Here is a 41,109-nt window from a genome sequence, read left to right as displayed (position 1 = left end):
CGGCCCCCGGGACCGGTGACCGGCACCCGCCCTGCCCCCGGTGGCCGGGCCCTCGGCCGGACGGCGACCGGGACCGAAGGCCGAAGGCCGGAGGCCGGTAGCCAGCCCCCAGCCCCGGGCCGACAGGCGGGCCGGCGAGACGCCGACGGACGGTGACCGGCGGCCGGGACCGGCGGCCGGCAGCGGCGGCCGGGGACGGTGGCCCAGGGGCCGGGGCGGTTGCGGTGCCGCGGGCGGCGGGGCGTGCCGGTGTTGTCGCCGAATGGACCACGCCGGATCGCGCAGCGACCGGGCGGCGGTGACGATGAACGGGATCGTTGCGGCCAGGTACGAAGGATGACAGCCATGCTGCGAGAGCAATCCGGTCGCCGTCGACGAGCCGTCGTGGCGGCACTCGGCTGTGCGCTGGCCGCTGTCGTGCTCACCGCGTGCGGCGACGACGGCACCGCCCCCTCGCCCACGCCGACGCCGACACCCACCAGCCCCGACACGGCATCCTTTTCCGGACTGCCGCCCTCGGCCCTCGCCTCACAGGCGGCCTCCGCGATCGCCTCCGCCCGGGCCTCGGCCTCGGCGGCGGCCTCCTCGGCATCCGCCCGCGCCTCCCAGTTCGAGGCGTCCGTCGAGGCCGAGGCCGCCCGCGCCAGTGCCGCCGCGGAGAAGGTGCTCAAGGACGTCAAGGGACGCGGCAACGCGGTGTCCGAGGTCGGGATGACGGGCCTGCCCAGGAACGAGACCAGCGGGCTGCTCGCCGTGCTGGTCACGATCACCAACAAGACCGACGACACGGCCTCGTACGCCGTGCAGGTCGATTTCGAGGACTCGTCCGGAAAGGTCGTCGAGACGAAATTCGTCGGCGTCGAGGACCTCGGCCCCGGCGAGAAGGAACAACCCATCGCGTTCAGCCGGCAGCCCGCGGACGCACAGCTCACGCCCCGTCTCGCCAAGGCACAGCGGTACTGACGTCACGGCCGGATTTGAGCCATGGAGGACTGATGGGCAACCTGGTGGTCGCGGGAACGGACGGCTCGTCGTCCAGTTTCGCCGCGGTCGGGACGGCCGCCCTGGAGGCCCGGCGGCGGCACGCGGACCTGCGTGTGGTGTACGCCCTCAACTGGCCCGTCCGACCCATGTACTCGCCGCTGGACACGACACCGATCAACCGCCTGGTCAGCGAGGCCGCGGAGCGTGCGCGCAGCGTGGCCCCGGGGGTGACGGTCACCGAGGCCATGGTGCCCGGCGACACGGTGTCGGTGCTGGAGGCCGAGTCGCGGGAGGCGGACCTGCTGGTCCTGGGGGCCCGCGGGGCGGGCGGGCTCCTCGGCATGCTGCTGGGATCGACGGCGGCGTCCGTGACGGCCCACAGCCGGTGCCCGGTGATGGTGGCCCGCGAGGAGTCGCCCGAAACCGGTCCGGTCGTACTGTGCGTCGACGGCTCGCCCGCGAGTGAGGCGGCGGTCGGGTTCGCCTTCGCCGAGGCGGCGCTGCGCGGAGCCGAGCTCGCCGCCGTGCACGTATGGCTGCCGGACTACGCACCGCCCGGGACCGGCGTGGAGAGCGCGGAGCGGCTGCTGGCCCAGGCGCTCGCCGGGCACGCGGAGAAGTATCCGGACGTCACGGTCAGGCGCGAGGTCGCGAGCGGCGAAGTCCGGGAGGTGCTGATCGAGCGGAGCAGGACCGCGCAGCTCGTGGTCACCGGAGCCCGGGGGCGCGGTGGGTTCACCGGCCTCCTGCTGGGATCGGTGAGCCAGGCACTGCTGCACCACGCGCACACTTCCGTCGCCGTCGTCCGCGGCCGGACGTGACGGAACGCGACCTGTGAGTCGGCCGAGACAGTCGAGGCTGTCGAGACCTTCGAGTCATAGGGGACCGTGGTCGAGTCGCGAGTCCCGTGGGGCTCTGGAACAGTGGCAGAGGTGAGTGCCCGAGGCGCCGGGTCGCGGTGGGCGGGTCCAAGCCCGCGTGTCCCAAACCCGCGTGTCCCACGCGCCGTGGCCGTACCCCCGAAGGAAGGTCAGTCAGGTGAAGGCATTCGTGATGCGGGAGATCGGCCGCGTGGGCTTCATGGAGAAGCCCGTTCCCGAGCCGGGCCCGAACGACGCTGTCATACGGACGACCAAGGCCCTGATCTGCACGTCCGACTCCCACACCGTCCAGGGCGGCATCGGACCACGGGAGAACCTGACGCTCGGTCACGAGGCGGTGGGCGTCGTGCACGCCGTCGGCAGCGAGGTGAAGGACTTCCGGCCCGGCGACCGGGTGCTGATCGGGGCCATCACGCCCGACTGGGGCGACCTCGCCTCCCAGAACGGATATCCGTCGCAGTCCGGAGGGCCCCTGGGCGGGTTCAAGTTCGCCAATTCCAAGGACGGGGTCTTCGCCGAGTACTTCCACGTGAACGACGCGGACGCCAATCTCGCCCGGATCCCGGACGGTGTCAGTGACGACGTGGCGGTCTACTGCGCCGACATGCTGTCGACCGGCTTCATGGGGGCGGAGAAGGGAAACATCCCGGTCGGCGGGACGGTGGCCGTTCTCGCGCAGGGTCCCGTGGGCCTGATGGCGACGGCGGGGGCCAGACTCCGGGGTGCAGGCCTGGTCATCGGGGTGGAGTCGGTTCCCGGCCGGCAGAAGCTGGCGCGTGCGTACGGCGCCGGGGAGATCGTCGACTTCACCAGCGAGGACGTCGTGGAGCGGGTCCTCGAACTGACCGACGGGCAGGGCGTCGACACCGCCATCGAGGCCCTGGGCGCCGATGTGACCTTCCAGACCGCGGTCAAGATCACCAAGCCCGGGGGCACGATCTCCGTCATCGGGTACTTCGGCGAGGGGGAGTTCGTCCGCATCCCCCGCGTCGAGTGGGGCGTCGGCATGGCCGACAAGACGATCGCGACGGGGCTGTGTCCCGGTGGCAGGCTCCGCATGGAGCGGCTGCTGCGGGTGCTGGAGGCCCGCATGGTCGACCCCTCCCCCATGACGACCCACGAGTTCGCCTTCGACGACATGGAACGGGCCTTCGAGGTCTCCGACAAGAAGCTCGACGACGTCGTGAAGGTGCTGATCGGCTTCTAGTCCGCTCCGCCGGTCACCAGCTGTCGGTGCTGCGGGAAGAGAGACGGCATGCACGATCCCGACCCCCCTTTCCGGCCGCTGCGCAGGCGGAACGGATACCTGCCGCTGGAGGACCTCGGCCTCGTCGGGGACGGGGCGACGACCGCGCTGGTCGGCCTGGACGGCTCCATCCCGTGGCTGTGCCTGCCCAGGTTCGACTCCGAGCCCGTGTTCTGCGGGCTGCTGGACCACGCGCGCGGCGGGCACTTCACCCTCGCGCCCGAGGACCCGGTCGAGGCCAGACAGCGGTACGAGCCCGACACGGGCGTCCTGACGACCGAGCTGCGCAGCGCCACCGGCCTGGTCCGCATCACGGACGCGCTGGTCCTGCGGTCCGGGGCGGACCTCACCGACGACGTTCCGGCCGACCGCGCCGAGCTGGTCCGCAGCGCGCAGGTCCTGCACGGGCACGTGCGGCTGCGGATGGAGCTGGAGCCGAGGGGCGGCGGGCAGACGCGGTCGCTGTTCAGCGGGTTGGAGGTACGCCCGTCCCGGCGGCCGGACCTGCGGCTGCACCTGCGGTCCAACCGTCCCCTGACGGGCCTGCGCACCACCCACGACCTCCAGCAGGGCGACCGCCTCGACCTCGTGCTGTCCTGGGGCCGCTTCCACCGGCACCACCGCCTCGACGCGGACGCCATGCTGCGGGCCACGGCCGACGCGTGGCGCCGCTGGATGCGGCACTTCCGGTACGACGGCCCCGAGGAAGCGCTGGTGCGACGGTCGGCCATCACCCTGAAGCTGTGCGACGACCTGGTCAACGGGTCGCTCGTCGCGGCACCCACGTCCTCGCTGCCCGCGCCCATCGGCGGGATCCGCAACTGGGACTACCGCTACGCCTGGATCCGGGACGCGGCGTACGCGGTGTTCGCGCTGCGCCGCATCGGCTTCGGCGGCGAGGCCGACGCCTTCCTCGGATGGGTCCTCGACGCCTTCGAGTACAGCCGGCACCCCCGGATCATGTACGCCCTCGACGGCAGCACGGTGCCGGACGAGGTGGAGGACGCCGAGCTGGAGGGCTATCAGGGGTCCGCCCCCGTGCGCTGGGGCAACGGCGCCGCCGACCAGCGCCAGCACGACGTCTACGGCGAGATCCTGGACTGCGCCGACCAGTGGCTGCTCTCGGGCGGGGACATCCAGCCGCCGCTGTGGGCCCGCCTGGCACGGCTGGCCGACACCGCCGGGCAGGCGTGGCGGCAGCCGGACCAGGGCATCTGGGAGGTGCGCAGCGAGGGCCGGGCGTTCACCTACTCGGCCGGGATGTGCCAGGTGGCGCTGGACCGGGCGGCGTCGATCGGCTCGCGGCTCGGTCTGCCGGGGGACGTCGCGGCCTGGCGGTCGTCGGCCGACGAGCTGCGCCGGCTCATCCTCGAACGGTCCTGGGACGAGGAGGCGCAGACCCTGAGCGTGCACCTCGACGGCGGCGGCGCGGTCGACGCCAGTCTGCTCGCGCTGCCGATGCGCCGGGTGATCCCGGCCGACCACCCGAGGATGGTGGCCACCGTGTCCGCCGTGTCGCAGCGCCTGTCGGCGGGTGACGGCCTGCTCTACCGCTATCTGCACAAGGAGTCACCCGACGGCCTGGCCGGCGACGAGGGCGCCTTCGTGCTGTGCAGCTTCTGGCTCGTCGACAACCTCATCGGCCAGGGCCGGACCGACGAGGCCGAGGAGCTGTACGCCTCGCTGTGCGCCCGCGCCGGCCCGCTCGGCCTGCTGTCGGAACAGATCCACCCGTCCACCGGAGAGTTCATGGGCAACTTCCCCCAGGCGTTCAGTCACATCGGGATCATTGCCAGCGGGGTGAACCTCGCCCGGGCGAGAGCAGGAGGCGGCCAGACATGATCGACCGGCTTGTCATTCTCGGCGCGACGGGCGACCTGAGCGCACGGTACCTGCTGCCCGCGCTGGCCGCGCTCAGGGCGAACGGAGACCTCGGCGACCGCTTCGAGCTGACCGGCGCGAGCAGGGAGGACTGGGACAGCGAGCGCTACCGGCAATGGGTGACCGCCCGGCTCGACCGGCACGGCGGGGACCTGCCGGCCGACGCCAGAGCGGCCGTCGCGAACGCCACCCGCTATGTCCGGGCCGATGTCACCAGCCCCGGCGACCTGGCCTCGGCCATCGCCGGCGAAGGTCCCGTGGCCCTCTACCTCGCCCTGCCCCCGGCCCTCTTCCCCGTCGTGATCACCGCCCTGCACGAGGCCGGCCTGCCGGAGGGCAGCAGGATCGTCCTGGAGAAGCCCTTCGGCGAGAACCTGGCCGACGCCCAGGGGCTGAACCGGTTGCTGGCCGAACTCGTCCCCGAGCAGGCCGTGTTCCGGGTGGACCACTTCCTCGCCATGACGACCGTCCAGAACGTGCTGGGCAGCCGGCTCGCCAACCGTGTGCTGGAGCCCATCTGGAACAGCACCCACATCGCCGAGGTGGACATCGTCTGGAACGAGACCCTGGCGCTGGAGGGCAGGGCCGGCTACTACGACACCGTCGGGGCGCTCAAGGACATGGTGCAGAACCATCTCCTCCAGCTGCTGTGCCTGGTCGCCATGGAGCCGCCCGTCACCCTCGGCGAACGCGACCTGCGCGACCGCAAGGTCGACGTGCTGCGCTCGGTGCGGCTGCTGACCGAGGACGACGTCGTACGCCGTACCCGCCGCGGCCGCTACCTGGCGGGCCGGGTCCAGGGCCGCGACATCCCCGCGTACGCCGACGAGGAGGGCGTGGACCCACGCCGCCGGATGGAGACGTACGCCGAAGTGGAACTGGAGCTGGAGAGCTGGCGCTGGTCGGGAACGACCTTCCGGCTCCGCAGCGGCAAGGCACTCGGCACGGACCGCAAGGAAGTGGCGGTGCGCTTCCGGTCCGTGCCCCACCTGCCCTTCGGGCACACCGGCGAGCCCCTGCCCAACGTGCTCCGCTTCGGGCTGGAGCCGGAGAGCCTGACCTTCGATCTGACGGGCATCGGCGCCCACCCCCACACCCTCGCTCCGCTGTCGCTGACCGCGCAGATGGCACCGCCCCACCTGCCCGCGTACGGCAGGCTGCTGCTCGACGTCCTGAACGGGGACCCCTCACTGTCCATCCGCGGTGACGAGGCCGAAGAGGCCTGGCGGGTGCTGACCCCGGTGCTGGACGCGTGGGAGCGGGACCTCGTGCCGCTGGAGGAGTATCCGGCCGGCTCCGAGGGGCTGCCTCCCCGGCCCTGCGGAGGCGGGCAGCAACGGCGCGGCGAGCTGCTGTACGCCGAGGCGGCGCCGCCGGCCGACGCCCCCTGACCGACCTCGTGAAAGGACGCCCGGATGTCCCTCGGCGCCGAGCACCGCACCCCGTGCATCGCGGTCACGGGTGTCGCCGGCAGCGGCAAGTCCACGGTGGCGCGCCTGCTCGCGAAGCGGCTCGGCGTCCCCTTCGCGGAGGGCGACGACTTCCACTCCCCCGCCAGCGTCGCCAAGATGGCGGCCGGCACTCCGCTCGACGACGCCGACCGCGACCCGTGGCTGCGCTCCATCGGCCGCTGGCTGCACGAGCACGACGTGGCGGGCACCGGCGCCGTGGTCTCCTGCTCCGCCCTGAAGCGCCGCTACCGGGACACGCTCCGAGCGGCCTGCCCGGGCGTCTTCTTCCTCCAGCTGACCGCCGGCCGCGAGGTCCTGGCCGGCCGGCTCGGCCGGCGCCGCGGCCACTTCATGCCGCACACGCTCCTCGACTCGCAGCTCGCCGCCCTCGAACCTCTCCAACCGGACGAGCACGGAGCAGAGTTGGACGCCACACCCGCACCGGACACCGTCGTCGACTCGGCCACGGCCGTGCTGCCGACCGGGTGACACACCCTGCACGGCATGTCCCGTGCACGGTGCGGACCACCCGGACGGACCGCTGCGGTGGCCGGTCGTGGACGGCGGAGTGAGTCTGGGACCGTCGATGCAACGCGGCCGCCCGGCGAGGCGGTGTCCGCGAGTCCACACCGTGCGGAAGGGCCATGACGTGGCGCAGTCACCCGGCGGAGTCCGGCAGCACCCCCACAGCAGCGCACGGCCACTGGGCGGGGGCCCTGCCCTCTTCGCCGGGTGGGCGCTGGAGCTGAGCGGGACGCTCAGCATTCTCCTGGGCGTCGTCGGTGTCACCCGCGAGACCCTTTTCGGCTCGCCCGACTACACCTACGAGTTCAGCCTGACGGCGTGGGGCTGGATCCACATCGTCATCGGCATCGGCCTCGTCGCCGCCGGCTTGGGGGTGCTGGTCGGCCGCAGCTGGGGCAGGGGCGCCGGTGTGGCACTGGGCGCGGTCAGCCTGATCACCCAGTTCATGTTCCTCCCCTACTACCCGCTGTGGTCGATCAGCGTGATGACGCTCGACCTCCTCGCGATCTGGACGCTGGCCAGGTTCCTCACGACGGAGGACTAGGGCCTGTCTGACAATTCCCGCCTGCCCCGCGACGCCATGCACGCTCCCCCAGAGGGGGTACCCCCACTCGCCCCACCGGGAGCAGACCCAAGTACGTCCAGTACGAGGGTCTGCGCCCGGCACGCCGAGAGCACGCACCTGACGCCGCGGGGCCGCCCTCCGGGCGACGACGGGAATTGTCAGACAGGCCCTAGCGCAGGCGGCCCCGCTTCGCCTCCATCGCCGCCCTGCCCTCGGCGCCCTTGCGCTTCCACTCCCGCCGGATCTCGGACCGCAGCCGTGCGTCGGTCTTGGCGACGATGCGCTGGTTCTCCCGCATCAGCTTGCGGTAGCTCTCCAGGCGCCGCTCCGGCAGGTCGCCGGAGTCGATGGCGGCGCGCACCTCGCAGCCGGGCTCGGATTCGTGGGCGCAGTCGTGGAACCGGCAGTCCTGCGCCAGTTCCTCGATCTCGGCGAACACCTGACCGACCCCGCTGCCCGCGTCCCAGAGCCCGACCCCGCGCAGTCCGGGGGTGTCGATGAGCACTCCCCCGCCGGGCAGCGCGAGCAGGTTGCGGGTGGTCGTGGTGTGCCGTCCCTTGCCGTCGACGTCCCGGGCTGCCCGGACGTCCATGACGTCCTCGCCGACGAGGGCGTTGGCCAGGGTGGACTTGCCCGCGCCGGACTGCCCGAGCAGCACCGACGTACCGCCGCAGACGACGGCGGCCAGGACGTCGAGTCCGTCCCCGTACGCGGCGCTGACGGGCAGCACCTGCACGCCCGGCGCGGTGGTCTCGACGTCCTGGACGAGGTACGCCAGCGTCGCGGGGTCGGTCACGAGGTCGGCCTTGGTGAGCACGACCACGGGCTGCGCCCCGGACTCCCAGGCGAGCGCGAGGAACCGTTCGATCCGGGCCAGGTCCAGCTCGACGGCGAGCGAGACGGCGACGATGGCGTGGTCGACGTTGGCGGCGAGGATCTGCCCCTCGGACCGCTTGGAGGAGGTGGAGCGCACGAAGGCGGTACGGCGCGGCAGATACGTCCGGACGTAGCGCGGGTTGCCGTCCGGTTCGACCGCGACCCAGTCGCCGGTGCAGACGACGCGCAGCGGGTCGTGCGGGGTGACGAACGCGGTGTCGGCCCGCAGGGTCCCGTCGGCGGTGACCACGTCGCACTGCCCGCGGTCGACACGGACCACGCGTCCGGGCAGCAGCCCTTCGGCGGCGTAGGGGGTGAACGCGTCCGCCCATGCGTCGTCCCAGCCGTAGGGAGCGAGCGCGGAGAAGGCGGAGAAAACGGAGGTGGAAGTCAAGGGTGCCCCTTCAAGGGGTGGCCCCGGCGAGAAAGGTCGGGTCAGCCGGCGGCCACGGAGGTGGACTCGGTGAACTGGATGCGGGCAGCGCCCATCACAAAGACAGCCATCGGTCACACCTCCTCGTCCTCGCTCGTTCCGACGGCGGCCACCGGCCGCCGCGCTCTGCGAGCTCACCTTAGAGCGGTCCCCGGCCCGGCGCCATCGGTTTTTTTGCGCAGACCCAGTCGGGCCCGGTCGGGCCGCGTCACTGCGTCAGGCCCGGTCGCATTCCCGGCCGTTCAGGGTGAAGTCGTCCGGCGGGGAGTTCCTGCCGCGCCAGGAGGCGAGGAAGCCGAAGGCGAGGCTGCCGCCGGCGGGGACGGTGGCGTTGTAGCCGGTGGCGGTGGCCGTGACGCGGGAGCCGTCGTGGGTGTGGGTCGCGTCCCACATCTGGCGGATCCGCTGGCCGTCGGGGAAGGTCCAGGCGACGCGCCAGGAGTCGAGGGGGCGGCCGGTGGTGACGGTGACGGTGGCCTGGAAGCCGTCGGGCCACTGGGTGACGAGGTCGTACCGGACGCGGCAGGTCGCGGGCGCGGTCGTGCCGGGGTCCGGCACATCATCGGAGCCGGTGCCGCTGCCGGTCGTGGCGTCCGAGGGGCTGCCCTGGGGTTCCGGGTCGGAGTTCGCCGGCCTCTCGGACACCGTCCCCGAGGCCGCCGTCCCCGAGGGCGTCGTCCGCGGGCCCGTCGTCCCGGCCGGGCGGTCGTCCGGGGCCGTCCCCCGCGTTCCGCCCTTCGGGGTGCCGCTGGACGGCTCCCTGCTGCCGGACGAGAGGCCGGCCGCCGGGGAGGGCCGCGCCGGGCCGGGGTCGGCCGGCGCGCGGCCCGCGGCGGTCCCGTCGGCGGCCGCGGGGTCCTCGGCGGTGCCGCCGAAGGGCCTCAGGGAGACGGTGAGCGCCACGAGGGAGACCAGGGCGGCCGTGACGAGGAGGCCGCCGCGCACGAGGCGGGCCCGGAGCGTGCAGGCCGGCGTCGTGTCCCGCACCGCGTCGCCGTCGTCGTCGGCGGGTCCCGGGCGCCCGGCGCCGAGCCGCGCCTCGGCGGCCCGGCGGCGCAGCTCCAGGTAGGCGGGGCCGCCCCAGCCGAGGACACCGCCGGCGAGGGCCGCGGGCAGTGCTCCGCCGTGCGTTCCCGGGCAGGCGGCGGCCTCCGCACAGCCATCACAGCCGGCGAGGTCGTCGGGGGCGCCGGCGGCGGGCGTCCGGGCGTCCGTGGCCGGCAGGCGGGCGCGGTCGCGGCACCCCGGCTCCCGCGAGGCGTCGAGGTGGACCTGCCGGCAGCGGTCCCGGAACAGGTCGCGGGCCCGGGCGAGTGCGCCGGGGGCGGTGGCCGGGTCGAGGCCGAGCCTGCGGGCGACGACGGGCAGTGGCAGTGCCTCCACGTCGGCCAGCCACAGCAGTTCCGCGTCCCGTGCAGGCATGTCCCGCAGGACGCGCGGCGCGAGGGGGCGGCGCGACGGCGGTCCGGCGTGGCGGGCCGCGGCCTCCGAGTGCAGCCACCGCCGCAGGCCGGGGTCGAGGTCGTGGCCCTGTCCGCCGTCCTCCCAGGCCGCCGCCGTGGTGCGTACGGCGGTCAGCAGCAGCGGGATGCGGGGCAGCCGGGCGGGCCGGCCTCCCGCGCGCCGGGCCGTGGGGGCGGCCGCGGCCCGCAGCTCGCGCATGCCGCGGGCGAACGCCTCGGTGGCCAGCCGGGTCGCGGCGGGCGTCCCGGCCGTGCACAGGCCGGCGTAGGAGAGCACCGCGTCCCAGCACTCGGCCGGCAGCGGGGCCTCGGCGGCGTCCTCGGGGCTCGGCAGGTCGGGCATCGGTCTCCTGCGTCCACGGGCGAGGTCAACTCACGGCACAGTGCGCACAGTTGGAGTTGCCTCACGGCAGGCGCCGAGCCTGTCACGTCCCGGGCACGGCTGACAAGCGGCGTGTTCGGAGCCTGCGAACACGCGTGCGATCCGGCCCGTCAGACCTCCACGGGCTCGTCCGCCGGCAGGCTGTCCATGAACGAGCTGACGGAGAAGACCGCGTTGCCGGCGCCGGGCGGGCCGTAGCCGGGGGGCGAGGACAGGCCGAAGTCCTCCATGGTCTGCCGGTAGGCCTGGAGCAGCCGGATGTGGTACTCCAGCGGCGCGCCCTGCGGGTTGGCCTTGCCGAGCGGGGTGGTGGGCTCGGGGCACCAGGTGGTGAAGCGGGGCGTGATGCCGTGCGACATGAAGAAGCGCAGGCCCTCGGTGGTGGACGCGATCGCCTCGTCGACCGTCTTGAAGCCGAACGGCTCGGCCATCTCCACGCCCGCGACGAAGTTCGGGATGACGTTGCGCGCGCCGAAGACGTCCGCGGAGTCCAGGATCCGCCTGTGCCACTCGTCGCGGCCGACGTACCGCTCCTTGCCGGGGCAGTACATCTTGAACAGGTACTCGTCCCACACCTCGAAGTTGGGGTGGTAGATCTGCACGCCGTAGTCCTTGAAGCGCTGGACGTCCGGCTTGGGCAGGGCCTGGGCGACGACCTTGCCGATCCAGCGGCCGGGGAAGCGCTCCTCGATGGCCTTGGCGTAGTGGCCGTAGAAGTCGGCCTCGTCGCGGCCGGAGACCGTCTTGGTGATGGCGCCGCCCGTGAGGGTGTAGGCGGTGGAGGCCTTCGCCGTGTCGTACCGGTCGATGATCTCCAGGGCCTCCAGCACCTCCTCGACGTCCTTCACGCCGGTGTAGGGCCGGCCGGCGGCCTTGTGCTGGCGCCAGTTGTGGTTGATGTCGCAGTACTGGCACTCCTCCTTGGCGCCGAAGTACTGGCAGACCCGGAAGACGGTCAGGTAGATCAGGTAGCCCCACTGGATGGTGGGGGCCACCTCCATGACGGACTTCCCGTTGGAGAGGGTGTGCCGGTAGTACTCGGGCATGGGCGGCACGCCGACGTCCGAGATCCGCCTGCCGTCCAGGTAGAGGCCGAGCTGGCCGTGCTCGTCGGCGGCGACCCGGTAGGGCGAGGCGGGGTTCACGCGGACCGAGACGACGGTGCGGCGCAGGTCGTAGGGGCCGCCGGTGAGGATGATCTCCTCGGGCGGGCGGCGCAGCGCGGCCTCGCCCAGCTCGGGCAGGGTGCCGTGGTCGAAGGAGAAGATGAAGTACGACTTCGGCTTGACCTCGCCGTCCTCGTTGTCGCTGAGGGCCGACGGGTCGAAGGCGACCCCGCCGCGGAGCAGGTCCTCCTTGAAGACGGCTTCCCGCGGTACGTGCGGAAAGCGCTCCATCAGATCCTCGACCAGCGCGGTACGGCTGCCCATCCGTGTCTCCTCCCGGCTCAGGCGTTCGACTTCTCACGGTATGCCCCCGCTGGTGCGCCTTCCCCGCCGGGTCCCCTCCCGGCGCGCCAGGTAGGTTTCCGGCGGAGGACTCCGTTCCTCACGGATCTCAGGGAGGGCTGCGCGATGACCGACACCACCGTGACCAATTGGGCCGGGAACATCACCTACACGGCCAAGGAGCTGCACCGGCCGCACTCGGTGGCCGCGCTGAAGGCCCTGGTGGCGGACAGCGCGCGGGTGCGGGTGCTGGGCAGCGGGCACTCCTTCAACGGGATAGCCGAGCCGGGCCCCGAAGGCGTGCTGCTGTCGCTGGCCGCGCTGCCCGCCGAGGTCGACGTCGACACGGCGGCCCGTACGGTACGGGTCGGCGGCGGCGTGCGGTACGCGGAGCTGGCCCGGCTGGTGCACGCGCGGGGGCTGGCGCTGCCCAACATGGCGTCGCTGCCGCACATCTCGGTGGCCGGGTCGGTGGCGACCGGCACGCACGGTTCCGGGGTGGCCAACGGTTCGCTGGCGTCGGTGGTGCGGGAGGTGGAGCTGGTCACGGCGGACGGCTCGACCGTGACCGTCGCGCGGGGCGACGAGCGGTTCGGCGGTGCCGTGACCTCCCTCGGCGCGCTCGGCGTGGTGACCGCGCTCACCCTCGACCTGGAGCCGGCCTACGAGGTCGAGCAGCACGTCTTCACCGAGCTGGATCAGGCCGCGCTGGACGCCGGGACGTTCGAGACGGTGATGGCGGCGGCGTACAGCGTGAGCCTGTTCACCGACTGGCGGGCGCCGGGCTTCCGGCAGGTGTGGCTCAAGCGGCGCACGGACCAGCCGCTGTCCGCCTTCCCGTGGGCGGCGCCGGCCACCGAGAAGATGCATCCGGTGCCGGGCATGCCCGCGGTCAACTGCACCGAGCAGTTCGGGGTGCCGGGGCCCTGGCACGAGCGGCTGCCGCACTTCCGCGCCGAGTTCGTGCCCAGCAGCGGGGCCGAGCTGCAGTCGGAGTACCTGATGCCGCGCGAGCACGGCCTCGCCGCCCTGCACGCGCTCGACGCGATCCGGGAGACGGTCGCGCCGGTGCTGCAGACCTGTGAGGTGCGCACGGTGGCCGCCGACCAGCAGTGGCTGAGCCCGGCGTACGGGCGGGACACCGTGGCGGTGCACTTCACGTGGGTGGAGGACACCGACGCGGTGCTGCCGGTGGTGCGGCGGGTGGAGGAGGCGCTGGACGCCTTCGAGGCGCGCCCGCACTGGGGGAAGGTGTTCACGACCCCGGCGGCGGTGCTGGCCGGGCGCTATCCGCGTCTGGCCGGTTTCCGGGCGCTGGTGGAGGAGCTGGATCCGCGGGGCACGTTCACCAACGCGTTCGTGCGGGAGGTGCTGGGGGGATGACACCGGCCGACGGCCGGCGGGTGCGGGCGTATGCCGCCGAGGGCGCCGTGTGGGCCCGGCTGGCCGCACTGCTGCCGGGGGCGGACGACGCCGACGAGGTGCGGGGGTGCTGGGAGATCGGGGAGCAGGAGGCCGGGCTGGAGGTGCTGGTCGGGCGGCTGCTGGAGCAGGAGTTGGCGGTCGGTGACACGGCGCGGGCCGAGCTGGCGGTGATGGCCGAGCAGTGGGGCGTGTGGGACCGGCTCGGCACGGGGATCGTGGCCTGCCTCCCGGGTCCCGCCGGGCCGGCGCGGCTGCGCGTGCACGAGGACGGCGCCGAGCCGCCGGTGCCCGCGCGGTCGGTGCTGGAGGACCCCGCGCCGGGCGGACTGGTGCTCGTCCCGTGGGTCTCCTGCGCCGGCTGCGGCCTCGTGCTGGCCCGGGCGCACGTGTACGAGGAGTGGGAGGAGCTGTCGTACCTCGCCGAGGCGTACGTCGTGCACGCGCCCGGCGCCTCCCGTCCGCCGCGCGTGTTCGCGCGGTCGGAGGCCGACGACGCGGCCTGGTCGGCGCTGGCCGCCCTGCGGGAGGGCTGCGGGTGCGGCTGAGCCGGCCGGTTCAGGTGCGGCCGGACCGGCGTATCGGGGTGAACAGCGCGGCGACCGCGATCAGGACGCAGGCGGCCCCGGCCACCAGGGCGACCGGCGTGGTGCCGTGCCGCTCCGCCGCCCAGGTGAGGACGGCGGCGCCGACGGGGGCCGCCGAGTACTGCAGGGTCCAGTAGGCGGAGGTGACCCGGCCGAGCAGGGGCTCGGGGGTCACCTCCTGCCGCAGGGACATCGAGCAGGTGCCCGCCATGCCGACGCAGGCCAGGAAGGCGGCGCTCAGGACGGCGACGACGGGCACGTCCCGGGCCCAGCCGAGTCCGGCGAAGGCCAGTCCGCACACCGCGACGGAGCCGGTCCAGGTGCGGCCGAAGCCGAGCCGGCGGCGCACCCGGGCCACGAGCAGCGCTCCGGCGATCGTGCCGACGGCGCCGGCCGCCATGACGGTGCCGACCGTGCCGTCGTCGTGGCCGAGGTCGTGCTTGAGGTGGTAGATGACCAGGTCGTTCAGGCCGAGGGTGAGGAAGCTGAACGCGCAGAGCAGGACGGTGAGGGCGCGCAGCACCGGGTGCCCGTACAGGAAGGACACCCCGGTCCGCAGGTCCTGCCACAGTCCGGGCCGCTTGCCCGGCGTGTCGTCCGCGGCACGGGACCGGAGCCGTACGAGGACCATGCAGGCGGCCGAGACGCCGAAGCTGGCCGCGTCCACGCCGACGGCGGCGGCCGGGCCCGACCAGGCGGCCACCACGCCCGCGCCGAGCGGCCCGAGCACCCCGGCCGCGGCGGCGGTCGCGTTGAGCCGGCCGTTGGCCTCGGTGAGCTGCTCGGTGCCGACCAGGCCGCGCACGACGGTGACGTAGCCGACGGCGAAGAGCATGCCGACGGCCTCGCACAGCGGCAGGACCACGTACAGCAGCCAGATCTGCGGGCCGAGCAGCCACACCACGGGGATCACCCCGTACAGCACCATGCGTACGAGGTCGCACCCGATGAGCAGTCTGCGGCGGTCGACCCGGTCCACCACGGCCCCGGCGAACACCGCGGCCACGACCGCGGCCGCGCCGCCCACGGCGGTCAGCAGGCCCATGCGGGCGATGGAGCCGGTGGCCTCCAGGACCAGCAGGGGCAGCGCGACCAGGGCGAAGGAGTCGCCGAGGACGGAGAGGGTCTGGGCGGTCCAGAAGACGCCGAAGTCGCGTTGCCGCCACAGCGGGCGCGGGTCCGGGCCGGCGTCCCGCCCGGTCCTCGGGCGGTGTGCCTCTTGCGTCATCCGGTTCCGTCCCCTCGCCGCGTGCCCGGTGCCGGGCAAGACTAGGGCGCCGCGGGGAGGGAGCGGTACGCGTTTTCCAGGCGGTCAGTGGTCCGCGCAGCAGGGCGTGGGGTCCGGGTCCTCGAACGGGACGAGGGTGCCGCCGGCGGCGGGCATGGCGGCGAGGACCAGTTCCCCGTCCTCCCACTGGGGGCGGACGAACTCCCGGGTGACGAGCCGGGTCGCGGGGTCGGGCCCGCCGGGCGCGCCGAGGACGCGGACCCGCGCGATCGCGGAGCGGTCCAGCAGCTCCGCGACCGTGAGGGTGCCGGTGAGTCCGGTGACGCCCGGGTAGAGCACCGCCCGCCCGCGCCGGTCCCACACGCCGTCCGTCACCGCGTACCCCTGGGCCGCGAGCGCGGTCCGGGCGGTGTCGAGCACCGCCGCCGAGCCCGCGCCCAGGGACAGTGCCACGCGTCGCCGGCCGCCGTCCTGGACCAGGTGCGTGCAGCCGAACACGTCCTCGGGGAGGGCGAGTCGGGCCGCGAGGTCCAGGAGCAGGTGGTCGGCCTCGCGCAGCTTCGTGACGTCGGTGTCGATGCCGATGGCGTACGGCGGTGGGGTCACGAGGGCAGGACCCAGACCGGGTTGGAGTAGAACCACAGGTCCTTCCACGGGTCGGCGTCGCCGACGACGTCGATGGCGGGACCGTGCGGGTCGACGGCCGCGCCCATCGCGCCCACGGCGCTCCGGTTGCCGTCGGTGCCGCGCAGGCGGACGTAGACGGGGTGGTCGACGCGGCCGAGGTCGTAGGTGAGGCGGACCGTGCCGGTGTTCTTGTTGACCTCGTAGGACTTGACGACCCGGGCGCTCGGGGCGGTGAAGGTGTCCTTGTCCTTGACCTCGCCGGTGACGTCGCCCTGGATGACGTCGACGCGGGCCAGGGTGGGCTGGAAACCGGCCCAGTTGGGGCCGCCGGCCAGCGCCACGTCCACGGTGAGGGTGACGCGGGTGCCCTTCCGGACGTGGAGGGCGCCGCCGAGGGTGGCCCAGCGGCTGCCGCCCGAGACGCGGACGTCGAGGCCGCTGATGAGCTGGCCGTGGTCGACCCAGACGCGGCCCGCGCGGATGCCGTCCATGACGGCGGCGTAGGAGAAGTCCTCGGCGCCGACGTGGGTGCGGCTGTAGTAGCCGGGCCAGTAGTCGTTCTCCGTGATGTCGATCGAGCCGCCGTAGACCGGGTCGTCGTAGCGGCCGTTGGCGTTGAAGTCGCCGCCGCCGCGCACGGCGGTGTCGCCGTAGACCTGGTGGGAGTCGGAGTTGGCGGTGATCCACCAGGGCTTGCCCTCGGCGAGCAGGCTGTCCCACAGGCCGCCGACGGTGGCGGTCATCCAGTCGAAGCCGCCCCAGGTGCGGTAGCTCTCCAGGGGGTAGGCGGCGAAGGAGTCGCTGCCGGGGCTGTTGTTGTAGATGCCGCGTGCGCCGCCGGGGCCGAGCGGCCCCGGCAGGCCGGCGGCCTGGTGGCCCGGGGCGCCCTCCATGCCGACGGCGATGCGGCGGCCCGCGGGGGTGGCGTCGCGCCAGGCGCGGATCTCGTGCGGGGAGTCGATGCCCTTGCGCGCCGGGTGGTTGGCGAGCATCAGGGCGTCCTTGACCTTGCGCCGCTCGACCTGCTCGGACAGGAAGGCGAGGCCCGCGATGGCGAGCGCCTCGTTGGCGGGCGACGAGCCGGTGGCGGCCTTGACGGCGCCGTCGTAGCCGGTCTCGAACTGCTTGAGGACGGAGACCTCGTTCTTGCCGGGGTGCACGAAGACGGTGCCGTGCTCGGCGGCCGGGATGTTCCACTCCAGGCCCTGGAAGACGAGGGTGTCCTCGTAGGCGCTGCGGGCCTCCTGGATGTCGGGGTTGACCTTCTCCACACCGATCTTGGCGTGCGTACCGCTGCCGTGGTCGGTGATGACGAGCCAGTCCATGCCGTGCCGGGCGCCCTGGCGGACCTGGTCGATGACCCGGTACTTGCCGTCGCTGCTGTACTGGGTGTGGATGTGGTGGTCGCCGGCGAGCCAGAGGAAGCCCTTCCCCCGGCGGCCGTTGCCGGCGGCCTGCGCGGGCGCGGCGGCCGTCTGGGCGAGGACGGTGCCGGCGGCGAGTCCGGCGCCGAGGAGGCCGGCCCGGCGCAACAGACCGCGGCGCGACTGCTGTTCGGGGGTCAGGGCCTCGTCGGGGACGGTGGTGTCGAAGGCGGCGGGCAGGGGCGGTGCGGCCTCGTGCTCGTGCGTGTGCGTGTGGGTGTGTCCGTGGTGGTGATGGCCGTGTGTGTGCCCGTGCCCGTGTCCCATGAAGCCCCTCCTGGATACCGCCGCCGTCCGCGGCTGTGAGGAGGATCGGGGCAGAAGGTGAACGTTGAACGACCAGCGGATGAGTCATGACCGACCCCGACACGACCGGTCGCCCCACGAGTCACAGGAACCACACACTTCCACACACCCGGACGGCCGACGGGACTCCGTATAGGCTTCTCCCTAGAAGCCCTAGGTTCCCGGAGGTCCCGTCATGCCCCGTGCCGGACTCAGCGCCGACCGCGTCGTCGCGGCCGCCGCCGACCTCGCCGATGAGGCGGGCTTCGAGAACGTCACGTTGTCCGCGCTGGCCCGGCACTTCGGCGTCAAGGACGCGAGCCTGTACACGCACGTCAGGAACCTCCAGGAACTGCGGACCCGCGTCGCGCTGCTCGCCGGTGCCGAGATGATCGAGGAGATCGCGCAGGCGGTCGCGGGACGCGCCGGCAAGGACGCGCTGGCGGCCTTCGCGGACGCCTACCGGCAGTACGCCCTGCGCCATCCGGGCCGGTACGCCGCCACCCAGATCCCCGTCGACCAGTCCCTGGTCGCCCACTCCCCCGCCCTGCGCCGCACCGCCGAGATCACCTACGGCATGCTCCGCGCCTACGGCCTCGGCGAACCCGACCTCACCGACGCGGTGCGCCTGCTGCGCAGCACCTTCCACGGCTACTGCGCCCTGGAGGCCGCCGGCGCCTTCGGCGCGCCCCGGGACGTCCGGGCGTCCTGGGACAAGGCGGTCGAGGCCCTGCACACGGCGCTGGAGCACTGGCCCCGCGAGCAGGCGCACGACGGCTGACCCGCGCCCGGCGGGGTGCCGGTCACCCCGCCGGGCCGTCGCCGCTCAGCGCGAGGACGTCGGCGTACGCCGGTGCCGCGCCCCGCGGCGTCCTGCCGGACCGGATGTCGGCCACCGTCTCCAGGGCCGCGCCCAGCGCCCGCCGGTACAGCAGCGAGCCGAGACTGACCCGGCGTACGCCGAGGTCGGCGAGGTGCGGCAGGGAGGGGCCGTCCGGGGTGTAGAGGACGTTGAGGGGGACGTCGAAGCGCCCGGCGACGGCCGCGATCGTGCGCGGATCGGTGAGGCCGGGGACGAACAGTCCGTCGGCGCCCGCCCGCCGGTAGGCGTCCAGGCGGTCCGGTGTGCCCTCGCCGTCGCCCAGCCAGTAGGTGTCGGTGCGGGCGTTGACGAAGAGGCCGGGGACCGCGGACTTGACCGCGGCGATTTTCGCGGCGTGCCGGTCGGCGGGGCCGAGCCGGTCCTCCAGGTTGATGCCGACGGCTCCCACGGCCGCCAGCTGCCGCGCGAACTGAGCCACCTCGTCCGGATCGTCGCTGAAGCCGTCCTCCGCGTCGACGGAGAGCAGGAACGGCTCGGAGCCGAGGGCGAGGGCCAGCTGGAGGGTGAGGTCGCGGGTCGCCGACGCCCCGTCGGGCAGTCCGGCGGCCGCCGCGACGCCCAGACTGGTCGTGCCGATCGCCCCGAACCCCTGGGCGGCGAGGGCGCGTGCGGAGGCGTGGTCCCACGCGCACGGCAGCAGCAGGGGCTCCCCGGCGCGGTGGAGGCCGGCGAAGGCGGTCATGACAGGTCTCCGACCGCGTCGGCGTAGTACGTGGACTCCTCGACGTGCCGGGCGAGCTCGCGGAAGCTCCAGCCCTCGCCGGGCGAGTGGTCCAGTTGCTCGTCGGTGAGCGCGTCGAGCCGGTTGGCCCAGATCCTGGCGAGCCGGGTGAGGCGGCTGCGGGCCTCGTCGAGGTCCTCCCGGGTGAAGGGGGCGCGGTCGGCGTCGGTCGTGACCGTGGAGGCGTGCCAGTGGTCGGGCTGGGTGGGCTCCCCCGCGAGCCGGGCCTCCAGCTCCGCGAGGTGGTCGATCATGTGGTCCGCCACGCGCCGGATCGCCTTGTGCGGGGTGTAGAGGCGGTCGTCGACGTGGGCGGGCTTCCCGTCCCAGGCGGTCCAGGTGGCGGCCAGGGCGAGGACGTGGTCGACCATGCCGGTGACGGCTTCGGCGGGCGTGATGGTGGCGGTGGCGGTGTTCGTGTCGCTCATGTCCCGAACGTTAGGCGCCCGTTGTTTCGGTCCCGGCCGAAGTGTCGGCGCACCTCGGCCGGGAGCCCCGGTTCACTCGCCGGCGCCGGCCGTGTCGGCGACGGGGACGCCGAAGTCGGGGGTGCCGTCCGCCTTCCAGCCGAGCTTCTGGACGCGGGTGTGGCGGTTGGGGTCGTTCAGCGGGTCGCCCGTGATCTCCTTGTACTGGCGGGCGTGGTAGACGAGGACGTCGGTGCGGCCGTCCTCGGCGACGGTGAAGCAGTTGTGGCCGGGACCGTACTGCCGGGTGGTGTCATTACTGGTGAAGACGGGGGTCGGCGACTTGGACCAGTTCGCGGGGTCCATCAGGTCGGCGTCCGCGTCGACGGTCAGCAGCCCCATGCAGTAGTTCCAGTCGGTGGCGCTGGCGGAGTAGGTCATGAACAGCCGCCCGTGGCGCGCGATGACGTACGGCCCCTCGTTGACCTTGAATCCGACGCACTCCCAGTCGTACTCGGGCATGGACAGCCGCACCTGAGGGCCCGTCAGGGTCCACGGGTTCGCCATCTCCGACAGCCACAGGGCGGTGTTGTTGTCCATGCCGGGCTCGTGCTGGGCCCAGGCCAGGTAGCGGGTGCCGCGGTGGGTGAAGGTGGTGGCGTCCAGGGAGAAGGTCTCCCACGCCGTCTTGATCTGCCCCTTCTCCACCCAGGTGCCGCGGAAGGGGTTGGGGTGCGCGTTCTCCAGCACCCAGATGCGGATGTCCCACACGCTCTCGGCGGGCGCTGCGGCGAAGTAGATGTACCACTTGCCGCCGATGCGGTGGAGTTCCGGTGCCCAGATGTGCGCCCCCATGTCACCCGCGGCGTGCTTGCGCCAGATCACGGACTCGGCGGCGGTCGCGAGGCCGTTCAGGGTGCGGGAGCGGCGCAGGATGATGCGGTCGTACTCGGGGGCGGTCGCCGTGAAGTAGTAGAAGCCGTCGGTGTGCCGGTGGATGTGCGGGTCGGCGCGGTTGCGGACGAGCGGGTTCACGTACGGGGCGGCCTTCCCGGGGGCGGCGGAGGCGACCCCGGGTACGGCGGCGAGGGCCCCGGCGGCGGCGGTGCCCTTCAGCAGCAGGCGGCGGCTGGGGGCTTCGGGCAGGTCGTCGGCGCGGCTCATGCGGACTGCCTCTCGACAGGGGGCGGATATGCGAGATATTCGATATTTCGAACAGCATGCGACATTGCGAACGCCGACAAGGTAAGGGCGGGACGGGACGAGGTCAACGGGTCCGACGAGGACTCCGGCGCCACGTCACGGGACGTGCCGTTCGACTAGCGTCGAAGCCATGACCGGCCGCACCACCGACACCCACGACACCCCCGACTCGCCGCACGTCCCGGCCTCCCTGGCCGAAGCCCTGGCCACGGGCCCCCTCGTGCTGGACGGCGGCATGTCCAACCAACTGGAGGCCGCCGGGCACGACCTGAGCGACGAACTGTGGTCCGCCCGGCTGCTCGCCGAGCGGCCCGAGGCGGTCACCGAGGCGCACCTCGCCTACTACGAGGCCGGGGCGGACGTGGCGATCACCGCCAGCTACCAGGCCACCTTCGAGGGCTTCGCCCGGCGCGGCATCGGGCACGCCGACGCGGCCCGGCTCATGGCGTCGAGCGTCGGCCTGGCGCGCGAGGCCGCCCGCCGGGCCCGGACGACCCGCCCGCTGTGGGTGGCGGCGTCCGCCGGCCCCTACGGGGCGATGCTCGCCGACGGCTCCGAGTACCGCGGCCGGTACGGGCTCACCGTCGCCGAGCTGGAACGCTTCCACCGCCCCCGCCTGGAGGTGCTGGCCGCCGCCCGGCCCGACGTCCTCGCCCTGGAGACGGTCCCCGACACCGACGAGGCCACGGCCCTGCTGCGGGCGGTACGCGGACTCGGCGTACCGGCCTGGCTGTCGTACACCGTCGCGGGCGACCGCACCCGCGCCGGGCAGCCCCTGGAGGACGCCTTCGCCCTGGCCGCCGACGCCGACGAGATCGCCGCCGTCGGCGTGAACTGCTGCGCCCCCGAGGACGCGGACCACGCCGTCCGCCTCGCGGCACGGGTGACGGGCAAGCCGGTCGTCGTCTACCCCAACAGCGGCGAGTCCTGGGACGCCGGTGCCCGCGCCTGGAGAGGCCGCTCCACCTTCGACACCGAGCGGGTCAGCGCCTGGCGCGACGCGGGCGCCCGGCTGATCGGGGGGTGCTGCCGGGTGGGCCCGGAGGCGATCGCGGGCATCGCACGGACCGTCAGACCGGCCCCCGCGTGAACTCGCACCACACGATCTTCCCCGGGTCCCGCTCCCCCACGCCCCACTTGTCCGCCAGCTCCGACACCAGCAGCAGCCCGCGCCCGCCCTCACCCGGCTCGCGCTCCTCGCCCTGCGGCACGGCGGGCACGCCGTCCCCGCTGTCGTGCACCTCCACCCGCACGCCGTCGCCGCACGGCAGCAGCCGCAACAGGAAGCCGCGGCCGGGCGGGACGCCGTGCACGAGGGCGTTGGTGACGAGTTCGCTGACGCAGAGCAGGATGTCGTACGCCCGTTCCCGCACGCCCCAGTCGGCGAGCGCGTCGCGGGCGAACGCGCGGGCGGCCGGGACGGATTGGCGCTCACGCCGGTAGAACCGCTCCCGCGGGAACGAGGGTTGAGTTTCGGTGTTCACGTGACGAGAGTCACGCTGCGTGGCCATCATGGGACAGTACGTGCGCTCGTACAGCCGGTTTGTACGGGTCCGCGGTGGTGAAGGTACGCGCGCGGGTGGGGAGTTCGACCGCATGGGCACGACGACACGGTCACGACGGACACGACGGAACGCCTCGGCGATGAAGATGGTGGGCGCGCTGCTCGCCCTCCACCGGGAGGCCGCCGGATACACACAGAGGTCGCTGGGCGAACGGTTCGTCGTCGGCGAGCAGCAGATCGCGTCGATCGAACAGGGCCGACGCCCGCTGAAACCGGACCTCGCCGAGCAGCTCGACGAACTCCTCGACACGAGGGGGGCGTTGAGCGAGGCGCTGAAGCACATGCCGGAGGTGGATCTGGTACCGCTGTGGGCGGAGGAGTTCCTGGACCGGGAGCGCGAGGCCATCGTGATCTCCTCGTACGAGAACCAGGTGCTGCCTGGCCTGTTGCAGACGGACGCGTATGCGGAGGCCGTCTTCCGCAGCCGTGTTCCGGTCTATGACGAGGACGAGATCGCGCAGTTGGTCGCGGCTCGCATCGAGCGGCAGGCGATCCTCCAGGGCAAGGAGCCGCCGATCACGTCCTTCGTGATCTGGGAGCCGGTACTGCGGGCTCCCATCGGCGGGAAGCAGGTCTGGGTCGAGCAGTTGCGGCATCTGCGCACGTGCTCTGAACTCCCGGGCCTCATGCTTCAGGCGCTGCCGCTGGATCGCGCTACTCATGCCTCGCTGGACGGTGCGTTCGTCCTGCTGGAAACACCCGAACACCAGCGGCTCGCCTACACGGAGAATCATCGCGGCAGCCAACTGATCGCGGACCCGGATGAGGTGGCGATCCTCACGCAGAAGTGTGCGATGCTGCGGTCACAGGCCCTCACCCCCGAGGACACCAGGGACCTGCTGGACCGTCTGCTAGGAGAGCAATGAGCGGCACCGCACTTGAGTGGTTCAAGTCGAGCTACAGCGGCAGCGAGGGCGGCAACTGCGTTGAAGTCGCCTACGACTGGCGCAAGTCCAGCTACAGCAGTGGCGAGGGCGGCGCCTGCGTCGAGGTAGCCGTCGCCGTCCAACCCGCCACCATCCACATCCGCGACTCCAAGACCCCCACCACCCCCCACCTCACCGTCACCCCCGAAGCCTGGACCGCCTTCCTGCACCTGGCCCGGTGACGGCGGCGTCGGCCGTCCACAGGGCCAGCTCGCGGTCCCGCAGACCGTACGTCGTCAGCGGCGGACCGGCGTCGAAGATGCGCATGGGATGCGAGGCGTCCCAGCGCCGCCAGCCGGGCTCGCCGTCGGTGGCGAACCGCACCCAGGCCGTGTGCATCGCGTCGGCCAGCTCCTGCGGGGCACCCTCCCCGGCGAGCCTGCGGGCGTCCGGCACGTCGCCGGTGTCGAAGACGAAGCCCAGTTCCAGGGCGTGGCACGAGCCGAGGCCGGGCAGCAGCGACGGCCAGGCGAACTCGTACACGTACGAGGGCTCCGTACGGGCGTCGGCCAGGCGGTGCAGCGGGATGCGGAGCAGGTGGTCGGTGACGAGCTGGCCGACGGTCTCGGCGGTGCCGGCCTCGGGGTGCAGCTCGCGGTAGCCGCGCACCACCTCGTGCCCGCAGTGGCAGCGGGCCCTGGCGGCGGCCAGGGCGACGGGACCGAGCCGGTCGACGCGTTCCAGCAGTCCGCCCGGCACCAGCCACAGCCGGTACTCGTCGCGGGTCCAGCCCATGAGGAGTTCGACACCGGGGGCGGCGCCGCCCCCGGTGAGCGCCTCCAGCGGGTCACGGGGTACGACGTCGCCGTCGACGACGATCCCGAAGGCGGGCCCGCCCAGCACCGGGCTGCTCAGCCTGCCGGCCTCGGCCTGGGTGCGCAGCAGCAGGTCGCGGTCGACGCCGGCGAACGCCTCCGCGGTGGCGGGGACCTTCAGCCGGGTCGCCATGCGCCGCACCATCCGGCGGACCTTGTCCCGGTCGGACGACTCGGGCGCCCCGCTCTGCAGTACCGCCCGCCGGACCAGGCCCTGGGCCTGCGGGGCGGCGATCAGGGCGCCGGTGCTGATGGCCCCGGCCGACTGGCCGGCCAGCGTCACGCGGTCCGGGTCGCCGCCGAAGGCCGCGATGGAGTCGCGCACCCAGTGGAGGGCGGCGAGCTGGTCGCGCAGACCGGCGTTGGCGGGGGCGTCCGGGAAGAGGCCGTAGCCCTCGATCCCCAGCCGGTAGTTGACGGAGACGAAGACGACGCCGTCGCGGGCGAAGGTGCGTCCGTCGTACACGGGCACGGCGGAGGAGCCCCGGGTGAGGGCGCCGCCGTGCAGCCACACCAGTACCGGCAGCCGTGCGCCCGGTCCGGGCTCCGGGGTCCACACGTTCAGGTTGAGGCAGTCGTCGCCGGGCACGACGGGGTCGGACAGGTACTGCGCGAAGGCCTCGGAGTACGGCGGTTTCGGCGCGGTCGGGCCGAAGGCGCCCGCGTCGCGCACCCCGTCCCAGGGGGTGGGGGGAACAGGCGGGCGGAACCGCCGGGGGCCGAACGGCGGTGCCGCGTAGGGGATGCCCCGGAACACCGCGACGCCGTGCTCCCATCTGCCGCGCACCGCGCCGTACGGCGTGCCGACCGTCGGGGATTCCTGGCCTGCCGTCATACGCCCACCAGCCCTTCAGCGCGCTCGTGCACCGGTAACAAAAGAGCAACACGAAGGCCGGCGGTATTCCGCCGCACGGCAGGCGGAGTCGCCCGTTCGGGGGACGGCGGGGTTCGGCGGGGATTTCCGTGCTCTTCACGTCGGGTTGCGGCACGATCTAGAGTAGGAAGCGCTTTCTACGACGACTGTGGCGGGAAGGGCGGTGACCCGATGGTCCGTGCGGCGCGTGCGAGCCGGGCGACCGGGCCGACGCTCGCGGTGGTGGCCCGTGAGGCGGGGGTGTCGGTGCCGACCGCCTCCAAGGTGGTCAACGGCCGTGACGACGTGGCGCCCGCGACCCGCCGCCGGGTCACGGAGGTGCTGGACCGTCTGGGCTACGTCCGCAGGCCCCGCTTCGACCTGGCGCGGGCGCCCCGCCTGGTCGACCTGGTCGTGCACTCCCTGGAGAACTCCCGCTCGGGCGCGGTGCTGCACGGGGTGGAGGCGGCGGCGTACGACGCGGGCCTGGAGGTCGTGGTCTCGGCGTGCTCCGACCGGCCCCGGGACGTGCGGCCGCCTCGCGACTGGCTGGAGCGGATCGTCGTACGCGGCTCGTCCGGGGTGCTGTTCGACGTGGCCGAGCTGACGGGGGCCCAGCACGCCTGGCTGGACCGGCACCGCATTCCCTTCGTAATGGTCGACCCGCTGATGGCACCGCCGCCGGGCGTGGTGTCGGTGGGCGCCGCGAACTGGCAGGGCGGGGTGACCGCGACCGAGCACCTGCTGCACCTCGGGCACGAGCGGATCGCCGTCGTGGGCGGCCGGCGGAACGAGCCGGGCGGCGGCGCGCGGATCGCCGGCTACCGCTCGGCGCTCGCCTCGGCGGGCCTGCACCACCGCGCCGAGTACGTCCGCCACGCCGGCTTCGACCGGGCCGCGGCCCGCCGCCGCACACGGGAACTCCTGGACCTGCCCGTCCCGCCGACGGCCGTGTTCGCCTGCTCGGACACGATGGCGCTCGGCGTCTACGAGGCGCTGGCCGAGCGCGGGCTGAGCGTGCCGGACGACGTCAGCGTCGTCGGCTTCGACGACCTGCCCGAGGCCCACTGGGTCACGCCCGCCCTCACCACGGTCCGCCGGCCGCTGTCGGAGATGGCGGCCACCGCCCTGCGCGTGCTGCTGCGCATGATGGACGGCGACCACCCGGAGAGCACCCGCACGGAGCTGTCGACGCACCTGGTGGAGCGGGCGAGCACGGCCCCGCCGCGCAACGGCTAGCACGGCACCGGCCGCCCGGGGCGTACCGGCCGCCGGGCCCCCGGTTCGGCCGTCCTGGCGCACGGGCGTTCCGCGGGCGGGCCCGCGCCCCTAGGCTCGGCCGTGATGAACGCCCATCCCGCCCTGCTGGACCACCTGGTCCTCGCGACCCCCGACCTCGCGGCGACCGTCGCCGACTTCGCCCGGCGCACCGGCGTCACGCCCGCGCCCGGCGGTGCGCACCCCGGGCTCGGCACCCGCAACCACCTGGTGTCGCTGGGCGGCACGGCGTACCTGGAGATCATCGGCCCCGACCCGGAGCAGTCCGCGCCGGACCGCCCGCGCCCGCTGTGGGTCGACGAGCTGACCGCGCCGCGGATCGTGACCTGGGCGATCCGTCCGCCCGACCTGGAGGCGGCGGTGGCGGCGGCCCGGGCCCTCGGCCACGACCCCGGCCCGGTGCGCCCGATGAGCCGGCGCCGGCCCGACGGCACGCTGCTGCGGTGGCGCCTGACCGAGGGCGGCTCCGACCCCTCCGGCCTGGTGCCCTTCCTCATCGACTGGGGCGCCACCCCGCACCCGTCGGCGGACCTGCCGGTCACTCCCCTGCTGGCGCTCACCGCGAGCGCACCCGACCCGTCGGCCGTCCGGCCGGTGCTGGCCGCACTCGGTACCGCCCTGCCGCTGACCGCCGGGCCGGTGGGCTGGTCCTGCACGGTGGACTCGCCCCGGGGGCAGGTGTCGTTCGGCTGAGCAGGGCGGTCACCGGGTGTCCGATTCCTTCAAGACGTCCGCCGCGCGCCCTGCCTACGGTGGCCGCATGACCGCACGATTCGACGCCATCGGCCTGGTCGTCTCCGACATGGCCGCCTCCGTGACCTTCTACCGACGGCTCGGCTTCCCCTTCCCCGAGGGCGCCGAGGAACAGCCGCACGCCGAGGCCGGACTGCCGGGCGGGATCCGGCTGCTGCTCGACACCGAGGCCACCGTCCGTTCGTTCCACCCCGGGTGGCGGGCGCCGGCCGGGGGCGGCCGGTCCTCGCTCGCCCTGCTGTGCGACACGCCCGGCGAGGTGGACGCGCTGTACGAGGAGCTGACCGCTGCCGGATGCCATGGCGAGCTCAAGCCCTGGGACGCCTTCTGGGGGCAGCGCTACGCCGTGGTGCACGACCCGGACGGCAACGGCGTCGACCTGTTCGCGCCGCTACCCGCGCCGGCCCAGTAGCTCCCGGGGCGTCGCCCCGGCCAGGTCCCCGAACTCCCGGGTCAGGTGGGCCTGGTCCGCGAACCCGGCCCGGGCGGCCGTCTCCGCGAGGGGCAGGCCCGTCCGGGCCAGCGCGAGCGCGCGTTGCAGTCGCAGCACCCGGGCCAGCGTCTTGGGCCCGTACCCGAACGCGGCCAGCGAGCGTCGGTGCAACTGGCGGGCGTTCACACCGAGTTCGTCGGCGGTGGCGGCGACCGGGCGGCCCGCGCCGAGGGCGGCCACGATCCGGCCCAGCAGCGGGTCGGGGGGGCCGGCGTCCGCCGCCCGGGACAGGGCGACCTCCTCCAGGCCGCTCACCGGATCGGCCGCCGCGTTCACCCGCGCGGTGACGCGCCGGACCTCCCCGGCCGGCCAGAGGTCGGCCAGCTCCACGCGCCGGTCGCGCAGCTCCCGCGCGGGCACGCCGAGCAGGGCGGGCGCGGTTCCCGGCGGGAAGCGGATGCCCGCCCAGCGGGCGGTGGCGTCCTCGGTGACGTAGGCGCGGGTGTCGGGCCCCGCGACGAGCAGCCGCCCGTCCTTCCACAGCAGGTCCATGCACCCGTCGGGCAACACCCGCCCTGCGCCGGTCCCGGACGGGGTATTCGTCCACACCACCGCCCCGTCCAGCCGGGCTGCCCGCTCCGCGTACACGGCGCCAAGGCTACGCCTGGCCCGGCCGCGCCCGGTGCTCCTGGGGGCTGACCCCGTACACCCGCTTGAAGGCGGTGGACAGGGCGAACGCGCTGCCGTAGCCGACCTGGCGGGCTATGGCGCCGAGGGTGTCGTCGGTGTCGCGCAGCCGGTCGGCGGCGAGGGCGAGGCGCCAGGCGGTGAGGTACGCCATCGGGGGCTCGCCCACCAGCCGGGTGAAGCGCCGGGCGAGCGCGGCGCGGGAGACACCGGCTTTGGCCGCCAGTTCCGCGACCGTCCAGGGGTGCGCCGGGTCGTCCTGGATCAGTCTGAGCACCCTGCCTACGACGGGGTCGCCGAGCGCCCGGTACCAGGCGGGTGGCTCGGCCTGCGGGCGGGCGAACCAGGCCCGCAGCGCGGCGATCACCAGCAGGTCCAGCAGGCGGTCCAGGACGACCTCCTGCCCCGGCTCGTCCCGCGTGACCTCCGCCGTGATCAGCGGCGTCAGCGGGCAGTCCCACAGCTCGGAGGTGAGGGACAGCAGCGGCGGCAGCGCGTCCAGCAGCCGGCCGCCGATCTCGCCCCGCACCAGGTAGGTGCCGATCAGCAGCACCGTGGCGCCGTCGGCGCGGTCGCCCCAGGTTCGCACGCCCAGGTCCATGGAGCCGTTGAGCGGGCGCCCGTCGGGGTAGTGGCACTCTCCGCCCGGCAGGATCAGCGCCTGCGGCGGGGTGGCGGGGTCGTCGGCGCAGGTGTACGGGTCGGGGCCGCGGGCGATGGCGAGGTCGCCGGCCCGCAGCCGCACCCGCTCCCCGCTCTCCGGGACGATCCAGGCGTCGCCGCGGACCATCAGCATCACCGTCAGCGGCGCCCGGTCCTCGACGCGCACGGCCCACGGCGGATCGAAGCAGGCGCGGATCATGAACGCGCCACGGGCGCGGGGGCCCTCCAGGAGGCCGGCGAGTGCGTCCATGGGCGTCAGCGTAGACGCACGCGTATGGGGGCGAGCCGTTCGGCCATGGGCCCGTGGGCCGCCCAGCAGTTGACTGGAGCCATGACGGACACGACGACGCGGGACGCACGGAACATGCGGGACACGCGGGACATGACGGTGGTGGTGACGGGCGCCTCGGGGCGCACCGGGCGGCGCGTGGCGGACGCGGCACGGGCGGCCGGGATGCGGGTGCGGCCGGCATCCCGGGCGCACGGCTTCGACTGGTGGGACCGGTCGACCTGGGCGGACGTGCTGCGCGGCGCCGACGCGGCCTATCTGGCCCACCCCTCGGACGTCGGCGCCCCCGGCACGGCCGAGGCGGTCGGCGCGCTGGCGCGCGAGGCGGCGGGGCTCGGCGTGCGGCGGCTGGTGCTGCTGTCGGCGCGGGGCGAGGAGCAGGCGCGGCCCACCGAGGAGGCGCTGCGGGAGGCGGGCGCGGACTGGACGGTCGTACGGGCCGCGTGGTTCGCGCAGAACTTCAGCGAGGGGCCGCTGGTGGCGGAGCTGCGCGAGCGCGGGGAGCTGGTGTTCCCCGCGGGGGAGGTGCGGGAGCCGTTCGTGGACGCGCGGGACATCGCGGACGTGGTGGTGGCGGCGCTGGCCTCCGGCGACCGGTACGCCGGGCGGGTGCTGGAGGTCTCGGGGCCGCGGCTGCTGACCTTCGGGGAGGCGGTGACGGAGATCGCGAAGGAGACGGGCCGCGCGCTGACCTACCGGGCGGTGACCCCGCAGGAGTACGGCACGACCCTGACGGCCTTCGGCGTACCGGACGAGGAGGCCGCCTACCTGGTCGACCTGTTCGCGACCCTCCTCGACGGCCGCAACGCCCACCTGTCGGACGGCGTGCACCAGGTGCTGGGCCGCTCACCCCGCGACTTCGGCGACTACGTACGGGACACGGCGGCGACAGGCGTGTGGGACACCTGAGCACCGGCCGCGGCGGACCGCGGGGCCCGGCCGACGAGCCCACCGGCCCGGGACGGCCACGACTCCCGGCCACAGCCGCCCGTGGGCCGACCCCACCGGCCGCAGCCGCCCGCGCGCTCCTGGCCGGGAAGGACCAGCCGACTGTCGGTACGCACGGGACCGCCCCCCCCGGCCACCGTCACGGGGCGCCGGCCACGCACCGGCCCGGCGGGCCCGCCCGCCCGGGGACGGCCGGCCGTCGGTACGCACGGGGCCGACGGCCGTTCCCCCGGTGCCGCCGTCAGGAGGCGTTCGGTTTGTGGTTGTCCGGGGGGCTGTGCTTGGCGTGGGTGCGGAGGCGGGACGTGACGTCCTCCGGGGGGAGGAAGCGCGACCAGCGTTCCGGGAACTCGGACGGCATGTCGGGGTCCGACTCGCCGCTCGCGGCGGCGCGGGCCACGTACTCGGCGACCTGCGCGTGCCGCAGCCGCTCGTTGGCCTCGCGGGCCGCGGCGGTCGCGGCGGCCGGCCAGACCCGGTCGATCGCCGCGTTGACGGCGGCCCCGACGAGCACCGCGAACGCGGACACGCCGATCCACAGCAGCACGGCGACGGGCGCGGCCAGCGAGCCGTAGATGGTGGGGCCCTCGACGGTACTGGTGAGGTAGATGCGCAGCAGGAAACTGCCGAGCACCCACATCCCGAGGGCGACCAGCGCGCCCGGCACGTCCTCGATCCACGGCGACCGCACCGGCACGGAGACGTGGTACAGCGTGGTCAGGAACGCGATGGACAGCACGATGACGACCGGCCAGTACAGCACCTGTACGACGGTCGTCGACCACGGCACGATCCGCACCACCGCGTCCGGCCCGGCCACCATCAGCGGCAGCGCGACCGAGCCGATCAGCAGGGCCACGATGAACAGCAGGAAGGCGAGCAGGCGGGTCTTGACGATGCCCCGGACGCCGTCGAGGCCGTACATCACGGTGATCGTGTCGATGAAGACGTTCACGGCCCGGGAGCCCGACCACAGGGCGAACAGGAAGCCGATGGAGATGACGTCGGGCCGGCCGCCCTTCATCACGTCGTCCAGGATCGGCTCGGTGATCTGCTTCACGCCCCGCTCGGAGAGCACCGCGCGGGAGGCGTCCAGGATGTTCGCGCGCAGGCTCTCGGTGGTGTCGGCGCCGATCCACAGGTCGACGTAGCCGAGCAGTCCGAGGAGGCTCAGCAGCAGGGGCGGCACCGACAGCAGCGTGAAGAACGCGGCCTCGGCGGCCAGGCCGAGGATGCGGTACTCCATGCACGAGTTGACGGTGTCCTTCAGCAACAGCCAGGCGGTCCGGCGCTTGGAGACGTTCCGGTAGAGGACACGGGCCCGGTGGAGCCGGCCGGAGGGCCGTTCGGGGGATTCACTTGCTGGCTGCACGACCTAAAGGTATCCGCCGCACCCGGGGGCCCTCATCCGCGGAGGCCCCCTGACCACGGGCCGGACCCGGCCGGGCCCCCGGCGGTGCCCGGCGCGGTAGGTTCCCAGTCATGGCAGGCAGCACCCACACCGTGACGAACCAGGCCCCGCCGCTGGCCGGGTACGACGTCTTCACCGCCGACCGGGCCCTGTCGGCGGCCGTCGAGCGGCATCTGGCGCCGGAGCTGCGCGAGGAGGCGCTGGCGGAGCTGTCGGGCCTCGGCCGCTCCTGCGGATCGGCCCAGATGCAGGAGTGGGGCGCGCTGGCCAACGACAACCCGCCGCGGCTGCGCACCCACGACCGCTACGGCCACCGCGTCGACGAGGTCGACTTCCATCCGGCCTGGCACCGGCTGCTCGGCAAGGGCGTCGCGGCGGGCCTGACCGCCGCCTGGACCCGGCCGGGCGGGCACGTGCGGCGCGCGGCCGGGTTCCTCATGTGGACGCAGGTCGAGGCCGGCAACACCTGCCCCCTGTCCATGACCCACGCGGCGGTGCCCGCCCTGCGCACCGATCCCGGCCTCGCCGCCGAGTGGGAGCCGCGGCTGACCTCCGAGGTGTACGACCGCGACCTGCGGCCCGCCCACCTGAAGGCCGGCGTCCTGTTCGGGATGGGCATGACGGAGAAGCAGGGCGGCAGCGACGTCCGGGCGAACACCACCGCCGCCCGGCCGCTGGCCGAGGAGGGCACCTACGAGCTGACCGGGCACAAGTGGTTCTGCTCGGCGCCGATGTCGGACGGCTTCCTGGTCCTCGCCCGGGCGCCGGGAGGGCTGACCTGCTTCCTGGTGCCGCGCGTGCTGGCCGACGGCACCCGCAACGTGTTCCTGATCCAGCGGCTCAAGGACAAGCTGGGCAACCGGTCCAACGCCTCCGCCGAGGTCGAGTTCGCCGGGACCTGGGCGCGCCGGGTCGGCGAGGAGGGGCGCGGGGTGCGCACCATCATCGACATGGTGGCCGCGACCCGCCTGGACTGCGTGCTGGGCTCGGCGGGGCTGATGCGGCAGGCCGTGGCGCAGGCGGTCCACCACTGCTCGTACCGCGAGGCCTTCGGCGGGAAGCTGATCGACAAGCCGCTGATGCGCAACGTGCTCGCGGATCTCGCGATCGAGTCGGAGGCGGCCACCACGCTCGCGCTCAGGCTCGCGGCCGCGTACGACGACGGCGGCGAGCGGGAGCGGGCCCTGCTGAGGCTGGCGGTGCCCGCGGCCAAGTACTGGGTGACCAAGCGGTGCGCGCCGGTGGCGGTGGAGGCCGCCGAGTGCCTGGGCGGCAACGGGTACGTCGAGGAGTCCGGCCTGCCCCGCCTGGTGCGCGAGTCGCCGCTGAACTCGATCTGGGAGGGCGCCGGCAACGTGCAGGCGCTGGACGTGCTCAGGGCGCTCGGGCGGGAGCCGATGGCCATCGACGCCTATCTGGCGGAGGTGGGCCGGGCGCGGGGCGCCGACCACCGGCTGGACGCGGCGATCGGGAACCTGCTGACGGAGCTCGCCGACCTGGAGGGCGCCGAGGGGCGGGCCCGGCGGCTGGCGGAGCGGCTGGCGCTGGTGCTCCAGGGGGCGCTGCTGGTCCGGTACGCGCCGCCGGAGGTCGCCGACGCGTTCTGCGCCTCGCGGCTCGGTGCCGACGGGGGCGCGGCGTTCGGCACGCTGCCGTCCACCCTGGACCTGGCGTCGGTGGTGGAACGGGCCCGGCCGGCGGCCGGCGCGTAGCCGGGTCCCGGGACACGGGACGGGGGTGGTGCTGCGCCGACACGGCACCACCCCCGCGACACTGGCCCGTTCCGGACGGGGTGCGCCGCCCGGGACGGCGCCGCTCAAGTCTCGACCCGCCGCGCCCCGGTCCACCAGGGTTGCAGGGGGTTGCAACTTGCCGCCGGCTGTGTGCGGACCGTGCCCCGGGCCCGGACTGTGCCCCCGGGTCCGGGGCAAGCGGTCACCATGGGACGAACCTGCCTCCGGGAGGACGAGGAACAGTGGCGCTCTCGCCGATGGACGTGACGCGGCTCGCCGCCGTCGACACGGCTCGTGCGGCTCGGATGCTCAGCGAGGTCCGCTCCGCCAGGCTCTCGGGCCGCCCCGCTCCGGTGGCGGCCCGCCCGGTGATCGAGCAGTCCTGGGACCGGATGCTGCGCAGCGGCGTCGACCCGGACCACGACTTCCGGTCCGGGCTGCTGTCCCGGGAGGAGGTGCAGCGGCGGCGGGAGACGTCGGCGCTGCGGCATGTGCTGCCTGTGCTGCGGGAGGGGCTGCTGTCGGTCGCCGACGTGACCCACCAGATCATGGTGGTGGCCGACGACGAGGGCCGGGTGCTGTGGCGGGAGGGCAGTCCGCGGGTGCTGCGGAAGGCCGACGGGCTCGGGTTCGAGCTGGGGGCGGACTGGCGGGAGGACGTCGTCGGCACCAACGGCGTGGGCACCCCGGCGGTCGCCCGGCGTCCCGTGCAGGTCTTCGCGGCCGAGCACTTCGTGCGTTCGCACGCCACCTGGACCTGTGCCGGGGCGCCGATCACCGACCCGCGCGACGGCCGGCTGCTGGGCGTGGTCGACGTGAGCGGGCCGCTGGAGACGATGCACCCGGCCACGCTCGCCTGGGTCGACTCGGTGGCCAAGCTCGCCGAGGCCCGGCTGCGCGAGCGGCACCAGCGGTCGCTGGAGCGGCTGCGGGCGGTGGCCGCGCCGGTGCTGGCCCGCCTCGGCGGACGTGCCCTCGTGGTGGACCGGGACGGCTGGACGGCGGCGGTGACGGGGATGCCGTACACGGAGCGGGTGGCGCTGCCCAAGTCACCGGCCGGGGGCCCGAACTGGCTGCCGGCCATCGGGCCGTGCACCGTGGAGCCGCTGGACGAGGGCTGGCTGCTGCGGGCGGCGCAGGAGCCGGTGCCGGGCGGTGCCGCCCGGATCCTGCTGGACCTGCGGCAGCCGCGCCGCTGGTCGGTGCAGGTCCAGGGCAGCGCCGGGCCCTGGACCCGGGAACTGAGCCCGCGGCACGCCGAGTTGCTGTACCTCCTGGCCGTGCACCGCGGCGGGCGCAGCGCCGCGGGTCTGGCCGAGGACATGTTCGGCGACCCGGCCCGCACGGTCACGGTGCGCGCCGAGATGTCGCGGGTGCGGCGGTACCTCGGGGCGTACCTGGAACACCGGCCGTATCGTTTCTGCGAGGACGCGGAGGTGGAGGTCCTGCTCCCGGAGGACCCCCGCGACCTGCTGCCGCACTCCACGGCCCCGGCGGTGGCGAAGAGGCGTACGGCTTCCGTACCGGCGCCCTGAGCACCCGTTCGGCCCCTCCCGTGCGGGCGGTCGAGGTGGTTTGTCCGGCTTCTTTGTGCCGTACGCATCCGCCGGCCCGCCCGCCTGCCGTAGCATCCTCCACGGGCCGCCCCATGTGTTCCTCGGTCAACGCGTGGACCATCGGGCGCAGTTGGCACGCCGCCCGTGGAGGTTCTATGAAACATCGCGGCAGACACCGCCGGCGCAGGCGGGGCCGTGCCCTGCGGGCCGCCCTGACCGGCGCCGCCCTCGCGCTGACGGCGGCGGCCACGATGATCAGCGCCTCGCAGGCCGACACCGTCGCCGGCGACCCCGGCGCCCTGAAGCCGCTGACCGCCCCGGCCGAGACGGACGAACTGCGCCTGACCGAGCAACGGGTGCCGCAGCGCTGGCTCGACCGCCTCGCCGCCGCGATGGGCGGCCCGGTCGGCGTCGGCACCGTGCTCGACACCGCCGACCGCACCCTGCGCGACGCCGCCGACTGCCCGGCCGGGGAGCGCGAGGCGCTGCCCGTCGCGCCGGCGGCCGGCCGGGCCTACTGCTGGGACGCCGGCGACACCCGGGGCTGGCGTCCGGGGGCCGTCACCACCTCCGGGGACGCCGACGACACCGGCCGGCGTGTGATCCTCTCGGCCTGGTCCCGCGACGACGGCACGGCCGGGGGCGGTCTGGCCCGGGTCTCCTTCGTCGACGCGGACGACCCCGCGCGCCCGGACTACACCTCGGCGCTGCTCGCGGTCCCGGTCGACGGCGGGCACGACTACCGGGGGCTCGCCTCCCCCGTGACCGGCATGGTCTGGTACCGCGACAAGCTGCTGGTCACCACCGGCCCCGGGGACCGCAACGCGCTCTACGTCTACGACATGGACCGCATCCAGCGCACCACCACCGACGCCGCCGCCGTCGGACGGGTGCCCGGAGGCTGGGCGGCGCACGGCCACCGGTACGTGCTGCCGGCCGTCGCCTCCTACCGGCTCCCCGACACCCCCGGCGCCGCACGCCCCGGCGCGATCTCCCTGGACCGCGGCACGCAACCCGCCGGCCTGGTCGCCGCCGAGCGGGTGCCCGCCGACTCCGGCCGGCCCACCCGGCTGTGGCGCTACGCGTTCAGCGCGGACCCGGCCCGCGCCGGGCTGCCGGCCGCCGACTCCGCCGGGCACGTGGACGCGCGGGAGGCGTACGAGACCGAGGCGTCCGAGGTGGGCGGCGTGCTGGCGCACCGCCCGGCCGGCGCGGCGCGCCCCGACTGGTACCTGGCACGCGCGGCCGGACGCAACGACGGGCGCGGCACGCTGTGGCGGCAGAACGCCGAGGGCGCGCGGGCCACGGAGTGCGGGGCCGACCGGTCGCACCGGTGCTGGAGTTCACCGGCGGGGTCGCTGGCGTACTGGGCCGGGACGGGCGAGGTGTGGTCCCAGACGGGCCGGGTGCTCTTCGCCGTCCCGCTGGCGGCCGTCGACGAAGCCCTGGCCTGACGCCTCGCCCGACCGCCCCTTCCGACCACTCGTAGGACCACCCGTCCGATCACTCGTCCGACCACTGTTCCGACCGGGATCGACAGAACGCGGGACCGGATGATTCCCTGGCCGGCATGACCAACATCGCCGTGACCACCTGGTCCCTGGAGCAGACCGCGCCGACCGATCTGCTGCCGGCCGCCAAGCCCGAGGGAGACGTCAGGATCGTCCGCTCCGAGGTGCCCTCGCCGGAGTTCAGCCGGTTCCTGTACGCCTCGGTCGGCGGTGACATCCGGTGGACCGACCGGCTGGGCTGGACGTACGCGCAGTGGCAGGAGCACCTGGGCCGGCCCGGCGTGGAGACCTGGGTCGCCTACGACCACGGCACGCCCGCCGGGTACGTGGAGCTGACGCCCGGCGACGACGGGGTCGTGGAGATCGAGTACTTCGGGCTGATCCCGGCCTTCCGGGGCCGGCGCATCGGCGGGCACCTGCTGTCGTACGGCACCGCCCGCGCCTGGGACCTGGCGGACCGCTGGCCGGGGCTGGCCACGACCAAGCGGGTGTGGCTGCACACGTGCAGCAAGGACGGCGAGCACGCGATGGCCAACTACCAGCGCCGGGGCTTCCGGCTGTTCGACACCAAGGTCGAGGAGGAACCGGAAGTCGCCACTCCGGGGCCCTGGCCGGGAGCGTTCCCCGCCTGACCTGCGCCGACACGGGGCCGTCCGGCCCGTGTGACCGACAACACCCTCGTCTCGCTGCACGAGACGAGGGTGTCCGCATTCTGGAAGAAGCTGGACTGTGTCCAGATCGCCGTGCCAGGCTTCCGTCATGCCTGGAACTGGAATTGCCTTGGTGAGTCGGCGGCACGTCGACCTCGGCCGCATGTCCAGCGCCATCTGTCCGGTGCGCTGAGAACACTCCAGCACCACCGCATTCCCCGCATTTCGCCTCCCTCCTGCGCAATGACGCGCACGTATGCCCATGCGCCCCTACGCGCAGGTCAGAGCCGCTTTCCGCCTGTCCCGAAGGACGTGTCAACCATGGCCGCCACCCCGCCGAAGCCTGCTGCCACGACTCCCCGCCGCAAGGTGAGCCGTCACCGTGGCGAGGGTCAGTGGGCCGTGGGTCATCACACCCCGCTCAACGGCAACGAACAGTTCAAGAAGGACGACGACGGTCTCAATGTGCGGACACGCATTGAGACGATCTACTCCAAGCGGGGATTCGACTCCATCGACCCCAACGATCTGCGCGGCCGGATGCGCTGGTGGGGCCTGTACACCCAGCGCAAGCAGGGCATCGACGGCGGAAAGACCGCGGTCCTGGAGCCGGAGGAGCTCGACGACCGCTACTTCATGCTCCGCGTCCGCATCGACGGCGGCGCGCTGACCACCGCGCAGCTGCGCGTCATCGGCGAGATCTCGCAGGAGTTCGCCCGCGGCACGGCCGACATCACCGACCGGCAGAACGTCCAGTACCACTGGATCCGGATCGAGGACGTGCCCGAGATCTGGAACCGGCTGGAGGCCGTCGGCCTGTCCACCGTCACCGCCTGCGGCGACACGCCCCGCGTGATGATCGGCTCCCCCGTCGCGGGCATCGCCGAGGACGAGATCATCGACGGCACGCCCGCCCTGGAGGAGATGAAGCGCCGCGTCCTGAACAACAAGGCGTACTCCAACCTCCCCCGGAAGTTCAAGACCGCGATCTCCGGGTCCCCCGTCCTCGACGTGGTGCACGAGATCAACGACGTGGCGTTCGTCGGCGTCCGGCACCCCGAGCACGGGCCGGGCTTCGACCTGTGGGTCGGCGGCGGCCTGTCCACCAACCCCAAGCTGGGCGTGCGCCTCGGCGCCTGGGTGCCGCTGGAGGACGTGCCGGACGTCTACGAGGGCGTCCTGTCGATCTTCCGTGACTACGGCTACCGGCGGCTGCGCAACCGCGCCCGCCTGAAGTTCCTCGTCGCCGACTGGGGCGCCGAGAAGTTCCGCCAGGTGCTGGAGGACGAGTACCTGAAGCGCAAGCTGACCGACGGCCCCGCGCCCGCCGAGCCGGTGGCCCGCTGGCGCGACCACGTCGGCGTGCACCGGCAGAAGGACGGCCGCTACTACGTCGGCTTCGCCCCGCGCGTCGGCCGCGTCGACGGCACCACCCTGACGAAGATCGCCGACCTGGCGGAGGCCCACGGCTCGGGCCGCGTCCGCACCACGGTCGAGCAGAAGATGATCATCCTCGACGTCGAGGAGGGGCAGGTCGACTCCCTGGTGGAGTCCCTGGAGGCGCTGGACCTCACCGCCAAGCCCTCCCCGTTCCGGCGCGGCACCATGGCCTGCACCGGCATCGAGTTCTGCAAGCTGGCCATCGTCGAGACCAAGGCGCGCGGCGCCTCGCTGATCGACGAACTGGAGCGCCGCATGCCGGACTTCGACGAGCCGGTCACCATCAACCTCAACGGCTGCCCGAACGCCTGCGCCCGCATCCAGGTGGCGGACATCGGCCTCAAGGGCCAGCTCGTCCTGAACGACGCCGGCGAGCAGGTCGAGGGCTACCAGGTGCACCTGGGCGGCGCGCTCGGTCTGCAGCCCGCCTTCGGCCGCAAGGTGCGCGGTCTGAAGGTGACGGCCGACGAGCTGCCGGACTACATCGAGCGCGTCCTGAAGCGCTTCCAGGCCGAGCGCGAGGAGGGCGAGCGGTTCGCCGCCTGGGCGGCACGGGCCTCCGAGGAGGCCCTGTCGTGAGCGAGCGCGCGGCCCCCTTCTACTGCCCCTACTGCGGTGACGAGGACCTGCGTCCGAACGACCAGGGCCACGGCGCCTGGGAATGCGCGGCGTGCAACCGCGCCTTCCAGCTGAAGTTCCTCGGGCTGCTCGCCCGCGGCCTTCAGCCCGACTCCACCGGAGGCGAACGGATATGACGGCGATTCAGGAAGAGCGCACGACCGGGGATCTCAAGGCGCTCGCCGAGCGGGCGGGCCGCGAGCTGGAGGACGCCTCCGCGCTGGAGATCCTCCAGTGGGCCGCGAAGACGTTCGGCGACCGCTTCTGCGTGACCTCCTCCATGGAGGACGCCGTGGTCGCCCACCTCGCCTCCCGCGCCCTGCCCGGCGTGGAGGTGGTGTTCCTCGACACCGGCTACCACTTCCCGGAGACCATCGGCACCCGCGACGCGGTCGAGGCCGTGATGGACGTGAACGTCATCACGCTCACCCCGCGGCAGACCGTCGCCGAACAGGACGCCGAGTACGGCCCGAAGCTGCACGACCGCGACCCCGACCTGTGCTGCGCGCTGCGCAAGGTCAAGCCGCTGGAGGAGGGCCTGAAGGGCTACCTGGCCTGGGCGACCGGCCTGCGCCGCGACGAGTCCCCGACCCGGGCGAACACCCCGGTCGTCGGCTGGGACGAGAAGCGGCAGAAGGTGAAGATCTCCCCCATCGCGCGGTGGTCACAGGAAGATGTGCAAACGTACGTCACCGAGCACGGCGTCCTCACCAACCCGCTGCTGATGGACGGCTATGCCTCCGTGGGCTGCGCGCCCTGCACCCGCCGTGTGCTGGAGGGCGAGGACGCGCGCGCCGGCCGCTGGGCGGGCCTCTCGAAGACCGAGTGCGGACTGCACGGCTGACCATGACGACGACCACCGAGATTCAGGAGAACCACGTGACGACCGGAGCCACCGTCTGGCTCACGGGTCTGCCGAGCGCCGGCAAGACCACCATCGCGTACGAGCTGGCCGGCCGGCTGCGCGAGGAGGGCCACCGCGTCGAGGTCCTCGACGGCGACGAGATCCGCGAGTTCATCTCCGCGGGCCTCGGCTTCAGCCGCGAGGACCGGCACACCAACGTGCAGCGCATCGGCTTCGTCGCCGAACTGCTCGCCCGCAACGGCGTCACGGCGCTGGTCCCGGTGATCGCCCCGTACGCCGACAGCCGGGACGCGGTCCGCAAGCGCCACGAGGCGAACGGCACGGCGTACGTCGAGGTGCACGTGGCCACCCCGGTCGAGGTGTGCTCCGTACGCGATGTGAAGGGCCTGTACGCCAAGCAGGCCGCGGGTGAGCTGACGGGTCTCACCGGGGTCGACGACCCGTACGAGGAGCCCGTCGCGCCCGACCTGCGCATCGAGTCGCAGGACCAGACCGTCCAGGAGTCCGCCGCGGCGGTGTACGCCCTGCTCAGCGAAAGGGGACTGGCATGACGACGACCGTCGCCACGGTGGAGGGGGGTACGGACTCCCCGTACGCCCTCTCGCACCTGGACGCCCTGGAGTCCGAGGCGGTGCACATCTTCCGCGAGGTGGCGGGTGAGTTCGAGCGGCCGGTGATCCTGTTCTCCGGCGGCAAGGACTCCATCGTCATGCTGCACCTGGCGCTGAAGGCGTTCGCCCCCGCGCCGCTGCCGTTCGCCCTGCTGCACGTCGACACCGGGCACAACTTCCCCGAGGTCCTCGACCACCGCGACCGCGTCGTCGCCGCCCACACACTCACGCTCCACGTGGCCCGCGTGCAGGACTACATCGACCGGGGGGTGCTGCGGGAACGCCCGGACGGCACCCGCAACCCGCTGCAGACGCTGCCCCTGACGGAGAAGATCCGCAGCGAGAGGTTCGACGCCGTGTTCGGCGGCGGCCGCCGCGACGAGGAGAAGGCCCGCGCCAAGGAACGGGTGTTCTCGCTGCGCGACGAGTTCTCCCAGTGGGACCCGCGCCGCCAGCGCCCCGAACTGTGGAACCTGTACAACGGCCGGCACGCCCACGGCGAGCACGTCCGCGTCTTCCCGCTGTCCAACTGGACCGAGCTGGACGTGTGGCAGTACATCGCCCGCGAGAACATCGAGCTGCC

At 73.7% G+C, this 41,109-nt stretch carries 41 protein-coding genes; 27 read left to right on the top strand and 14 right to left on the bottom strand.

The window, feature by feature from the left end; genetic code table 11:
• Positions 1 to 345: 345 nt before the first annotated feature.
• From H0H10_RS37395 to H0H10_RS37365, 7 genes are all read left to right on the top strand, one after another.
• Positions 346 to 963 carry a hypothetical protein gene (locus tag H0H10_RS37395; protein WP_188185674.1) on the top strand — a complete coding sequence of 206 codons (618 nt, stop codon included), beginning with the start codon at positions 346 to 348 and terminating at the stop codon, positions 961 to 963.
• A gap of 32 nt (positions 964 to 995) precedes the next feature.
• Positions 996 to 1,805: a universal stress protein gene (locus tag H0H10_RS37390; RefSeq protein ID WP_188185673.1), complete on the top strand. Its 810-nt coding sequence runs from the start codon at positions 996 to 998 to the stop codon at positions 1,803 to 1,805.
• A gap of 217 nt (positions 1,806 to 2,022) precedes the next feature.
• The gene (locus H0H10_RS37385; protein WP_188185672.1) at positions 2,023 to 3,072 is read left to right on the top strand and encodes an NAD(P)-dependent alcohol dehydrogenase; all 1,050 of its coding nucleotides are present in this window, start codon (positions 2,023 to 2,025) and stop codon (positions 3,070 to 3,072) included.
• Between the two features lie 48 nt (positions 3,073 to 3,120).
• Positions 3,121 to 4,953 carry a glycoside hydrolase family 15 protein gene (locus H0H10_RS37380; protein ID WP_188185671.1) on the top strand — a complete coding sequence of 611 codons (1,833 nt, stop codon included), beginning with the start codon at positions 3,121 to 3,123 and terminating at the stop codon, positions 4,951 to 4,953.
• Positions 4,950 to 6,383: a glucose-6-phosphate dehydrogenase gene (locus H0H10_RS37375; RefSeq protein ID WP_188185670.1), complete on the top strand. Its 1,434-nt coding sequence runs from the start codon at positions 4,950 to 4,952 to the stop codon at positions 6,381 to 6,383. The genes H0H10_RS37380 and H0H10_RS37375 overlap by 4 nt, the downstream gene beginning before the upstream one ends.
• A gap of 24 nt (positions 6,384 to 6,407) precedes the next feature.
• Complete coding sequence (locus H0H10_RS37370; protein WP_188185669.1) at positions 6,408 to 6,932, top strand: gluconokinase; 525 nt, start codon at positions 6,408 to 6,410, stop codon at positions 6,930 to 6,932.
• Between the two features lie 160 nt (positions 6,933 to 7,092).
• Entirely contained in the window at positions 7,093 to 7,512 is a 420-nt protein-coding gene (locus tag H0H10_RS37365; protein ID WP_309141994.1) for a DUF7144 family membrane protein, read from the top strand.
• Between the two features lie 190 nt (positions 7,513 to 7,702).
• Here the strand turns inward: H0H10_RS37365 and rsgA are convergent, their stop codons facing one another.
• The 3 genes from rsgA to H0H10_RS37350 form a co-directional block, all read right to left on the bottom strand.
• The gene (rsgA, locus tag H0H10_RS37360; protein ID WP_188185668.1) at positions 7,703 to 8,803 is read right to left on the bottom strand and encodes a ribosome small subunit-dependent GTPase A; all 1,101 of its coding nucleotides are present in this window, start codon (positions 8,801 to 8,803) and stop codon (positions 7,703 to 7,705) included.
• 255 nt (positions 8,804 to 9,058) lie between these two features.
• Positions 9,059 to 10,648, bottom strand: a complete 1,590-nt coding sequence (locus tag H0H10_RS37355) for a cellulose-binding domain-containing protein (RefSeq protein ID WP_188185667.1) — start codon at positions 10,646 to 10,648, stop codon at positions 9,059 to 9,061.
• A 149-nt stretch (positions 10,649 to 10,797) separates the two neighbouring features.
• The gene (locus H0H10_RS37350) at positions 10,798 to 12,117 is read right to left on the bottom strand and encodes a radical SAM protein (RefSeq protein ID WP_188185666.1); all 1,320 of its coding nucleotides are present in this window, start codon (positions 12,115 to 12,117) and stop codon (positions 10,798 to 10,800) included.
• A 144-nt stretch (positions 12,118 to 12,261) separates the two neighbouring features.
• On the opposite strand from H0H10_RS37350, the gene H0H10_RS37345 reads away from it, so the two are divergent.
• Together H0H10_RS37345 and H0H10_RS37340 are read left to right on the top strand one after the other, a co-directional pair.
• Positions 12,262 to 13,518 (top strand): D-arabinono-1,4-lactone oxidase, encoded by a 1,257-nt coding sequence (locus tag H0H10_RS37345; RefSeq protein ID WP_188185665.1) that lies wholly within the window; start codon positions 12,262 to 12,264, stop codon positions 13,516 to 13,518.
• On the top strand, positions 13,515 to 14,105 hold the full coding sequence (locus tag H0H10_RS37340; protein ID WP_188185664.1) for a hypothetical protein: 591 nt from the start codon (positions 13,515 to 13,517) through the stop codon (positions 14,103 to 14,105). Before H0H10_RS37345 ends, H0H10_RS37340 begins: the two co-directional genes overlap by 4 nt.
• 10 nt (positions 14,106 to 14,115) lie before the next feature.
• Here the strand turns inward: H0H10_RS37340 and H0H10_RS37335 are convergent, their stop codons facing one another.
• The 3 genes from H0H10_RS37335 to H0H10_RS37325 form a co-directional block, all read right to left on the bottom strand.
• Positions 14,116 to 15,372, bottom strand: coding sequence for an MFS transporter (locus H0H10_RS37335; RefSeq protein ID WP_188185663.1), 1,257 nt, complete (start codon positions 15,370 to 15,372; stop codon positions 14,116 to 14,118).
• Positions 15,373 to 15,456: 84 nt separating this feature from the next.
• A complete protein-coding gene (locus H0H10_RS37330; RefSeq protein WP_188185662.1) occupies positions 15,457 to 15,978 on the bottom strand; it encodes a hypothetical protein in 522 nt (173 codons plus the stop codon).
• A complete protein-coding gene (locus H0H10_RS37325) occupies positions 15,975 to 17,690 on the bottom strand; it encodes a PHP domain-containing protein (protein WP_188185661.1) in 1,716 nt (571 codons plus the stop codon). The genes H0H10_RS37330 and H0H10_RS37325 overlap by 4 nt, the downstream gene beginning before the upstream one ends.
• Positions 17,691 to 17,904: 214 nt before the next feature.
• On the opposite strand from H0H10_RS37325, the gene H0H10_RS37320 reads away from it, so the two are divergent.
• Complete coding sequence (locus H0H10_RS37320; RefSeq protein ID WP_188185660.1) at positions 17,905 to 18,489, top strand: TetR-like C-terminal domain-containing protein; 585 nt, start codon at positions 17,905 to 17,907, stop codon at positions 18,487 to 18,489.
• 22 nt (positions 18,490 to 18,511) lie between these two features.
• On the opposite strand, the gene H0H10_RS37315 is transcribed toward H0H10_RS37320, so the two are convergent.
• From H0H10_RS37315 to H0H10_RS37305, 3 genes are all read right to left on the bottom strand, one after another.
• Positions 18,512 to 19,273, bottom strand: a complete 762-nt coding sequence (locus H0H10_RS37315) for an isocitrate lyase/PEP mutase family protein (protein ID WP_188185659.1) — start codon at positions 19,271 to 19,273, stop codon at positions 18,512 to 18,514.
• On the bottom strand, positions 19,270 to 19,740 hold the full coding sequence (locus H0H10_RS37310; protein WP_188185658.1) for a hypothetical protein: 471 nt from the start codon (positions 19,738 to 19,740) through the stop codon (positions 19,270 to 19,272). The genes H0H10_RS37315 and H0H10_RS37310 overlap by 4 nt, the downstream gene beginning before the upstream one ends.
• Positions 19,741 to 19,812: 72 nt before the next feature.
• Entirely contained in the window at positions 19,813 to 20,883 is a 1,071-nt protein-coding gene (locus H0H10_RS37305; protein WP_188185657.1) for a glycoside hydrolase family 43 protein, read from the bottom strand.
• Between the two features lie 169 nt (positions 20,884 to 21,052).
• Between H0H10_RS37305 and mmuM the strand changes: the two genes are divergently transcribed.
• The gene (gene mmuM / locus H0H10_RS37300; RefSeq protein WP_188185656.1) at positions 21,053 to 22,012 is read left to right on the top strand and encodes a homocysteine S-methyltransferase; all 960 of its coding nucleotides are present in this window, start codon (positions 21,053 to 21,055) and stop codon (positions 22,010 to 22,012) included.
• Here mmuM and H0H10_RS37295 read toward each other — a convergent pair.
• Positions 21,993 to 22,433 carry an ATP-binding protein gene (locus tag H0H10_RS37295; RefSeq protein WP_188185655.1) on the bottom strand — a complete coding sequence of 147 codons (441 nt, stop codon included), beginning with the start codon at positions 22,431 to 22,433 and terminating at the stop codon, positions 21,993 to 21,995. The genes mmuM and H0H10_RS37295 overlap by 20 nt on opposite strands.
• Positions 22,434 to 22,518: 85 nt before the next feature.
• Between H0H10_RS37295 and H0H10_RS37290 the strand changes: the two genes are divergently transcribed.
• On the top strand, positions 22,519 to 23,352 hold the full coding sequence (locus H0H10_RS37290; protein WP_188185654.1) for a helix-turn-helix domain-containing protein: 834 nt from the start codon (positions 22,519 to 22,521) through the stop codon (positions 23,350 to 23,352).
• Positions 23,349 to 23,594 carry a DUF397 domain-containing protein gene (locus tag H0H10_RS37285; RefSeq protein WP_188185653.1) on the top strand — a complete coding sequence of 82 codons (246 nt, stop codon included), beginning with the start codon at positions 23,349 to 23,351 and terminating at the stop codon, positions 23,592 to 23,594. The genes H0H10_RS37290 and H0H10_RS37285 overlap by 4 nt, the downstream gene beginning before the upstream one ends.
• Here H0H10_RS37285 and H0H10_RS37280 read toward each other — a convergent pair.
• A complete protein-coding gene (locus H0H10_RS37280) occupies positions 23,551 to 25,062 on the bottom strand; it encodes a carboxylesterase/lipase family protein (protein ID WP_188185652.1) in 1,512 nt (503 codons plus the stop codon). The two genes, H0H10_RS37285 and H0H10_RS37280, sit on opposite strands and share 44 nt — an antisense overlap.
• A 210-nt stretch (positions 25,063 to 25,272) precedes the next feature.
• On the opposite strand from H0H10_RS37280, the gene H0H10_RS37275 reads away from it, so the two are divergent.
• The 3 genes from H0H10_RS37275 (at position 25,273) to H0H10_RS37265 (ending at position 27,523) form a co-directional block, all read left to right on the top strand.
• Positions 25,273 to 26,319, top strand: a complete 1,047-nt coding sequence (locus tag H0H10_RS37275; protein WP_188185651.1) for a LacI family DNA-binding transcriptional regulator — start codon at positions 25,273 to 25,275, stop codon at positions 26,317 to 26,319.
• A gap of 105 nt (positions 26,320 to 26,424) precedes the next feature.
• Entirely contained in the window at positions 26,425 to 27,051 is a 627-nt protein-coding gene (locus H0H10_RS37270; RefSeq protein ID WP_188185650.1) for a VOC family protein, read from the top strand.
• A gap of 67 nt (positions 27,052 to 27,118) precedes the next feature.
• A complete protein-coding gene (locus tag H0H10_RS37265) occupies positions 27,119 to 27,523 on the top strand; it encodes a VOC family protein (protein ID WP_188185649.1) in 405 nt (134 codons plus the stop codon).
• Here H0H10_RS37265 and H0H10_RS37260 read toward each other — a convergent pair.
• Together H0H10_RS37260 and H0H10_RS37255 are read right to left on the bottom strand one after the other, a co-directional pair.
• Complete coding sequence (locus tag H0H10_RS37260; RefSeq protein ID WP_188185648.1) at positions 27,503 to 28,192, bottom strand: helix-turn-helix transcriptional regulator; 690 nt, start codon at positions 28,190 to 28,192, stop codon at positions 27,503 to 27,505. The two genes, H0H10_RS37265 and H0H10_RS37260, sit on opposite strands and share 21 nt — an antisense overlap.
• Before the next feature lie 10 nt (positions 28,193 to 28,202).
• The gene (locus H0H10_RS37255) at positions 28,203 to 29,144 is read right to left on the bottom strand and encodes an AraC family transcriptional regulator (RefSeq protein WP_188185647.1); all 942 of its coding nucleotides are present in this window, start codon (positions 29,142 to 29,144) and stop codon (positions 28,203 to 28,205) included.
• Positions 29,145 to 29,225: 81 nt separating this feature from the next.
• On the opposite strand from H0H10_RS37255, the gene H0H10_RS37250 reads away from it, so the two are divergent.
• The gene (locus H0H10_RS37250) at positions 29,226 to 30,092 is read left to right on the top strand and encodes an NmrA family NAD(P)-binding protein (protein WP_223181023.1); all 867 of its coding nucleotides are present in this window, start codon (positions 29,226 to 29,228) and stop codon (positions 30,090 to 30,092) included.
• 280 nt (positions 30,093 to 30,372) lie between these two features.
• On the opposite strand, the gene H0H10_RS37245 is transcribed toward H0H10_RS37250, so the two are convergent.
• Positions 30,373 to 31,503, bottom strand: a complete 1,131-nt coding sequence (locus H0H10_RS37245) for a YihY/virulence factor BrkB family protein (protein WP_188185646.1) — start codon at positions 31,501 to 31,503, stop codon at positions 30,373 to 30,375.
• A 110-nt stretch (positions 31,504 to 31,613) separates the two neighbouring features.
• Here H0H10_RS37245 and H0H10_RS37240 point away from each other — a divergent pair, with 110 nt between their 5' ends.
• From H0H10_RS37240 to cysD, 10 genes are all read left to right on the top strand, one after another.
• Positions 31,614 to 33,254: an acyl-CoA dehydrogenase family protein gene (locus tag H0H10_RS37240; RefSeq protein WP_188185645.1), complete on the top strand. Its 1,641-nt coding sequence runs from the start codon at positions 31,614 to 31,616 to the stop codon at positions 33,252 to 33,254.
• Between the two features lie 263 nt (positions 33,255 to 33,517).
• Entirely contained in the window at positions 33,518 to 34,810 is a 1,293-nt protein-coding gene (locus H0H10_RS37235) for a GAF domain-containing protein (RefSeq protein WP_309141992.1), read from the top strand.
• A gap of 176 nt (positions 34,811 to 34,986) precedes the next feature.
• On the top strand, positions 34,987 to 36,285 hold the full coding sequence (locus H0H10_RS37230) for a hypothetical protein (RefSeq protein WP_188185644.1): 1,299 nt from the start codon (positions 34,987 to 34,989) through the stop codon (positions 36,283 to 36,285).
• Between the two features lie 116 nt (positions 36,286 to 36,401).
• Entirely contained in the window at positions 36,402 to 36,974 is a 573-nt protein-coding gene (locus H0H10_RS37225) for a GNAT family N-acetyltransferase (protein ID WP_188185643.1), read from the top strand.
• A 127-nt stretch (positions 36,975 to 37,101) separates the two neighbouring features.
• A complete protein-coding gene (locus H0H10_RS41375) occupies positions 37,102 to 37,185 on the top strand; it encodes a putative leader peptide (protein ID WP_351391960.1) in 84 nt (27 codons plus the stop codon).
• A 128-nt stretch (positions 37,186 to 37,313) separates the two neighbouring features.
• Complete coding sequence (locus H0H10_RS37220) at positions 37,314 to 39,011, top strand: nitrite/sulfite reductase (RefSeq protein ID WP_188185642.1); 1,698 nt, start codon at positions 37,314 to 37,316, stop codon at positions 39,009 to 39,011.
• Positions 39,008 to 39,187: a hypothetical protein gene (locus H0H10_RS37215; RefSeq protein WP_188185641.1), complete on the top strand. Its 180-nt coding sequence runs from the start codon at positions 39,008 to 39,010 to the stop codon at positions 39,185 to 39,187. The genes H0H10_RS37220 and H0H10_RS37215 overlap by 4 nt, the downstream gene beginning before the upstream one ends.
• Positions 39,184 to 39,894 carry a phosphoadenylyl-sulfate reductase gene (locus tag H0H10_RS37210; RefSeq protein WP_188185640.1) on the top strand — a complete coding sequence of 237 codons (711 nt, stop codon included), beginning with the start codon at positions 39,184 to 39,186 and terminating at the stop codon, positions 39,892 to 39,894. Before H0H10_RS37215 ends, H0H10_RS37210 begins: the two co-directional genes overlap by 4 nt.
• Positions 39,895 to 39,929: 35 nt before the next feature.
• On the top strand, positions 39,930 to 40,466 hold the full coding sequence (gene cysC / locus H0H10_RS37205) for an adenylyl-sulfate kinase (protein ID WP_373566965.1): 537 nt from the start codon (positions 39,930 to 39,932) through the stop codon (positions 40,464 to 40,466).
• The coding region (gene cysD, locus H0H10_RS37200) for a sulfate adenylyltransferase subunit CysD (RefSeq protein ID WP_188185638.1) at positions 40,463 to 41,109 on the top strand (647 nt) is incomplete at its 3' end. The genes cysC and cysD, both read left to right, overlap by 4 nt.

The organism is Streptomyces griseicoloratus (assembly GCF_014534645.1).
In the GTDB taxonomy this organism is placed as follows: domain Bacteria; phylum Actinomycetota; class Actinomycetes; order Streptomycetales; family Streptomycetaceae; genus Streptomyces; species Streptomyces griseicoloratus.
This window is presented reverse-complemented; position numbering and strand designations above follow the sequence as displayed.

What these genes read in the sequence shown, in the direction of transcription:
- H0H10_RS37280 (WP_188185652.1), bottom strand. Translation starts at nt 25,062, where the DNA reads ATGACGGCAGGCCAGGAATCCCCGACGGTCGGCACGCCGTACGGCGCG.
- H0H10_RS37305 (WP_188185657.1), bottom strand. Translation starts at nt 20,883, where the DNA reads ATGAGCCGCGCCGACGACCTGCCCGAAGCCCCCAGCCGCCGCCTGCTG.
- H0H10_RS37210 (WP_188185640.1), top strand. Translation starts at nt 39,184, where the DNA reads ATGACGGCGATTCAGGAAGAGCGCACGACCGGGGATCTCAAGGCGCTC.
- H0H10_RS37290 (WP_188185654.1), top strand. Translation starts at nt 22,519, where the DNA reads ATGGGCACGACGACACGGTCACGACGGACACGACGGAACGCCTCGGCG.
- H0H10_RS37220 (WP_188185642.1), top strand. Translation starts at nt 37,314, where the DNA reads ATGGCCGCCACCCCGCCGAAGCCTGCTGCCACGACTCCCCGCCGCAAG.
- H0H10_RS37285 (WP_188185653.1), top strand. Translation starts at nt 23,349, where the DNA reads ATGAGCGGCACCGCACTTGAGTGGTTCAAGTCGAGCTACAGCGGCAGC.
- H0H10_RS37250 (WP_223181023.1), top strand. Translation starts at nt 29,226, where the DNA reads ATGACGGACACGACGACGCGGGACGCACGGAACATGCGGGACACGCGG.
- H0H10_RS37275 (WP_188185651.1), top strand. Translation starts at nt 25,273, where the DNA reads ATGGTCCGTGCGGCGCGTGCGAGCCGGGCGACCGGGCCGACGCTCGCG.
- H0H10_RS37340 (WP_188185664.1), top strand. Translation starts at nt 13,515, where the DNA reads ATGACACCGGCCGACGGCCGGCGGGTGCGGGCGTATGCCGCCGAGGGC.
- H0H10_RS37320 (WP_188185660.1), top strand. Translation starts at nt 17,905, where the DNA reads ATGCCCCGTGCCGGACTCAGCGCCGACCGCGTCGTCGCGGCCGCCGCC.
- H0H10_RS37345 (WP_188185665.1), top strand. Translation starts at nt 12,262, where the DNA reads ATGACCGACACCACCGTGACCAATTGGGCCGGGAACATCACCTACACG.
- H0H10_RS37335 (WP_188185663.1), bottom strand. Translation starts at nt 15,372, where the DNA reads ATGACGCAAGAGGCACACCGCCCGAGGACCGGGCGGGACGCCGGCCCG.
- H0H10_RS41375 (WP_351391960.1), top strand. Translation starts at nt 37,102, where the DNA reads ATGCCTGGAACTGGAATTGCCTTGGTGAGTCGGCGGCACGTCGACCTC.
- H0H10_RS37380 (WP_188185671.1), top strand. Translation starts at nt 3,121, where the DNA reads ATGCACGATCCCGACCCCCCTTTCCGGCCGCTGCGCAGGCGGAACGGA.
- H0H10_RS37350 (WP_188185666.1), bottom strand. Translation starts at nt 12,117, where the DNA reads ATGGGCAGCCGTACCGCGCTGGTCGAGGATCTGATGGAGCGCTTTCCG.
- H0H10_RS37325 (WP_188185661.1), bottom strand. Translation starts at nt 17,690, where the DNA reads ATGGGACACGGGCACGGGCACACACACGGCCATCACCACCACGGACAC.
- H0H10_RS37390 (WP_188185673.1), top strand. Translation starts at nt 996, where the DNA reads ATGGGCAACCTGGTGGTCGCGGGAACGGACGGCTCGTCGTCCAGTTTC.
- H0H10_RS37265 (WP_188185649.1), top strand. Translation starts at nt 27,119, where the DNA reads ATGACCGCACGATTCGACGCCATCGGCCTGGTCGTCTCCGACATGGCC.
- H0H10_RS37315 (WP_188185659.1), bottom strand. Translation starts at nt 19,273, where the DNA reads ATGACCGCCTTCGCCGGCCTCCACCGCGCCGGGGAGCCCCTGCTGCTG.
- mmuM (WP_188185656.1), top strand. Translation starts at nt 21,053, where the DNA reads ATGACCGGCCGCACCACCGACACCCACGACACCCCCGACTCGCCGCAC.
- H0H10_RS37355 (WP_188185667.1), bottom strand. Translation starts at nt 10,648, where the DNA reads ATGCCCGACCTGCCGAGCCCCGAGGACGCCGCCGAGGCCCCGCTGCCG.
- H0H10_RS37375 (WP_188185670.1), top strand. Translation starts at nt 4,950, where the DNA reads ATGATCGACCGGCTTGTCATTCTCGGCGCGACGGGCGACCTGAGCGCA.
- H0H10_RS37255 (WP_188185647.1), bottom strand. Translation starts at nt 29,144, where the DNA reads ATGGACGCACTCGCCGGCCTCCTGGAGGGCCCCCGCGCCCGTGGCGCG.
- H0H10_RS37270 (WP_188185650.1), top strand. Translation starts at nt 26,425, where the DNA reads ATGAACGCCCATCCCGCCCTGCTGGACCACCTGGTCCTCGCGACCCCC.
- H0H10_RS37230 (WP_188185644.1), top strand. Translation starts at nt 34,987, where the DNA reads ATGAAACATCGCGGCAGACACCGCCGGCGCAGGCGGGGCCGTGCCCTG.
- H0H10_RS37310 (WP_188185658.1), bottom strand. Translation starts at nt 19,740, where the DNA reads ATGAGCGACACGAACACCGCCACCGCCACCATCACGCCCGCCGAAGCC.
- H0H10_RS37370 (WP_188185669.1), top strand. Translation starts at nt 6,408, where the DNA reads ATGTCCCTCGGCGCCGAGCACCGCACCCCGTGCATCGCGGTCACGGGT.
- H0H10_RS37395 (WP_188185674.1), top strand. Translation starts at nt 346, where the DNA reads ATGCTGCGAGAGCAATCCGGTCGCCGTCGACGAGCCGTCGTGGCGGCA.
- H0H10_RS37240 (WP_188185645.1), top strand. Translation starts at nt 31,614, where the DNA reads ATGGCAGGCAGCACCCACACCGTGACGAACCAGGCCCCGCCGCTGGCC.
- H0H10_RS37295 (WP_188185655.1), bottom strand. Translation starts at nt 22,433, where the DNA reads ATGGCCACGCAGCGTGACTCTCGTCACGTGAACACCGAAACTCAACCC.
- H0H10_RS37225 (WP_188185643.1), top strand. Translation starts at nt 36,402, where the DNA reads ATGACCAACATCGCCGTGACCACCTGGTCCCTGGAGCAGACCGCGCCG.